41 protein-coding genes and 2 pseudogenes (1 of these 43 only partly in view) are annotated in these 46,852 nt (G+C 64.8%); 18 read left to right on the top strand and 25 right to left on the bottom strand.

Annotated elements, in window-relative coordinates:
• Window positions 1-724 carry the 3' portion of a C17 cyclopropane fatty acid synthase CfaB gene (gene cfaB / locus ACQKQA_RS07870; protein WP_427555211.1) on the top strand. Its footprint begins 464 nt before the window's first position, so the window shows 724 of its 1,188 coding nt (coding positions 465-1,188); the start codon falls outside the window, past its left edge; its stop codon occupies window positions 722-724.
• 62 nt (window positions 725-786) lie between these two features.
• Here cfaB and cls read toward each other — a convergent pair whose 3' ends face one another.
• Complete coding sequence (gene cls / locus ACQKQA_RS07875; RefSeq protein ID WP_427555213.1) at window positions 787-2,226, bottom strand: cardiolipin synthase; 1,440 nt, start codon at window positions 2,224-2,226, stop codon at window positions 787-789.
• Window positions 2,227-2,404: 178 nt separating this feature from the next.
• Here cls and ACQKQA_RS07880 point away from each other — a divergent pair, with 178 nt between their 5' ends.
• Window positions 2,405-2,926 (top strand): DUF3617 domain-containing protein, encoded by a 522-nt coding sequence (locus tag ACQKQA_RS07880; protein WP_427555214.1) that lies wholly within the window; start codon window positions 2,405-2,407, stop codon window positions 2,924-2,926.
• A 102-nt stretch (window positions 2,927-3,028) separates the two neighbouring features.
• On the opposite strand, the gene thrS is transcribed toward ACQKQA_RS07880, so the two are convergent.
• From thrS to folE2, 5 genes are read right to left on the bottom strand one after another with little or no spacing between them, the layout of a single operon-like run.
• Window positions 3,029-4,927 (bottom strand): threonine--tRNA ligase, encoded by a 1,899-nt coding sequence (gene thrS / locus ACQKQA_RS07885; RefSeq protein ID WP_427555216.1) that lies wholly within the window; start codon window positions 4,925-4,927, stop codon window positions 3,029-3,031.
• 34 nt (window positions 4,928-4,961) lie between these two features.
• Entirely contained in the window at window positions 4,962-6,299 is a 1,338-nt protein-coding gene (locus ACQKQA_RS07890) for a dihydroorotase (protein ID WP_427555218.1), read from the bottom strand.
• 2 nt (window positions 6,300-6,301) lie between these two features.
• Window positions 6,302-6,862 (bottom strand): carbonate dehydratase, encoded by a 561-nt coding sequence (locus tag ACQKQA_RS07895; RefSeq protein ID WP_427555220.1) that lies wholly within the window; start codon window positions 6,860-6,862, stop codon window positions 6,302-6,304.
• Window positions 6,859-7,296, bottom strand: a complete 438-nt coding sequence (hisI, locus tag ACQKQA_RS07900) for a phosphoribosyl-AMP cyclohydrolase (protein ID WP_427555222.1) — start codon at window positions 7,294-7,296, stop codon at window positions 6,859-6,861. Before hisI ends, ACQKQA_RS07895 begins: the two co-directional genes overlap by 4 nt.
• Window positions 7,297-7,313: 17 nt before the next feature.
• A complete protein-coding gene (gene folE2, locus ACQKQA_RS07905) occupies window positions 7,314-8,210 on the bottom strand; it encodes a GTP cyclohydrolase FolE2 (RefSeq protein WP_427555224.1) in 897 nt (298 codons plus the stop codon).
• A 127-nt stretch (window positions 8,211-8,337) separates the two neighbouring features.
• Between folE2 and ACQKQA_RS07910 the strand changes: the two genes are divergently transcribed.
• Window positions 8,338-9,558, top strand: coding sequence for an N-acetylmuramoyl-L-alanine amidase (locus tag ACQKQA_RS07910; protein WP_427555226.1), 1,221 nt, complete (start codon window positions 8,338-8,340; stop codon window positions 9,556-9,558).
• A gap of 90 nt (window positions 9,559-9,648) precedes the next feature.
• Here ACQKQA_RS07910 and ACQKQA_RS07915 read toward each other — a convergent pair whose 3' ends face one another.
• Window positions 9,649-10,029 (bottom strand): glutamine synthetase, encoded by a 381-nt coding sequence (locus ACQKQA_RS07915; RefSeq protein ID WP_427555228.1) that lies wholly within the window; start codon window positions 10,027-10,029, stop codon window positions 9,649-9,651.
• 134 nt (window positions 10,030-10,163) lie between these two features.
• Between ACQKQA_RS07915 and dksA the strand changes: the two genes are divergently transcribed.
• The 4 genes from dksA to ACQKQA_RS07935 all read left to right on the top strand — a co-directional run bounded on the left by dksA (window position 10,164) and on the right by ACQKQA_RS07935 (window position 13,548).
• Window positions 10,164-10,568 carry an RNA polymerase-binding protein DksA gene (gene dksA / locus ACQKQA_RS07920; RefSeq protein WP_427555284.1) on the top strand — a complete coding sequence of 135 codons (405 nt, stop codon included), beginning with the start codon at window positions 10,164-10,166 and terminating at the stop codon, window positions 10,566-10,568.
• A 34-nt stretch (window positions 10,569-10,602) separates the two neighbouring features.
• The gene (zigA, locus tag ACQKQA_RS07925) at window positions 10,603-11,811 is read left to right on the top strand and encodes a zinc metallochaperone GTPase ZigA (RefSeq protein WP_427555230.1); all 1,209 of its coding nucleotides are present in this window, start codon (window positions 10,603-10,605) and stop codon (window positions 11,809-11,811) included.
• Window positions 11,812-11,888: 77 nt separating this feature from the next.
• Complete coding sequence (locus tag ACQKQA_RS07930; RefSeq protein ID WP_427555286.1) at window positions 11,889-12,509, top strand: DUF1826 domain-containing protein; 621 nt, start codon at window positions 11,889-11,891, stop codon at window positions 12,507-12,509.
• A gap of 73 nt (window positions 12,510-12,582) precedes the next feature.
• On the top strand, window positions 12,583-13,548 hold the full coding sequence (locus ACQKQA_RS07935; RefSeq protein ID WP_427555232.1) for a CobW family GTP-binding protein: 966 nt from the start codon (window positions 12,583-12,585) through the stop codon (window positions 13,546-13,548).
• Window positions 13,549-13,663: 115 nt separating this feature from the next.
• Here ACQKQA_RS07935 and ACQKQA_RS07940 read toward each other — a convergent pair whose 3' ends face one another.
• Complete coding sequence (locus ACQKQA_RS07940; RefSeq protein WP_427555234.1) at window positions 13,664-14,062, bottom strand: DUF3301 domain-containing protein; 399 nt, start codon at window positions 14,060-14,062, stop codon at window positions 13,664-13,666.
• 116 nt (window positions 14,063-14,178) lie between these two features.
• Between ACQKQA_RS07940 and pdxY the strand changes: the two genes are divergently transcribed.
• Window positions 14,179-15,051 (top strand): pyridoxal kinase PdxY, encoded by an 873-nt coding sequence (gene pdxY / locus ACQKQA_RS07945; RefSeq protein WP_427555236.1) that lies wholly within the window; start codon window positions 14,179-14,181, stop codon window positions 15,049-15,051.
• 84 nt (window positions 15,052-15,135) lie between these two features.
• On the opposite strand, the gene ACQKQA_RS07950 is transcribed toward pdxY, so the two are convergent.
• Complete coding sequence (locus ACQKQA_RS07950) at window positions 15,136-15,618, bottom strand: acyl-CoA thioesterase (RefSeq protein ID WP_427555238.1); 483 nt, start codon at window positions 15,616-15,618, stop codon at window positions 15,136-15,138.
• 261 nt (window positions 15,619-15,879) lie between these two features.
• Between ACQKQA_RS07950 and ACQKQA_RS07955 the strand changes: the two genes are divergently transcribed.
• Window positions 15,880-17,643, top strand: a complete 1,764-nt coding sequence (locus ACQKQA_RS07955) for a cation:proton antiporter (protein WP_427555240.1) — start codon at window positions 15,880-15,882, stop codon at window positions 17,641-17,643.
• Window positions 17,644-17,766: 123 nt separating this feature from the next.
• Here the strand turns inward: ACQKQA_RS07955 and ACQKQA_RS07960 are convergent, their stop codons facing one another.
• The 4 genes from ACQKQA_RS07960 to uvrD form a co-directional block, all read right to left on the bottom strand.
• Entirely contained in the window at window positions 17,767-18,174 is a 408-nt protein-coding gene (locus tag ACQKQA_RS07960) for an SMI1/KNR4 family protein (protein ID WP_007927598.1), read from the bottom strand.
• 139 nt (window positions 18,175-18,313) lie between these two features.
• Complete coding sequence (locus ACQKQA_RS07965; RefSeq protein ID WP_427555242.1) at window positions 18,314-19,192, bottom strand: Tim44 domain-containing protein; 879 nt, start codon at window positions 19,190-19,192, stop codon at window positions 18,314-18,316.
• A 180-nt stretch (window positions 19,193-19,372) separates the two neighbouring features.
• Window positions 19,373-19,813, bottom strand: a complete 441-nt coding sequence (locus tag ACQKQA_RS07970; protein WP_427555244.1) for an EamA family transporter — start codon at window positions 19,811-19,813, stop codon at window positions 19,373-19,375.
• 72 nt (window positions 19,814-19,885) lie between these two features.
• The gene (gene uvrD, locus ACQKQA_RS07975) at window positions 19,886-22,069 is read right to left on the bottom strand and encodes a DNA helicase II (RefSeq protein WP_427555246.1); all 2,184 of its coding nucleotides are present in this window, start codon (window positions 22,067-22,069) and stop codon (window positions 19,886-19,888) included.
• A 246-nt stretch (window positions 22,070-22,315) separates the two neighbouring features.
• Between uvrD and ACQKQA_RS07980 the strand changes: the two genes are divergently transcribed.
• The 3 genes from ACQKQA_RS07980 to ACQKQA_RS07990 all read left to right on the top strand — a co-directional run bounded on the left by ACQKQA_RS07980 (window position 22,316) and on the right by ACQKQA_RS07990 (window position 26,543).
• The gene (locus tag ACQKQA_RS07980; protein WP_427555248.1) at window positions 22,316-25,180 is read left to right on the top strand and encodes a putative bifunctional diguanylate cyclase/phosphodiesterase; all 2,865 of its coding nucleotides are present in this window, start codon (window positions 22,316-22,318) and stop codon (window positions 25,178-25,180) included.
• A gap of 144 nt (window positions 25,181-25,324) precedes the next feature.
• Window positions 25,325-26,191 (top strand): transcriptional regulator HexR, encoded by an 867-nt coding sequence (gene hexR / locus ACQKQA_RS07985; protein WP_007962240.1) that lies wholly within the window; start codon window positions 25,325-25,327, stop codon window positions 26,189-26,191.
• Between the two features lie 139 nt (window positions 26,192-26,330).
• Window positions 26,331-26,543, top strand: a complete 213-nt coding sequence (locus tag ACQKQA_RS07990; protein ID WP_427555251.1) for a PA3496 family putative envelope integrity protein — start codon at window positions 26,331-26,333, stop codon at window positions 26,541-26,543.
• Here ACQKQA_RS07990 and ACQKQA_RS07995 read toward each other — a convergent pair.
• Window positions 26,485-27,447, bottom strand: a complete 963-nt coding sequence (locus ACQKQA_RS07995; protein WP_427555253.1) for a LysR family transcriptional regulator — start codon at window positions 27,445-27,447, stop codon at window positions 26,485-26,487. The genes ACQKQA_RS07990 and ACQKQA_RS07995 overlap by 59 nt on opposite strands.
• Before the next feature lie 190 nt (window positions 27,448-27,637).
• Between ACQKQA_RS07995 and ACQKQA_RS08000 the strand changes: the two genes are divergently transcribed.
• The 4 genes and pseudogenes from ACQKQA_RS08000 to ACQKQA_RS08015 all read left to right on the top strand — a co-directional run.
• Complete coding sequence (locus ACQKQA_RS08000) at window positions 27,638-29,053, top strand: acetyl-CoA carboxylase biotin carboxylase subunit (RefSeq protein ID WP_427555255.1); 1,416 nt, start codon at window positions 27,638-27,640, stop codon at window positions 29,051-29,053.
• Between the two features lie 11 nt (window positions 29,054-29,064).
• The gene (gene oadA / locus ACQKQA_RS08005; protein WP_427555257.1) at window positions 29,065-30,873 is read left to right on the top strand and encodes a sodium-extruding oxaloacetate decarboxylase subunit alpha; all 1,809 of its coding nucleotides are present in this window, start codon (window positions 29,065-29,067) and stop codon (window positions 30,871-30,873) included.
• A gap of 305 nt (window positions 30,874-31,178) precedes the next feature.
• On the top strand, window positions 31,179-32,453 hold the full coding sequence (locus tag ACQKQA_RS08010) for a type II toxin-antitoxin system HipA family toxin (protein WP_427555259.1): 1,275 nt from the start codon (window positions 31,179-31,181) through the stop codon (window positions 32,451-32,453).
• Window positions 32,450-32,713, top strand: a pseudogene (locus ACQKQA_RS08015) (helix-turn-helix domain-containing protein); the annotation flags it as partial. The gene ACQKQA_RS08010 and the pseudogene ACQKQA_RS08015, both read left to right, overlap by 4 nt.
• Before the next feature lie 90 nt (window positions 32,714-32,803).
• Here the strand turns inward: ACQKQA_RS08015 and ACQKQA_RS08020 are convergent.
• Both ACQKQA_RS08020 and ACQKQA_RS08025 read right to left on the bottom strand, forming a co-directional pair.
• The gene (locus ACQKQA_RS08020; RefSeq protein WP_427555260.1) at window positions 32,804-33,640 is read right to left on the bottom strand and encodes an amino acid ABC transporter permease; all 837 of its coding nucleotides are present in this window, start codon (window positions 33,638-33,640) and stop codon (window positions 32,804-32,806) included.
• Window positions 33,637-34,458, bottom strand: a complete 822-nt coding sequence (locus tag ACQKQA_RS08025; protein ID WP_427555262.1) for an ABC transporter substrate-binding protein — start codon at window positions 34,456-34,458, stop codon at window positions 33,637-33,639. The genes ACQKQA_RS08020 and ACQKQA_RS08025 overlap by 4 nt, the downstream gene beginning before the upstream one ends.
• Before the next feature lie 111 nt (window positions 34,459-34,569).
• Here ACQKQA_RS08025 and ACQKQA_RS08030 point away from each other — a divergent pair, with 111 nt between their 5' ends.
• A complete protein-coding gene (locus ACQKQA_RS08030; RefSeq protein WP_427555264.1) occupies window positions 34,570-35,469 on the top strand; it encodes a homocysteine S-methyltransferase family protein in 900 nt (299 codons plus the stop codon).
• Window positions 35,470-35,591: 122 nt separating this feature from the next.
• On the opposite strand, the gene ACQKQA_RS08035 is transcribed toward ACQKQA_RS08030, so the two are convergent.
• Genes ACQKQA_RS08035 through ACQKQA_RS08045 form a run of 3 tightly spaced genes read right to left on the bottom strand, consistent with a single transcriptional unit; the run spans window position 35,592 to window position 37,357 of the window.
• Window positions 35,592-36,263, bottom strand: a complete 672-nt coding sequence (locus ACQKQA_RS08035; RefSeq protein WP_427555266.1) for a GNAT family N-acetyltransferase — start codon at window positions 36,261-36,263, stop codon at window positions 35,592-35,594.
• 18 nt (window positions 36,264-36,281) lie between these two features.
• Window positions 36,282-36,728 (bottom strand): N-acetyltransferase family protein, encoded by a 447-nt coding sequence (locus tag ACQKQA_RS08040; protein ID WP_427555268.1) that lies wholly within the window; start codon window positions 36,726-36,728, stop codon window positions 36,282-36,284.
• A complete protein-coding gene (locus tag ACQKQA_RS08045) occupies window positions 36,725-37,357 on the bottom strand; it encodes an FMN-binding negative transcriptional regulator (RefSeq protein WP_427555270.1) in 633 nt (210 codons plus the stop codon). The genes ACQKQA_RS08040 and ACQKQA_RS08045 overlap by 4 nt, the downstream gene beginning before the upstream one ends.
• Window positions 37,358-37,465: 108 nt before the next feature.
• Here ACQKQA_RS08045 and ACQKQA_RS08050 point away from each other — a divergent pair, with 108 nt between their 5' ends.
• Entirely contained in the window at window positions 37,466-39,025 is a 1,560-nt protein-coding gene (locus ACQKQA_RS08050; protein ID WP_427555272.1) for a PLP-dependent aminotransferase family protein, read from the top strand.
• A 142-nt stretch (window positions 39,026-39,167) separates the two neighbouring features.
• Here ACQKQA_RS08050 and ACQKQA_RS08055 read toward each other — a convergent pair whose 3' ends face one another.
• The 6 genes and pseudogenes from ACQKQA_RS08055 to ACQKQA_RS08080 form a co-directional block, all read right to left on the bottom strand.
• Window positions 39,168-40,268 (bottom strand): polyamine ABC transporter substrate-binding protein, encoded by a 1,101-nt coding sequence (locus ACQKQA_RS08055; RefSeq protein ID WP_427555274.1) that lies wholly within the window; start codon window positions 40,266-40,268, stop codon window positions 39,168-39,170.
• Window positions 40,269-40,282: 14 nt separating this feature from the next.
• Window positions 40,283-41,314 carry a histone deacetylase family protein gene (locus ACQKQA_RS08060; RefSeq protein ID WP_427555276.1) on the bottom strand — a complete coding sequence of 344 codons (1,032 nt, stop codon included), beginning with the start codon at window positions 41,312-41,314 and terminating at the stop codon, window positions 40,283-40,285.
• 164 nt (window positions 41,315-41,478) lie between these two features.
• Entirely contained in the window at window positions 41,479-43,392 is a 1,914-nt protein-coding gene (locus ACQKQA_RS08065; RefSeq protein WP_427555278.1) for an ankyrin repeat domain-containing protein, read from the bottom strand.
• 71 nt (window positions 43,393-43,463) lie between these two features.
• Complete coding sequence (locus tag ACQKQA_RS08070; RefSeq protein ID WP_427555280.1) at window positions 43,464-44,456, bottom strand: AraC family transcriptional regulator; 993 nt, start codon at window positions 44,454-44,456, stop codon at window positions 43,464-43,466.
• A gap of 80 nt (window positions 44,457-44,536) precedes the next feature.
• The gene (locus ACQKQA_RS08075; RefSeq protein ID WP_427555282.1) at window positions 44,537-45,541 is read right to left on the bottom strand and encodes an asparaginase; all 1,005 of its coding nucleotides are present in this window, start codon (window positions 45,539-45,541) and stop codon (window positions 44,537-44,539) included.
• 99 nt (window positions 45,542-45,640) lie between these two features.
• Window positions 45,641-46,759, bottom strand: a pseudogene (locus ACQKQA_RS08080) (alanine/glycine:cation symporter family protein); the annotation flags it as partial.
• Between the last annotated feature and the right edge of the window lie 93 nt (window positions 46,760-46,852).

Consider the following 46,852-nt stretch of genomic DNA (forward strand, 5'->3'; position numbering starts at 1 on the left):
GCGCCTGCAGCCCGGCGAGTACCTGCTGGATGTGGGCTGTGGCTGGGGCGGGTTGGCGCGCTACGCGGCGCGGGAGTTCGGGGCCAAGGTATTCGGCATCACCCTGAGCAAGGAACAACTGGAACTGGCCCGGGAACGGGTGATCGCCGAAGGCTTGCAGGACCAGGTGGAACTGCAGCTGCTGGACTACCGCGATTTACCCCAGGACGGCCGTTTCGACAAAGTGGTGAGCGTCGGCATGTTCGAGCATGTGGGCCACGCCAACCTGGCGCAGTACTGCAAGACCCTGTTCGGCGCGGTGCGTGAAGGCGGCCTGGTGATGAACCACGGCATCACCGCCAAGCACATCGATGGACGCCCCGTGGGCCGCGGCGCCGGCGACTTCATCGAAAAATACGTGTTCCCCAATGGCGAGCTGCCGCACCTGTCGATGATCTCGGCCGAGATCAGCGAAGCGGGGCTGGAGATCGTCGACGTGGAAAGCCTGCGCCTGCATTACGCGCGCACCCTGGACCACTGGAGCGAGCGCCTGGAAGACAACCTGGAAGCCGCCGCCCGGCTGGTGCCGGAACAGGCCCTGCGCATCTGGCGCCTGTACCTGGCCGGCTGCGCCTACGCGTTCGCCCGCGGCTGGATCAACCTGCACCAGATTCTCGCGGTCAAGGCTCACGCCGACGGCAGCCACGAACTGCCCTGGACTCGCGACGATCTGTACTACTCCTGAATCACCCAGGCTCTGCACACAAAGTCGACGAGCGCCCAGCGCAACCACTTTGTGTGCAGAGCCTAGAGGATCGGTGAAATAAGCCGGGCCACCCGCATGCCGAGTTGCTGCAGGCGGTGGGTTTCCCGGCCTTCTTCCTTGGCGATTTCCCGGGAACGCTCGAAGTCGAGGTTGAGCATATGCTCCACCTCGCGGGCGAAGGCGTCGTCCACGGTCAGCAACATCACCTCGAAATTCAGGCGGAACGAGCGGTTGTCCAGGTTGGCGCTGCCGATCGCGCTGACTTCGCTGTCGATCAGCACCACTTTCTGGTGCAGGAACCCCGGTTGGTAACGGAACACCCGCACGCCGGCACGCACCGCTTCGAAGGCGTACAGGCTGGAGGCGGCGTAGACGATCTTGTGGTCGGGCCGCGACGGCAGGAGGATCCGCACATCCACCCCGCGCAGGGCGGCCAGGCGCAAGGCGGAGAACACCGCCTCGTCGGGCACGAAATAGGGGCTGGTGATCCACACCCGTTCGGTCGCCGCGTGGATGGCCTCGACGAAGAACAGCGAGCAGGTTTCATAAGGGTCCGCCGGGCCGCTGGCCAGCAGCTGGCACAGCACGCCGTCGTCGGGGTAGGTGTCCGGCAGGATCAGCGGCGGCAATTGCCGCGAGGCCCAGAACCAGTCTTCGGCGAAGGACTCCTGCAGGCAGGCCACCACCGGGCCGCTGACGGCCACATGGGTGTCGCGCCAGGGCGCCAGCGGCGGTTTTTTCCCCAGGTATTCGTCACCCACGTTATGCCCGCCGACGAATCCTTGCAGGCCATCGACCACCACTATCTTGCGGTGGTTGCGGAAGTTGATCTGGAAGCGGTTGAGCCAGCCGCTGCGGGTGGCGAAGGCATGCACCTGGATGCCGGCATCGCGCAGCGGCTGCACATAGGAATGGGGCAGGGAGTGGCTGCCGATGCGGTCGTAGAGCAGGTGGATCGCCACGCCTTCGCCGGCTTTTTTCAGCAGCAGGTTTTGCAGGCGCTGGCCAAGGTCGTCGTCGTGGATGATGAAGAACTGGATCAGCACCGCGCTGCGGGCTCGCTCGATGGCGGCGAAGATCGCCTCGAAGGTGGCATTGCCGTTGATCAGCAGTTGCACATGGTTGCTGGCCAGGCAGGGCATGCGCCCCAGCTTGGGCATGGCTCGCAGTGAGGTATAGGCGTTCGAGGCCCGGGCACTCAGGGCTTCTTCGATCCAGGGGCGCCAGTTCAGGTCGTTGATGGCCTTGCGCATCTCCAGGTTGGCCTGGCGCCGGGCCTTGATATAGGCGTCGAAGGTGCTGCGGCCGAACACCAGGTAGGGCACGAGGGTCAGGTACGGCATGAACAATAGCGACAGGGCCCAGGCGATGGCGCCCTGGGCAGTCCTGACGGTCAATACGGCGTGGATGGCGGCGATCAGGCCGAGACCGTGCAGCGTGGCAATCAGGTAACCAAAAATATGCGGGCCAAAATAATCCATGGGGCAGCCTTGCTCCTGAAGATTCAATGCCTAGAGTCTGTACGAAAGGCCGAGCACAGCCACTTTTCGTACAGACCCTAACAGACCATGTTCGAGGCCAGTTGTCGCTATTTAATTCGCCATGCAACGCCGCGGCATTTTTCGCGTCTAAGGGCCACTACTGTCTAGGAGTCATTCGATGAAGCTTCGTCTACTGGGTTTGGCCATGGCTGCCGTTGTGTCGCTTCCTCTGGCCGCGCAGGCCCAGATGCTGCAACCGGGCCTGTGGGAGCTGACCACCAGCAACATGAAGGTCGACGATCAGAACCTGCCGGATCTGTCGTTGATCCTCGGCCAGTTGCAACAACAGCTGACACCCGAGCAACGGGCGCAGTTGGAGAAGCAGGGCGTGACCATGGGCGGCAAGGGCATCCGCGTGTGCCTGACGCCGGAGCAGGTGAAGTCCGACACCATTCCGTTGCAGGACCCGCAATCGGGTTGCCGTCAGGAAGTTACCGACCGTACGACCAACCAGTGGAAGTTCCGCTTCAGCTGCCCGCGGGCCCAGGGTTCGGGTGTGGCGAAATTCCTCAGCGATCGCGAGTTCACCACCAACGTCAACGGCACCTTCAATGCCACCGGCTTCCAGCAGAAGGGCAGCATGGACACCCGTGCGGTGTGGCTGGGGCAGGATTGCGGGAGCGTTAAACCAAGAGCCTAAGAGCATCGCGGGCAAGCCACGCTCCTACAGGTCCGTATGTCATTCATACGTTTCCTGTAGGCGCGAAGCTTGCCTGCGATAGCGCCCGCCCGGACCCCGCCGCTACAATTCCATCCGCAAGCGCTCCACCACCTCGCTGACCGCCATCCGCCCCAGGTCCTCGCCATGACGGTTGCGCAGACTGACGAATCCCCCCTCTTTTTCCTTGTCGCCGACCACCAGCAGGTACGGCACTTTCTGCAGGCTGTGCTCGCGGATCTTGTAGCTGATCTTCTCGTTGCGCAGGTCGGCGCCGGCCCGTACGCCGTGCTGGCGCAGGGTGTCGCTGACCGCCTGGGCGTAATCGGCCTGGCCCTCGCTGATGGTGATCACCACTGCCTGGCGCGGCGCCAGCCAGCAGGGCAGGGCGCCGCTGTAATGCTCGATGAGGATGCCGATAAAGCGCTCCAGCGAACCGAACAAGGCGCGATGCAGCATCACCGGACGCTGGCGTTCACCCTGGTCGTCGATGTAGCCGATATCGAAACGCTCCGGCAGGTTGAGGTCGACCTGCAGGGTGCCGCATTGCCAGTCGCGGCCGATGGCGTCGCGCAGCACGAACTCCAGTTTCGGGCCATAGAACGCGCCTTCGCCGGGGTTGATCCGGTAGTCGATTTCCATCTGTTCCAGGGCGCCGGACAAGGCACCTTCCAGCTGGTCCCACAGCTCGTCGCAGCCGATGCGATGGGCCGGGCGGGTGGAGAGCTTGACCGCCACCTCGTGGAAGCCGAAGTCGCGATAGATGTCGAACACCAGGGCGATGGTGCTTTCACATTCCGCCTGCATCTGCGCCGGGGTGCAGAAGATGTGCGCGTCGTCCTGGGTGAAGTGGCGCACCCGCAGCAACCCATGCAGCGCGCCGGAGGGTTCGTAGCGATGCACCTTGCCGAACTCGGCGATGCGCAGCGGCAAGTCGCGGTAGCTTTTCAGGCCGCGGGCGAAGATCGCCACCGCGCCGGGGCAGTTCATCGGCTTGAGGGCGAACACCCGCTGGTCTTCGGTGGTGGTGCTGAACATGTGGTCGCGGTAGTTCTGCCAATGCCCGGAGGTTTCCCAGAGGCCGCGGTCCATCACGTCCGGGGTGTTCACTTCCTGATAGCCGGCCTGTTCCTGGCGCTGGCGCATGTAGCCGAGCAGTTGCTGGAACAGGGTCCAGCCCTTGGCGTGCCAGAACACCGAACCCGGCGCGCAGTCATCGAAGTGGAACAGGTCCAGCTGCTGCCCGAGCTTGCGGTGGTCGCGCTTGCCGGCTTCTTCCAGGCGGGTCAGGTAATCCTTGAGGTCTTTCTGGGTGGCCCAGCAGGTGCCGTAGATCCGTTGCAGCGGCGCGTTATTGGCGTCGCCGCGCCAGTAGGCGCCGGCGACCTTGGTCAGCTTGAACGCCTGGAGGATGCCGGTGAACGGCACGTGGGGGCCCCGGCACAGGTCTTCGAAATCACCCTGGCGGTACAGCGACAGCACCTGATCCTGTGGCAGGTCGTGGATCAGTTCGACCTTGTAGGGCTCGCCCAGCTTGGCGAAGTATTCCAGGGCATCGTCACGGGACAGTTCACGTCGGCGGACCGCATGATTGGTCGCCGCCAGCCGGGTCATGCGCGCTTCGATGCGTTGCAGGTCGTCGGGGGTGAAGGGGCGCTCGTAGGCGAAGTCATAGAAGAAGCCGTCCTCGATCACCGGGCCGATGGTCACCTGCACAGTGGGGTACAACTCCTTCACCGCCATGGCCAGCAGGTGCGCACAGGAGTGGCGCAGGATCTCCAGGCCCTCGGGCTCGCGGGCGGTGACGATGCTGACCCGGGCGTCGCCTTCGATGACAAAGGAACAATCCACCAGCCGCTCGTTCACCCGACCGGCGACCGCGGCTCTGGCCAGGCCGAGGCCGATGCTCGCGGCCACCTCGTACACGGAAAGCGGCTGGTCATACTCACGTTGGGCGCCGTCGGGCAGGGTGATGCGAATCATCGGGGGTGTTCCTTGGTGTTTCAGAAAGAAGAAGTCAGCGGGTAAAGCGCAGGGGCAGGCCCTGGCAGTTGTCGTACAGGCGCCCGGCGTGCCAGGCGAGTTGCCCCGACACCAGGGTGGTGGCGACGCTGTGGCGCAAATGGCGGCCGGCGAAGGGTGTCCAGCCGCACTGGGCGAGGATCGGCTGGCGGTCCACGGCGAGGCCCTCGGGCTCCGGCCTGATCAGCACCAGGTCGGCCCAATAGCCCTCGCGCAGGTAACCGCGGTCGGGAATGGCGAACAGGTCGGCGACCCGGTGGCTGGTTTTCTCCACCAGGGTGGTGATGGGCAGCACCCCGTCGGCCACCAGTTCCAGTAGGGCGGGCAGGGCGTGTTGCACCAGCGGCAAGCCGGAAGGCGCCTGGCGGTAGGGCTGCTGTTTTTGCGCCCAGGTATGGGGCGCATGGTCGCTGCCGATTACATCCAGGCGCTGGCCGAGCAGAGCCTGGCGCAGGGCATCGCGGTCAGCGCGGGTCTTGATCGCCGGGTTGCATTTGATCAGGTGCCCCAAGCGCGCGTAGTCACGGTCGTCGAACAGCAGATGGTGCAGGCAGACTTCGGCGGTGATGGTCTTTTGCGCCAGCGGTTTGTCTTCGAACAGTTCAAGCTCCCGGGCGCTGGTCAGGTGCAAGACATGCAGGCGCGTGCCGTGGCGCCGGGCCAACGCCACGGCCAGGGAGGAGGAGCGATAGCAGGCTTCGGCATCGCGGATCAGGGAATGGGCCACGGCGGGAATCGCTTCGCCGAAGCGCTCCTGCATGCGTCGCTCGTTGGCCAGGATGCTCGGCGTGTGTTCGCAGTGCGCCAGGAGCAGGGTCGGCACCTCGGCGAACAGGCGCTCCAGCACCTGCGGATCGTCCACCAGCATGTTGCCGGTGGAGGCGCCCATGAACACTTTGACCCCGGCGACCAGACAGGGATCGAGGGCCGCGACCGTGTCGAGGTTGTCGCGGCTGACGCCGAAGTGAAAACCATAGTTGGCCACCGAGTGGATCGCGGCGCGGCGCTTTTTGTCCTCCAGCGCGGCCAGGGTCAGGGTCGCGGGCTGGGTGTTGGGCATGTCCATGAAACTGGTGATGCCCCCCGCCACGGCGGCGCGGGATTCGCTGTGGAAGCTGCCTTTTTCCGGCGCGCCGGGATCGCGGAAGTGCACCTGGTCGTCGATCATCCCCGGCAGCAGCCAGTGGCCCCCGGCATCGATTTCAGTGCGGGCGGTCTGGCCTTCGATGCTGCTGGCGATCTTTACGATGCGCCCATGGTCCAGCAGCAGGTCGGCGTCGAATTCACGGCCTTCATTGACCAGCCGGGCGTTGCGAATCAGCACGCTGTCCATGTTCAGAACTCGTTCTGCAGGGCTTTGTAACCCCGCACCAGATCGACATTGGTGCGCGCCACGTCTTCGGAAAACTCCGAGGCGCTGACGCTGACCGGCGGGAATTGCGCGAGGTCGGTACTGGGCCCGATGCGGGTAGTGGAGGGGACGTAGAAGTCCCGGGGCAGGTCGCGGCCATCGACCACCGAGTTGTGGCGGACCACGCTGCCGTCGCCGACCGCGCAGTTGAACAGCACGCTGTTGAAGCCGATGAACACCCGGTCGCCGACCTTGCACGGGCCATGGACGATGGAGCGGTGGGCGATGGAACTGAACTCGCCGATGGTCACTGCAGCGCCGGATTTGGAGTGGATCACCACCCCGTCCTGGATGTTCGAATTGGCGCCGATGATGATCGGGTCCATGGCGCCGTGCTCGTTGACTTCGTCGGCGCGGATCACCGCGTAGGGGCCGACGAATACGTTCTCGCCGATCACCACCTTGCCGCAGATGATCGCGGTCTTGTCGACGTAGGCCGACTCGGCGATGACCGGCAGATCGCCGGAAGGGTTCTTGCGAATCATGGTGTGAGCTCCTGGACCGGTTCGCTGATGACCTGCACCGCGCCGTCGCGAATGGCGTTGTAGAAACAGTTGCGGCGCCCGGTGTGGCAGGCCGGGCCTTGTTGATCCACCAGCAGCAGGACCGCGTCGCCGTCGCAATCCAGGCGCGCTTCGAGCAAGCGCTGGCGATGTCCCGAGCTTTCGCCCTTGCGCCACAGTTGTTGGCGCGAGCGCGACCAGTAGCAGACCTGCCCGCTGGCCAGGGTCTCGGCCAGCGCCTTGCGGTTCATCCAGGCCAGCATCAGCACCTCGCCGGTGTCGTGCTGCTGGGCGATGGCGGCGATCAGGCCGTCGGCGTTCCATGGCAATGCATCGAGTACCCCGATGAGGGGCCAGCGACTGTCCAGGGGCGCGGTTTCCAGGTCGAGCAGCGACAGGGGCGGGCGTGGGTGCATGGGGTGCTCGGGGCGAGTCACGGGGCCTCCCAGTTCCAACGACTTTCGGCCACAGCGTCGTGGGCGTGCAGGCTTTCGGCGTGCACCACCCTCACCTGGAAGGCGCGGATACCGGGCGAGCGTTGCAGGGCGAGGTTCAGGCGGCGGGCGGCGTCTTCGCAGAACATCAGGTTCTGCCCGTTGGCCAGGGCGAAGGCTTGTTCGTCGGCACGTTTCACCGCGGTTTGCACGGCGGTGCCGAGGGCGGCTTCGGCGTCGTTGATCGCGGCGATCAGCGGCAGCTCGTCGAGGAAGTCGTCCAGGCGCAGCTGTAATTGTGCTGTGCTGCGTTGGCTGTGGGGCGTGGCGACTATGCCTTTCGGCGAGCCGAGCCAGGCCAGGATGTCTTCGTGTTGCAGCGAGCGGTTGGCGAAATCCTCGATGAATTGCTGCTGGATCAGCTGTCGGGACAGCGCGGCGGAGCAAGGGCAGGTGGAGGAATATGGCACCTGGATTTTTAGTTCCACGTGGAACATTGCGTTTTGCAGGCGCGCTTCGATGCTCACCGGATAGGTTTTCCAGCCAGCCAAGGGGCTGATCAAGGCCGGGCGTTTCAGCAGCAGATCGGCATGAATCCGCAGGTAGGCGCTGCTGGACAGGCTGTCGTGACTGTCGAGAAAACGTTGCAGCAAACGGCGTAGCAACGCCGGCGTGAGGTTTTCCTGTTCGAGCATTTCCAGCGCCAGATACAGGCGCGACATATGAATGCCGCGGGCTTCGCCGTCGTCGAGGCTGACCCCGGCATCCGCTGTGGCGCCTATCCGCTGGCCATCAAACAACACAGGTAAGGCAATGCCGCACATGCCCACCCACTCAAGGGGCAGGGCCTGGCGTGCGGACTGCGCGGCGATATCCGGCAGAGTCAGCGCGTTCATGAGCAGGTCCGTCGTTGGAAAAGATCAAATGTTATATTATAACGATGCGATCGATGAAGCCCTTTCCTGAACGTTTTTTCACCACGCCTTATCGAGTAGGGATACTCCTCAACCTGCGGTGTCAGTCATGCACAGACGTCAATTGCTCAACCTGCTGCTGGCCAGCGCGACCCTGGTTCTACCTTTTGGGGTGTCCGCCACCCAGATCCGCAACCTGCGGCTATGGAAGTCGGCCGACAAGCTGCGCCTGGTGCTCGATCTGAGTGGCCCGGTGCACTACAAGACCTTTTCCCTGAGTGCGCCGGAGCGACTGATCGTCGACCTGAGCGGCGCCCAGCTCAGCGGCGATTTCAGCCAGCTGGCCCTGAACGGCACGCCGATTCGCGGGATCCGTTCCGGGCCCTTCGGCCAGGGCGATACGCGGATCGTCCTCGACCTGGCCGAACCGGTGCGCCTCGACAGTTTTCTGCTGCCGCCCCAGGACGGTCAGGGCCACCGCCTGGTGCTCGATTTGAGCAACGCGGTTCGCGCCCCGCAGCAGACCGCGGCGGCCAGCGCCCCCGCCGCGCCGCGTGAAACCCCGGCGGATAAGGCGCACCCCAAGCGCGACATCATGGTCGTGGTCGACCCCGGTCACGGCGGCAAGGACCCGGGGGCGGTGGGCGCCCGTGGCGAGCGGGAGAAGGATGTGGTGCTGGCGATTGCCCAGTTGCTGGCTCGGCGGCTGAAGCGTGAGAAGGGGTTCGCCGTGAAGCTGGTGCGCAACGACGATTTCTTCGTGCCGCTGCGCAAGCGGGTGGAGATCGCCCGCCAGCACAAGGCCGATATGTTTATCTCGGTGCACGCCGACGCGGCGCCGCGCCTGACGGCGTCCGGGGCCTCGGTGTATGCACTGTCCGAAGGCGGCGCCACTTCGGCCACGGCGCGCTTCATGGCACAGCGGGAGAACGGCGTCGACCTGCTGGGTGCCACCAGCCTGCTCAATCTGAAAGACAAGGACCCGATGCTCGCCGGCGTGATTCTGGACATGTCGATGAACGCCACCATCGCCGCCAGCCTGCAGTTGGGCAGCACGGTTCTGGGTAGCCTGGCGGGCATCACCACCTTGCATCAGAAGCGCGTGGAGCAGGCCGGTTTCGCGGTGCTCAAGTCCCCCGACGTGCCTTCGATCCTGGTGGAAACCGGCTTCATTTCCAACAGTCGCGACAGCCAGCGCCTGGTTACCGCACGGCACCAGCAGGCGATTGCCGATGGATTGTTCGTGGGCTTGCAGAGCTACTTCCAGAAGAACCCGCCGGTGAACAGCTACATGGCTTGGGTGCAGGAGCAGAAAAAAGCGCAGGTCTGATGACACCCGTTTTTGTAGGAGCACAGCTTGCGTGCGATGAAGGCGCCGCGGTGTATCTGGCCTGCCGCTTGCTCCTACGAAATACGCGGTTTAACAACCCGTGATCCGGCTGCAGGTGAACTGGGCGCTGCTGCCGCCGGAGCTGGAAAAGCGGTTGCGGGTGGTCCAGCCGATGCGCTGGTTGTAGCCGACCCAGGCTTCGCCGTCGGAGGCCAGGCCGGTGAAGAAGGTCAGTTGTCCGTAGCGGCTGTTGGTTTGCGCCCAATAGCGTTTGCCGGCCACCTCGAACCCCCGCAGATAGAGGGTGTTGCCTAGGGTCGCAACGCTGTAGGCATTGCCCTCGGCATCCACGCAGGCCAGCAGGTTGGCGCTGCGGGTGCAGGTGGCGAGGGTGCTGGGCATTTGCGCCGTGGCGGCCTCCGCAACCAGCAGCAAAAGGCTCAGCAGCAGGTATTTCAGGGCATTGCGCATGGGGTTTCTCGGCGGGAGAGGCTCAAGCTTGCCGCCCTTCGTCGCGGGCGGCAAGAGAGGGTTGGCTTATCTGTGTTGTTATAATATAACATAAAATAAAGCCTGACCCATGACCCACCATGACTCGATTCCCCATGACCGAAGCGCAACTGCTCGCCCAGCCCGAGGCGGACTACATGAACGACGTCCAGCAGGCCTTTTTCCGCGAGTTGCTGCTGGCCCAGCGCGTCGAGCTGCAAGCGCGTATCGACGGTGAGTTCGAGGTGTTGCGCGAGCAGGAGCCCCACAGCGACCCCGCCGATATCGGCAGTGCCGAAGAGCAGCGCCAGTGGCAACTGCGCCTCTTGGAGCGGGAAAAGAAGCTGCTGGACAAGATCGACGAAGCCCTCGAACGCCTGGCCCGCGGCGAGTACGGCTGGTGCCGCGAAACCGGCGAGGCCATCGGCCTCAAGCGCCTGCTGCTGCGGCCCACCGCCACCCTGTGCATCGAAGCCAAGGAACGCCAAGAGCTGCGCGAACGCCATCAACGGGCGATCTGAGCCAGCCCCCCAGCCCCCCGATGAGGACCCACCCATGACCGACCGTCTCCCCGTTACCGTGCTGTCCGGCTTTCTCGGCGCCGGTAAAAGCACGCTACTCAACTACGTCCTGCGCAACCGCGAAAATCTGCGAGTGGCGGTGATCGTCAACGATATGAGCGAAATCAACATCGATGGCAGCGAAGTGCAACGCGATGTCAGTCTCAACCGCGCCGAAGAAAAACTGGTGGAAATGAGCAATGGCTGCATCTGCTGCACCCTGCGCGAAGACCTGCTGGAGGAGGTCGGCAAACTGGCCAGGGACGGGCGCTTCGACTACCTGCTGATCGAGTCCACCGGCATCTCCGAGCCGCTGCCGGTGGCCGAAACCTTCACCTTCCGCGATGAAACGGGGCAGAGCCTGGCCGACATCGCGCGCCTGGACACCATGGTCACGGTGGTGGACGGCATGAATTTCCTGCTCGACTACCAGGCTGCGGAAAGCCTGGCGTCCCGCGGCGAAACCCTGGGCGAAGAGGACGAACGCTCGATCACCGACCTTTTGATCGAACAGGTCGAATTCGCCGACGTGATCCTGATCAGCAAGATCGACCTGATCGGCAGCGACCAGCGCCAGGAGCTGATCGCCATCCTCGAACGGCTCAATGCCCAGGCACAAATCATCCCCATGGTGATGGGTGAGGTGCCGCTGACGAAGATCCTCAACACCGGCCGTTTCGATTTCGAACGGGCCTCTCAGGCTCCAGGCTGGCTGCAGGAGCTGCGTGGCGAACACGTGCCGGAAACCGAGGAATACGGCATTGCCTCCACGGCCTATCGGGCACGGCGGCCGTTCCATCCGCAGCGCTTTTTCGACTTCATCAACCGCCCCTGGGGCAACGGCAAACTGCTGCGCTCCAAGGGCTTCTTCTGGCTGGCGAGCAAGCATCAGGAGGCGGGCAGCTGGTCCCAGGCAGGTGGCCTGATGCGCCATGGCTTCGCCGGACGCTGGTGGCGTTTCGTGCCGAAGCAGCACTGGCCCCAGGATGCGGAAAACACCGCGGCGATCATGCAGAACTGGACCGCCGCCACCGGCGATTGCCGCCAGGAGCTGGTGTTTATCGGCCAGAACATCGACTTCGCGCGGCTCACCGCCGAACTCGACGCCTGCCTGCTGAGCGACGACGAAATGGCCCTGGGCGTGGAGGGTTGGCGCCTGCTGCACGACCCGTTCGGCCCCTGGCATGAAGAGGTCGCCGCCTGATGCACTACCGACCGCTGCCCAGTGCAGGCGCGAGCGTGCTGGCGAAAAAAGCCTTGCAGCCCACGCCGCAAACATCGATGCGCCGCCAAGCTTGCGGCCCGGCCCCCATCGTCCTTGCCGAGGTGCTGGACGACGAGGTCAACTTGGCCCTGTGGCAGCGTCGGCTACCGGCGCATATCGCCGATTTCTCCGCCTTGCTGCTGTCGTTGAACGAGCCCTTGGCCGAGTCGCTGTCGCTGGAGCTCGACCCGGAGGATGCCGAGCCGAACCTGCGTGGGCTGGCCTCCGGCTTCAGCGACCTGCAGGGCTACGAAGGGTTTGTCGCCGATATCGCCTGGCTGGTCAGCGCCTTTGCCTGCCTGCTGGGGGCCAGGCGCGTCGGCCTGCGCCTGCGGGCGCTGGAAAACGCCATGTGCCCGCGCTTTCATGTCGACCATGTGCCGGTGCGCCTGATCACCACCTATGCCGGGGTCGGCAGCCAATGGCTGCACGAAGGCGCGATGGACCGCCAACTGCTGGGCCAGGCCGAGGCCGAACCCCGGGATACGGCAGCGATCCAGCAGATCGCCAGCGGCGAAGTGGCCTTGTTCAAGGGTGAGAAATGGCTGGGCAACGAGGGCTTCGGCCTGATCCACCGCTCACCGCAACCGGCCCCCGGCGAACGTCGCCTGATCCTCACCCTGGACTGGCTCGGCTGATGGGCTACAGGAATTTCGCTGTCGCCGGTTAGCGCGTAGGATCAATCACCTCTTTTCCGAGCGCTTCACACCCATGCTGCAAAACATCCCCACCCACGTCATCGCCGGCCCCCTGGGTGCGGGCAAGACCAGCCTGCTCCAGCACCTGCTGGCGCAGCGCCCGGCCAATGAACGCTGGGCGGTGCTGATCAACGAATTCGGCCAGATCGGCCTGGACGCGGCGCTGCTGACCCGGGATGCGGACGGTATCGCCCTGGGCGAAGTGGCCGGCGGTTGCCTGTGCTGTGTGAACGGCACGCCGTTCCAGGTGGGCCTGGGGCGGCTGTTGCGCAAGGCCAGGCCCGATCGCCTGTTTATCGAACCGTCCGGGCTGGGGCATCCGGCGCAACTGCTCCAGCAATTGCGCGAGGCGCCCTGGCACAGCGTGCTGGCGGTGCAACCCAGCGTGCTGGTACTCGATGCCCAGGCGCTGGCGGCGGGCAAACCGCTGCCGCAGGCCCAGCAGGAAGCGCTGCCCAGTGCCGGCCTGTTGCTGCTGAACAAGGACGAAGGGCTGGAGGCGGTGCAGCGTCAGGCCATTCTCGAGCGCTTGCCGGATTGCCCGGTGTTCTGGACCACGCGCGGCAGCTTGCCGCTGGATCGTCTGCCCGGGGTGGAGGTGCGTGCGGGGGCCGCAGCCGCGGCTCTCGAAGTACCCCAGGGCTTGGCCCAGCTACCGGCGATCTGGAGCGATCCGGCCCAACCCATCTGCCTGAGCCAGGCTCAGGAAGGGGGCTGGAGTATCGGCTGGCGCTGGCACCCGAGCCGCGTGTTCGATATCGGGCAAGTGGAGTTTTGGCTGTCGAGCCTCGATTGGCGTCGGGCCAAGCTGGTGCTCCATGGCGCGCAGGGCTGGGTGTCGGGCAATGCCCTGGATAACGCGGCGCTGCACTGGCAACCCTGCGAATGGCGCCGGGATTCGCGGATCGAGCTGATCTTCCGTGAGGCGCAAGAGGTGAGTGTGCTGCAACAATCCCTGGCCGCCTGTTGCCAGTTGTAGGAGCGAGGCTTGCCCGCGAAAAGATCGTCAACGCTGACGCGGTGTAACGAAAAGACCGCCGCTTCGCGGCTATCGCGAGCAATCGAGCGTCGACCGGCTGCTCCTGCAGGAAAGGCTATTTGCTGCGTCCTTCCCGCCACTGGCTCAGTTCGATGACCTCGGCGCTGTGTATGGGCGGCGCGGGTGGCGGCGCAGGGGTTTCGATCGGGTAGGGCGCCAGCTCGATCTGCGCGCTGTGGGCGCCGAACTGGGTGATGGTCCCCGAGTGACGGGTTTCGCCGGTGACGGTGAATTCGAAGGTGTAGACCCGGGCCAGGCGACGACGGCCACTGGCGTCCCTGGCGAAGCCGATGCGCTTCAAGGCCACGTTGCCGTCCAGCAACTCGATATCGAGCCGCGCGCAATGCTGCTTGACCCGCTCCAGCGCGCGTTCGCGCAAGCCGTGGTTGTGCCAGAGCCAGGCGGCGCCGGTCGCCAGCAGCATCAGCACGAAAATATTTCCAAGGGTCAACATGGGGTGCGCTCCAACGAAGTCGCACCAGCTTAACTGCGTCTTCGGTCTGTCGTACAGGTTGCGTTTAGTCGCATACTGCGCGGCTCGAATTTCAATCGTTTTACGGAATGCCCCGAATGAAACGTACGCCTCATCTGCTCGCGATCCAGTCCCATGTGGTCTTCGGCCACGCCGGCAACAGCGCCGCGGTATTCCCCATGCAGCGGGTCGGGGTGAACGTCTGGCCGCTCAATACCGTGCAGTTCTCCAACCACACGCAATACGGCCAGTGGGCGGGCGAAGTGCTGTCTCCCCACCAGATTCCGGAACTGGTGGAAGGCATCGCCGCCATCGGCGAACTGGGCAATTGCGATGCGGTGTTGTCCGGCTACCTGGGCAGCGCGGCCCAGGGCCGGGCGATCCTCAGCGGCGTGGCGCGGATCAAGGCGATCAACCCCAAGGCCCTGTACCTGTGCGACCCGGTGATGGGGCACCCGGAAAAGGGCTGCATCGTGCCCCAGGAGGTCAGCGATTTTCTGCTGGAAGAGGCGGCGGCCGTGGCGGATTTCCTCTGCCCCAACCAGCTGGAGCTGGACAGCTTCGCCGGGCGCAAGCCGCAGTCGCTGTTCGATTGCCTGGCCATGGCCCGGGCGCTGCTGGCCCGTGGGCCGAAGGCGGTGCTGGTCAAGCACCTGGATTACCCGGGCAAGCTGCCGGACGGTTTCGAAATGCTGCTGGTGACCGCCGAGGGCAGCTGGCACCTGCGTCGTCCGCTGCTGGCGTTCCCGCGTCAGCCGGTGGGGGTGGGCGACCTGACTTCGGGCCTGTTCCTGGCCCGGGTGCTGCTGGGCGACAGCCTGGTGGCGGCGTTCGAGTTCACCGCCGCGGCGGTGCATGAGGTACTGCTGGAAACCCAGGCTTGCGCCAGCTACGAGCTGCAACTGGTGCGGGCCCAGGACCGGATCACCCATCCGCGGGTGCGGTTCGAGGCGGTGTCGATCGACCTGTGATGGGCGGTGGCCGCTTTCGCGGCCGGATCGCGGACCAGCGCGCTCCTGCGGGAACGCGCTGGCTGGCGATGGAGCTCAGGACGATCAGGCGTCGGCCTTGATTTCCTGATAGCGCTTTTCCAGCTCCTGGCGGATCTGCCGGCGTTGCTGGGCCTGCATGAAGCGTCGCTTGTCTTCGCTGGTCTGCGGCTGCAGGGGTGGCACGGCGGCGGGTTTGCGCTGGTCGTCCACCGCGACCATGGTGAAGAAGCAGCTGTTGGTATGGCGTACCGAGCGTTCCTGGATGTTCTCGGTGACCACCTTGATCCCGACTTCCATCGAGGTGTTGCCGGTGTAGTTGACCGACGCCAGGAAAGTCACCAGTTCGCCGACATGGATCGGCTCGCGGAAGATCACCTGGTCCACCGACAGGGTCACCACATAACGGCCGGCGTAGCGGCTGGCGCAGGCGTAGGCGACTTCATCGAGGTACTTGAGCAGGGTGCCGCCGTGGACATTGCCTGAGAAGTTGGCCATGTCAGGGGTCATCAATACCGTCATCGACAGCTGGGCGTTTCCGGGTTCCATAGCACACTCACGGGTTGTAGGCAGGGATTGCAGGGCGCACCTCTGCGGGTGCTCGGTCAGGGTTTCAAACCATCGATAACGGGACGCTGTGCCCGCGGTCGCCGTCACGCGGCGACCTATCTGTTTCCATATATTGCACCGCCTTTGCGGCACAAGTCGCGATGTTACCCTGCAAAAGCCCGTCCACCCGGGCTTTCCCGCTGTCCGGCAGCCTGCACGGCCAGCGGCGCACGCCAGAACCGCACCCAAGGAGCCCTCGCCATGCATGCCATCAGCTTTATTCAGGACCTGGCAGTGATCATGCTGGTCGCGGGCGTGGTGACCATCCTCTTTCACCGCCTCAAGCAGCCGGTGGTGCTCGGCTATATCGTCGCCGGCTTCATCATCGGCCCGTACACCCCGCCGTTCGGCCTGATCCACGACGAAGACACCATCAAGACCCTGGCCGAGCTGGGGGTGATCTTCCTGATGTTCTGCCTGGGCCTGGAGTTCAGCCTGCGCAAGCTGTTCAGGGTGGGGGCCACGGCCTTTATCGCGGCGTTCATGGAAATCGTGCTGATGATCTGGATCGGCTACGAAATCGGCCGCTGGTTCGACTGGAACACCATGGACTCGCTGTTCCTCGGCGCGATCCTGGCGATCTCCTCGACCACCATCATCGTCAAGGCGCTCAACGACCTGAAGATGAAGAACCAGCGCTTCGCCCAGCTGATCTTCGGCGTGCTGATCGTCGAAGACATCCTCGGCATCGGCATCATCGCCTTGCTCTCGAGCATCGCCGTCAGCGGCACCGTCAGCTCCGGGGAAGTGTTCTCCACCGTCGGCAAGCTCTCGCTGTTCATGATCGTCGCCCTGGTCGTCGGCATTTTGCTGGTGCCGCGGCTGCTGGCCTACGTGGCCAGATTCGACAGCAACGAGATGCTGCTGATCACCGTGCTGGGGCTGTGTTTCGGTTTCTGCCTGCTGGTGGTCAAGCTGGAGTACAGCATGGTGCTTGGGGCCTTCCTGATTGGCGCGATCATGGCTGAGTCGCGGCAGTTACTGAAAATAGAACGCCTGATCGAACCGGTTCGCGACTTGTTCAGCGCCATCTTCTTCGTCGCCATCGGCCTGATGCTCGACCCGAAGATCCTTCTGCAATACGCCTGGCCGATCGCGGTGATCACCGTCGCGGTGGTGCTGGGCAAGATGCTGTCCTGCGGCCTGGGCGCCTTTATCGCCGGCAACGACGGGCGGACCTCGCTGCGGGTCGGCATGGGCCTGTCACAGATCGGCGAGTTCTCCTTCATCATCGCGGCGCTGGGCATGACCCTGCAGGTCACCAGCAACTTCCTGTACCCGGTGGCGGTCGCGGTGTCGGTCATTACCACGTTGCTCACGCCGTACCTGATCCGCGCCGCCGACCCGCTGTCGCTGAAGCTCGCCGCCGTGCTGCCGACGCGCCTGAGCCGGGTGCTGGGCCTGTACGGCGAATGGCTGCGCAGCATCCAGCCGCAGGGCGAGGGCGCGCTGCTGGCGTCGATGATCCGGCGGATCCTGCTGCAGGTCGGGGTCAATCTGGCGCTGGTGGTGGCGATCTTCTTCGCCGGCGGTTATTTCGCGGCCCGCATCGGCGACTACCTGCAGGACTGGATCGGCGACCCGAGCTGGCAGAAGGCGCTGATCTGGGGCGGGGCGCTGCTGCTGTCGCTGCCGTTCCTGATCGCCGCCTATCGCAAGCTCAAGGCCCTGTCGATGCTATTGGCGGAGATGGGGGTGAAGCCGGAAATGGCCGGGCGGCATACCCAGCGCGTGCGCCGGGTGATCGCCGAAGTGATTCCGGTGCTGTCGCTGCTGGTGATTTTCCTGCTGCTGGCGGCGCTGTCCTCGAGCATCCTGCCGACCACCGAACTGCTGATGCTGATCGCGGTGGTCACGGCGGCAGTGGCCGCGCTGCTGTGGCGCTGGTTCATCCGGGTGCACACCCGCATGCAGGTGGCCTTGCTGGATACCCTGGATAACCACAAGGACGATAACGGCCACTGATCAGGCGGTCATTCGTGCCGGGCCCCGGCTCACGCCTTTGTGGCTGAGGCGGGGTAGCGGTTTCGCCCTTGGCGACAGTCGATCCTTGCGCCTGCGCCAGCGGGGCGGAACCGGGCCAGCCGATCAGCTTTCCAGCCAGACGTCCCGCGCCCAGTGCCACACCGACTCCCAGGACTCTTCGGTGATCAACTCTTCTTCGCCGGACCACAGGACCACGGTGCCGTCTTCTTCGACGCAGTAGTAGTCGTCACCGTCCTGGCAGATCGGGATCAGTTCCCGCGGTACGCCCATGTCCCAGGCGGTGGCAGCCACTTCCGGCAGGTAGGTGTGGGATTGCGGGTCGGTCACGGTGACCGGCTCCAGGCTGCCGTAGACGACATCGCTCACGGTCAACAGGAACTCTTTGAAGACGAACGGGATATTGATGAACAGTTGTTCTTCGATTTCCACCAGCAGGTCTTCGTCCGGCAGTTCCAGGGGAACGGGTACCGGTTCGTTTGCCTCACGGAGTTGCTCGATGACTTCTTCCACGGCCTGGGTCCTCTTAGCTCTATGGCGCGGTTTAAATAGACGGCGGTTTATACAGTAGCTCGCTATAAGTGCAATCGTGAAATGCAAAACCCCGGCCTGGGCCGGGGTTTTGCGATTACCGATATGACACTGCAGCGAATCAGCCGTTCTGGCGGATACCTGCAACCAGCCACGGCTGGTTTTCGCCCTGGGCGCGTTCCATGTTCCAGCTTTCGCTGAACACTTCGCCCTGGTCGAAACGCGAGGTCTTCGACACGCCGCTGAAGGTCAGGGTGGCGATGGTCTTGTCGGCGCGGTCGTCGACGCCTTCAAGGCGCACATCCAGGTTGTCGATGTAGGTCGACTGGAAGCCGTCGCCCAGGTCGGCACGTTCCTGTTTCAGGAACTGCAGCATCTGTGGGGTCACGAACTCGGCGATCTTGTCCATTTCGTTGGCGTCCCAGTGTTGCTGCAGGGACTGGAAGTGGTTGCGCGCGGCTTCGACGAAGCGCTGTTCGTTGAACCAGGCCGGGGCGTTGATCACCGGGCGGGCCGCCGCGGCAGGTGCGGCGGAACCGCCGAAGATCGAACCCTGGGCCGGTTTTGGCTCGAAGGCTTCGCGCTGCATCGGCGCGTGGCCGGCCGGAGCGTACTGCTCCTGCTGCTTGCGACGACGGGCGGCGATGAACCGGAAGACCAGGAAGGCGATGACCGCCATGATCAGGATGTCGAAGATCTGCATGCCCTGGAAGCCGTCGCCCATGAACATGGAGGCCAGCAGGCCGCCTGCGGCGATACCGGCCAGCGGGCCGAGCCAGCGCGAAGCGCCGCCAGCCTTGGCGGCAGCGCCCGCAGCACCGGCCGCGCCTGCGGTCGCGGCGGCAGGGCCCATGCCGGAAGAAGACGGAGCCATCTGGCTGGTCTGGTGGGTCGGGGCAGCGCCGGCGCTTTTGCCGCCACCAAAGCGCTTGGCGTTGGCGTCGAGGCTCATCGTCAGGCCGATGCACAACGCCATGGCGATGCTAAGAAAACGTTTCATAAAGGGAATTCCCATTTGTGGATGGCACGCGCGCCATGTTGCACACGTGAAGTGACACTGGCTAGCGGCAGAGTGTTTCGGGCTTTTGCCTGACAGCTAGGGTTCAGCTTCGGTCGAGGCCAGTGGGCCCGGTACGGGTTTGTCCATGGGTTGCAGGCCAGGATTGGGCGCCAAATTGCTTCAGCGTTTCAGGGCCAGCAGGACCACGCCGGCACCGATCAGGCCGATTCCGCTCCATTGCCGCAGGTCGAGTTTCTCGCCCAGGAGCAACACCCCCAGCACGGCGACGAACACCACGCTGAGCTTGTCCACCGGTGCTACCAAGGATGCCGGCCCGACTTTCAGCGCGCGGAAGTAGCAGATCCACGACGCCCCGGTGGCCAGCCCGGACAGCACCAGGAACAGGTAGCTCCTGGGCGAAATCGAACCCAGGGACTGATATTGGCCCGTGGCGTACAAAATCAAGGCCAGGCTGAACAGCACTACTAGGGTGCGCAGCAGGGTGGCGAAGTCGGAGTTGAGGTTTTCGATGCCGATCTTGGCGAAAATCGCGGTCAGGGCGGCGAACGCCGCCGACAGCAGGGCCCAGAAGGTCCAGGAGGAAAAGAAGCCCGAGCCCATGTGCGTTGCCTCTTAGATGCGGGAATGGTCCAACCGCGGGAGCGAGCCGTCGACCGGCCGCTCCCGCCTTTATCAGATGGCTTCGAGCTTGGCGTAGCCGAGCATCAGCCACTTGCTGCCTTCGCTGAAGTTCACCTGGACCCGGGCCTGGGCGCCGGCGCCCTCGAAGTTGAGGATCACGCCGTCGCCGAATACCGAGTGGCGCACCGCCTGGCCGAGGGTCAGGCCGGTGTCCGGGATTTCGCTGCCGCCGAACAGGCTGCTGGTGCTCTGCGATTGGCCACCGCCGAACGGACGGCTGACGCTGTTGGACAGGCGCACTTCCTGGATCAGCCCTTTCGGGACTTCCCGTACGAAACGCGACACCTTGTTGTAGGTCTCGCTCCCGTACAGGCGTCGGGTTTCGGCGTAGGTCATCACCAGGTTCTGCATCGCCCGGGTGATGCCGACGTAGGCCAGGCGCCGTTCTTCTTCAAGGCGGCCGGGTTCTTCCAGGCTCATCTTGTGCGGGAACAGGCCTTCTTCCATGCCCACCAGGAACACGTAAGGGAATTCCAGGCCCTTGGCGCTGTGCAGGGTCATCAGCTGGATGCTGTCTTCGTGCTCGTCGGCCTGGGTGTCGCCGGCTTCCAGCGAGGCGTGGCCGAGGAAGGCCGCCAGCGGCGTCAGCTCCTGGTCTTCCTCGGTGTGCTCGAAGTTGCGCGCGGCGCTGACCAGTTCCTCAAGGTTTTCGACCCGCGCCTGGCCTTTCTCGCCTTTTTCCGCTTCGTGGTAGGCGATCAGCCCGGACTGCTCGATGACCGTCTGGGTCATCAGGTGCAGCGGCATCTCGGCGGTCACGGTGGCGAGGTGTTCGATCAGTTCCATAAAGGCGCCCAGGGCGCCAGCGGCACGCCCGGTCACGCCTTTGTTGGCCACCAGCTGGCGCATCGCTTCCCACATCGACACATGGCTGTGGCGTGCGTGTTCGCGAATCGCTTCGACGGTCTTTTCGCCGATGCCGCGGGTCGGCACGTTGATCACCCGCTCCAGGGCCGCATCGTTGCCGCGACCCTCCAGCAGGCGCAGGTAGGCCATGGCGTTCTTGATCTCGGCGCGCTCGAAGAAGCGCTGGCCGCCATAGATGCGATACGGAATGCGCTCGCGCAGCAGGGCCTCTTCCAGCACCCGCGACTGGGCGTTGGAGCGATACAGGATGGCGATATCGCTGCGGGCCAGGCCGGTTTTCAGGGCGCTTTCGATGGTTTCCACCACGTAGCGCGCTTCATCGTGCTCGTTGAAGGCGGCGTACAGGTTGATCGCCTCGCCTTCGCCACCGTCGGTCCACAGCTCCTTGCCCAGGCGCCCGGTGTTGTTGGCGATCAGGGCGTTGGCGGCCTTGAGGATGCCGGCGGTGGAGCGGTAGTTCTGCTCCAGGCGGATCACTTCGGTGTCGGGGAAGTCCGCGGAATACTGATGGATGTTCTCGATCTTCGCCCCGCGCCAGCCGTAGATCGACTGGTCGTCGTCGCCTACCACCATCAGGCTGTCGCCGCCCTTGGCCAAGAGGCGCAACCAGGCGTACTGCACGGCGTTGGTGTCCTGGAACTCGTCCACCAGCACATGGCGGAAACGCTTCTGGTAGTGCGCCAGCAGGCCCGGGTGGTCGCGCCACAGGTCCAGGGCGCGCAGCAGCAGTTCGGAGAAGTCGATGACCCCGGCGCGCTGGCAGGCGGCCTCGTAGGCTTCGTAGATGCCGCGCATGGTGGCCAGGAACAGGTCGCCGCTGGCCTGGATATGTTGCGGGCGCAGCCCTTCGTCCTTCTGCCCGTTGATGAACCACTGGGCCTGCCGGGCTGGCCAGCGTTGCTCGTCCAGGCCGAGGTCGCGGATCACCCGCTTGACCAGGCGTTGCTGGTCGTCGCTGTCGAGGATCTGGAAGGTCTGGCTCAGGCCGGCCTCTTGCCAGTGTGCCCGCAGCAGGCGGTGCGCCAGGCCGTGGAAGGTGCCGACCCACATGCCGGCCGGGTTGATGCCCATCAACTGCTCGATGCGCTGGCGCATCTCGGCAGCGGCCTTGTTGGTGAAGGTCACCGACAGGATCGAATGGGGCGAAGCGTTCTCGACCTGGATCAACCAGGCGATACGGTGCACCAGCACTCGGGTTTTGCCGGAGCCGGCGCCGGCCAGGACCAACTGACGGCCCAAGGAGGCGGCTACGGCCTGGCGTTGGGCATCGTTGAGGGAGTTCAGCAGAAGGGAGAGATCATCGCGCATCGGGGCATTCTAGGGGGCTGGCGCACACCGGGCAAACCAAGCTTTGGTTTAACCGATAAAACAACGTCGGGGACGACCGGTCGGTCATCGGCTGCAGCCGTTGGCCGGGCTTGGCTGGAGGAATTTCGCATGGATCGGCGGTTGGGCGGATTTGTCGATTTTATGATTTCGGACAGTTTGGTCCGGGCGGTTGCTTGTGTATGCTCCGGCGACGTTTCAGGCTCGATCATTATAAGAACACTGCCTATGACACTCAGCACTGGCCCGTCCGGACCCTCAGTGGAGCCTCGGGTGGTTCGCAAGCAATACGCCATGGAGATGGCGGTAGAACGCACGCGCCTGCTTTACCAGGGCTCCCTGCTGCCCACCCTGTTCATGCTGCTCAACGGCCTGGTCTGCGCCTGGCTGCTGTGGAGCCCCGAACGTTACTGGCTGGTCAGCGTGTGGATGGTCTGGTTGCTGGCCCTGGTCGCCCTGCGGGTGATCCAGGTGGCGGCGTTCGACTCGGCGATTCCCAGCCGCCAGGCGCAGCCGGTCTGGCGCCGCATGTTCCTGCTCGGCTCCGCCGTCAGCGGCCTGACCCTGGCCGGCGCCGGCATCGCCCTGATGCCCACCGACAACTTCCTGCAGCAGGCCTGGGTCTTCGGCCTGATCGGCGCGGCGATCCTCTCGGCCAGCGTGGCCTACGCGGTCAGCCTGCCGGCCTTCCTGTCCTTTACCTTGCCCTGCCTGCTGCCAGCGATCGGCTACCTGTTCTGGGGTGGCGACGAGCAGCAGCGAGGCTGGGGCTGGCTGGGATTGATCCTGCTGGTGTCGCTGAGCGTGGTGGCCTGGCAGGTCAACCGGCTGATCCAGACCGGCCTGCTGCGGCGTTTCCAGAATCAGGCGCTGATCGAGCACCTGCAGCAGGCGCAGAGCCGCAGCGAGCAGCTCAACAGCGAGCTGCTGCGGGAAGTCGAGCAGCGCCGCCGGGCCGAGGAGGAGCTGCGCGAAGCCCAGGTCGGCCTGGAAAGCCGGGTGGCCCAGCGCAGCCTCGAGCTGGATGCGGCCAACCAGGCGTTGCGCAAGAGCGAGGCGCGCCTGGCGCTGGCCTTGAAGGCCAGCCAGCTGGGGCTGTGGGACTGGAACCTGCAGACCGACGAAGTCCATCACAGCCAGATCAAGGAGCTGTTCGGCCTGGAGCCGGAGTCCGTGCGGGGGATGCTCAGCCATCTCAAGCCGCTGCTGCATCCCGAGGACCTGCCGCTGCTCAAGCGCGCGCTGGTGGAGCACCTGAAGGGGCGCACCGAGGATTACCTGGTGGAGTACCGCGTGCGCCATGGCGATGGCCACTGGGTGTGGATCGAGGACCGCGGGCGTGCGGTGGAGCGGGGCGCCGGTGGGCGGGTGTTGCGCATGGTCGGCACCCGGCGCGACATCAGCGCCAGCAAGGAACAGGAAGAGCAACGGCGCCTGGCGGCGATGGTGTTCGAGGCGGCCAGCGAAGGCATCGTGATCCTCGATCCCGATTACGTGCTGCTGGCGGTCAATCAGGCGTTCTGCCGGGTCACCGGCTACCAGGTCGAGGACATGCTGGGGCGCAATGTGGTCGAACTGCCGGGTAGCCGCGACGCGCGACGGCATTATCCGGTGATTCACCAGGCCCTCGAAGAACACGGCAGTTGGCAGGGCGAGCTGGTGGAAGCGCGCAAGAACGGCGAGCTGTACCCGCAATGGCTGCAACTGAACGTGGTGCGCGATACCCGGGGAAACATCAGTCATATTGTGGGTTTCTTCGCCGATCTGTCGGCGCGGCGCGAATCCGAAGAGCGCATGCGCTACCTGACCCACTACGACGAACTCACCGGCCTGGCCAACCGTTCGCTGTTCCGCGAACGGCTGCGCGACGCCCATCAGCGTGTGCGCCAGGGCGGCCGCAGCCTGGCTCTGGTGCATATCAACCTGGACCGTTTCAAGCTGCTCAACGACAGCCTGGGCCATGATGTCGCCGACCAGCTCTTGCAGAAAATGGCCCGGCGGCTGGTCAACGCGCTGCCGGAAGCCGACACCATCGCCCGTCTGTCCAGCGACGAATTCGCCGTCCTGTTCGACGCCTACGGCAGCCTGTCGAGCCTGACCCGGGTGGCTACCCGGCTGTCGGCGAAGCTGCGCCTGCCGATCATCGTGGAGGGGCACGAACTGGTGGTCAGTGCCTCCATGGGGATCAGCATGCTGCCCGACAGCGCCCGGGAAATACCCGCGCTGATCAGCCAGGCGAACATCGCCATGCAACACGCCAAGCATCTGGGCGGTAACAACTTCCAGTTCTACACCGCGAGCCTGCAGGCCAGCACCCTGGAGCGCCTGCAGCTGGAGAACCAGTTGCGCAAGGCCATCGAAGAGCGGCAACTGAAGGTGTTCTACCAGCCGAAACTGTGCCTCGCCACCGGCCGTCTCAATGCCGCCGAGGCCCTGGTGCGCTGGGATCATCCCGGCATGGGGCGGGTGCCCCCGGGGGACTTTATCGGCCTGGCGGAGGAGACCGGGCTGATCGGCCCGATCGGCGAATTCGTCTTGCGCCAGGCCTGCTGGCAAGCCTGCGAGTGGCAGCGCCAGGGGCTGCCGGCGATTCGGGTGTCGGTGAACCTGTCGGTGCATCAGCTGCGCCAGGGCAAGCTGGTCAGCCTGGTGCGCAGCGTGCTGGAAGAGACCGGGCTGGCGCCGCAATTCCTCGAGCTGGAACTGACCGAAAGCCACCTGCTCGACAGCGTCGAGCACATCATTTCCACCTTCCGCCAGTTGCGCGACCTGGGGGTGAAGCTGGCCATCGACGATTTCGGCACCGGCTATTCCTCGCTGAGCTACCTCAAGCGCATTCCGGTGGACTACGTGAAGATCGACCAGGCGTTCATCCGCGGCCTGAGCGACGGTGGCGCCGACGCTGCGATCACCCGGGCGATCATCGCCATGGCCCATGGGTTGTCGCTGAAAGTGGTGGCCGAAGGGGTGGAGCATCCGGGGCAGTTGGCCTTTCTCAAGGCGCAGAAGTGCGATGAGGTGCAGGGCTATCTGATCAGCCGGCCGGTGGAAGCCGAGGGCCTGGCGGCGCTCCTGAGGGCCGAGGCCCCCTAGCTACAAAGCACCCGCAAGGCTGAAACTGTGGGGTGCGAAGGTGATTCAGTTACGCATTGAGCAGGCAAAAAGCGAATTCATGTAGTATAACTACAAGATTGCTACATCCTTGGGCGTCTGCCCCATAACAATGAGTCCAGCCCTTTGAACCTGTTGCAGCACATCGCCCAATCACGCCATCTCTTGCGCAAGTCGGAACTCAAGGTCGCCGATCATGTGCTGCTCGATCCTGCGGCGGTGATGCACAGCTCCATGGCCGACCTGGCCCACAGCGTGGGTATCAGCGAGCCGACCATCGTGCGCTTCTGCCGCGCCATCGGTTGCTCGGGGTTCCAGGACCTGAAACTCAAGCTGGCGCAGAGCCTGGCCGCCGGGGCCAGCTTCGGCCAGTTCGCGATCCATGAAGACGACTCGGTCGCCGACTACAGCCTGAAAATCTTCGACACCACCCTGCACACCCTGATGGAGGTTCGCGAGAAGCTCGATCCGGTGGAGCTGCAGCGGGCCGTGACCCTCATGTCCCAGGCCCAGCGCGTGGAGTTCTACGGTTTCGGGGCGTCGGGCGCGGTAGCGGCGGATGCCCAGCACAAGTTCTTCCGCCTGCTGCTGACCGCAGCAGCCTATTCCGACCCGCACATGCAGGCGATGTCGGCGGTGACCCTCAAGCCCACCGACGTGGCGATCTGCATTTCCCAGTCCGGGCGTTCCAAGGACCTACTGATCACCGCCAACCTGGTGCGTGAAAGCGGCGCCTCGCTGATCACCCTGTGCCCGAGCCAGACGCCGTTGGCCGAGCTGTCGACCGTCAACCTGGCCATCGACGTGCACGAAGACACCGAGATCTACACCCCGCTGACCTCGCGTATCGCCCACCTGGTGGTGATCGACGTGCTGGCGATGGGCGTGGCCATGGCCCGCGGTCCGAGCCTGGTCAACCACCTCAAGAGCGTGAAGCGCAGCTTGCGCAGCCTGCGGCTGTCGCCCAAGGCTGTGAAGGCCCTCGACGACTGAGTGCGATCGCAAGCCTCGCTCCTCCAGGGGGCGGTGTGAGCCGTTGGGCAATGTTCATCTTCCTGTAACCGGCCCGCAGCCAAATCGTCACTGGCAGGCGGCATCGTGAAACTCCCGTACTCGCATTGGGAGACTCGAAATGGCCCGGCCTTACGAAGAGAGCAACAGCGCAGTCAAAACCCGTCGTCAGCAGGAAGACCAGCGCCGCATGGAATTTCGCCGCGCGATCGAACATCGCTGTGAGCTGCGTCGTCTGCAGCAGGAAATCAACGACTACCCCGAGCTGGACGCCGTCAATTACTGGCAGGCTGCCTCGGCGGCTTCCCGGCAAAACGTTCAACCAACCCGCTGATCTGCATCCGTTCGCTGCGGATAAACCCCAGGAACGCATGCGCTACCGGTGACAGGCGTTTGGCCTTGGCCTGCACCAGGCACCAGCTGCGATACAACGGCAGCTCTTCGACCGGCAACTCGACCAGTCCCCCGGTTGCCAACTCAAGGTTCAGGGCGTGGCGCGTCAACAGCGCCACGCCCAGACCCGCCAGCACGCACTCCCGTTGCGCCTCCGCCGAAGACACTTCCAGGGTCTGGGTGAAGTGCACGCGCTTTTCCTTGAAATATTCCTCGCAGGCCAGGCGCGTGCCCGAACCCTGTTCGCGCACCAGCAGGTTGTAGGGCTCCAGGTCCTGCAGGCGCAGCGGTCCCTGGTGGCACAGCGGATGCTCGGGCGGCGCCACGGCGACGATCGGGTTGTTGAGGAACGGCAGGAATTCCAGGCCCATGTCCTGCGGGACCATGGACATGATCACCAGGTCGTCGCGATTGTCCGAGAGACGGCGGATCACCTGGCCACGGTTGACCACCGTCAGTTGCAGATTGACCTCCGGGTGCTGGCGCTTGAAGGCAGCGAACAGGTGCGGCACGAAGTACTTGGCGCTGGATTCCACCGCCAGCTTCAGCTGGCCCTGCAGCGAGCCCTGCATGTCCGACAGCTGCATGTCGAGGTTTTCCAGGCGCCCGAAGATGTCGCGGCTGGCCCGCTGCAGGGCCTCGGCGGCCTCGGTCATGTAGAGCTTCTTGCCCACGTAGTCGAACAAGGGCTGGCCGATCAGCTCTTCCAGCTGGCGAATCTGCAGGCTGACGGCGGGCTGGGTCAGGGACATTTCCTCGGCCGCCCGGCTGTACGAGCGCAGATCGCACACTTCATTGAAGATCTGCAGTTGGCGTAATGTCATACGCATCAAGGACTTACGCATTATTCAAGGTCTCGTGCCGAGGGCTGTCGGATCAACTATAAGTCGTTACTTATGCATGACCCAATAATTATTGATTTTTGTTAATTCATCGACAGGAATAGTGTGGGCCTGCGACTGGCTTGAAACATTTGGTCACGCGCCGACCTGGTCTAGCGGGTTGTTTGTTCCAACGGCTCAAGGGTACCTCCAAGTGATAAAAAAGATCCTGATCGCCAACCGTGGTGAGATTGCCGTACGAATCGTACGTGCCTGCGCCGAGATGGGCATTCGCTCGGTCGCGATCTTCTCCGACGCCGATCGCCATGCCCTGCATGTGAAGCGTGCGGACGAGGCCCACAGCATTGGCGCCGAGCCGCTGGCCGGCTACCTGAACCCGCGCAAGCTGGTGAACCTGGCAGTGGAAACCGGCTGCGACGCCTTGCACCCCGGCTACGGCTTCCTTTCGGAAAACGCCGAACTGGCGGAGATCTGCGCCGAACGCGGCATCAAATTCATTGGTCCATCGGCCGAAGTGATTCGCCGCATGGGCGACAAGACCGAAGCCCGCCGCAGCATGATCAAGGCCGGCGTGCCGGTCACCCCGGGCACCGAAGGCAACGTCTCGGGCATCGAAGAAGCCCTGAGCGAAGGCGACCGCATCGGTTACCCGGTGATGCTCAAGGCCACTTCCGGCGGTGGCGGCCGCGGCATCCGCCGCTGCAACAGCCGCGAAGAACTGGAACAGGCATTCCCCCGGGTGATTTCCGAGGCGACCAAGGCCTTCGGCTCTGCCGAAGTGTTCCTGGAAAAGTGCATCGTCAATCCCAAGCACATCGAAGCGCAGATCCTCGGCGACAGCTTTGGCAACGTGGTGCATCTGTTCGAGCGCGACTGCTCGATCCAGCGCCGCAACCAGAAGCTGATCGAGATCGCCCCGAGCCCGCAGCTGACCCCGGAACAGCGCGCCTATATCGGCGACCTGTCGGTGCGCGCGGCCAAGGCGGTGGGCTACGAGAACGCCGGTACCGTGGAGTTCCTGCTCGCCGACGGCGAGGTGTACTTCATGGAGATGAACACCCGGGTGCAGGTGGAGCACACCATCACCGAGGAAATCACCGGCATCGACATCGTGCGCGAACAGATCCGCATCGCCTCCGGCCTGCCGCTGTCGGTGAAGCAGGAAGACATCCAGCACCGGGGGTTCGCCCTGCAGTTCCGGATCAACGCCGAAGACCCGAAAAACAACTTCCTGCCGAGCTTCGGCAAGATCACCCGGTACTACGCCCCCGGCGGCCCCGGCGTGCGTACCGACACGGCGATCTACACCGGCTACACCATTCCGCCGTTCTACGACTCCATGTGCCTGAAGCTGGTGGTCTGGGCGCTGACCTGGGAAGAAGCGATGGACCGTGGCTTGCGCGCCCTGGACGACATGCGTCTGCAAGGGGTCAAGACCACCGCCGCCTATTACCAGGAAATCCTCCGTAACCCGGAATTCCGTAGCGGCCAGTTCAATACCAGCTTCGTCGAAAGCCACCCTGAGCTGACCAACTACTCGATCAAGCGCAAACCCGAAGAGCTGGCCCTGGCCATCGCCGCCGCCATCGCCGCCCACGCAGGCCTGTGAGGAAAAGAACAATGTCCAAGAAGATCCATGTAACCGACACCATCCTGCGCGACGCCCACCAATCGCTGCTGGCGACCCGCATGCGCACCGAAGACATGCTGCCGATCTGCGACAAGCTCGACAAAGTCGGCTACTGGTCGCTGGAAGTCTGGGGCGGCGCGACCTTCGACGCCTGCGTGCGCTTCCTCAAGGAAGACCCGTGGGAGCGCCTGCGCAAACTGCGCGCCGCGCTGCCCAACACCCGCCTGCAAATGCTTCTGCGCGGGCAGAACCTGCTGGGCTACCGGCATTACAGCGACGACGTGGTCAAGGCCTTCGTCGCCAAGGCGGCGGTCAACGGCATCGATGTGTTCCGCATCTTCGACGCCATGAACGACGTGCGTAACCTGCGGGTGGCCATCGAGGCGGTGAAAGCCGCCGGCAAGCACGCCCAGGGCACCATCGCCTACACCACCAGCCCGGTGCACACCATCGAGGCGTTCGTGGCCCAGGCCAAGCAGATGGAATCCATGGGTTGCGACTCGGTGGCGATCAAGGACATGGCTGGCCTGCTGACCCCTTACGCCACTGGCGAGCTGGTCAAGGCGCTGAAATCCGAGCAGTCGCTGCCGGTGTTCGTCCACTCCCACGATACGGCTGGCTTGGCCGCGATGTGCCAGCTCAAGGCCATCGAGAATGGCGCCGACCATATCGACACCGCGATCTCCAGCTTCGCCTGGGGCACCAGCCACCCGGGCACCGAATCGATGGTCGCCGCCCTCAAAGGCAGCGAGTTCGACACCGGCCTGGACCTGGAACTGCTGCAGGAGATCGGCCTGTACTTCTATGCCGTGCGCAAGAAGTACCACCAGTTCGAAAGCGAGTTCACCGCGGTCGACACCCGGGTGCAGGTCAACCAGGTGCCGGGCGGGATGATTTCCAACCTGGCCAACCAGCTCAAGGAGCAGGGCGCCCTGAACCGCATGAACGAAGTGCTGGCGGAGATTCCGCGGGTGCGTCACGACCTGGGCTACCCGCCGCTGGTGACCCCGACTTCGCAGATCGTCGGCACCCAGGCGTTCTTCAACGTCCTGGCCGGCGAGCGCTACAAGACCATCACCAACGAAGTGAAGCTCTACCTGCAAGGCGGCTACGGCAAGGCACCAGGTGAGGTGGACGAGAAACTGCGGCGCCAAGCCATCGGCAGCGAGGAAGTGATCGACGTGCGTCCGGCCGACCTGCTGAAGCCGGAAATGACCAAGCTGCGTGCCGATATCGGTGCCTTGGCCAAGTCCGAAGAAGACGTGCTGACCTACGCCATGTTCCCGGATATCGGGCGCAAGTTCCTCGAAGAGCGCGAGGCCGGGACCCTGACTCCGGAAGTGCTGCTGCCGATTCCGGAAGCCGGCGGCGTGAGCAAGGCCGGCGGCGAGGGCGTACCGACCGAGTTCGTCATCGACGTCCACGGCGAGACCTACCGCGTCGACATCACCGGCGTCGGCGTGAAGGCCGAAGGCAAGCGCCACTTCTACCTGTCCATCGACGGCATGCCGGAAGAGGTGGTATTCGAGCCGCTCAACGAGTTCGTCGGCGGCGGCAGCAGCAAGCGCAAGCAGGCCAGCGCGCCGGGCCACGTCAGCACCACCATGCCGGGCAACATCGTCGATGTGCTGGTCAAGGCCGGCGACACGGTGAAAGCCGGCCAGCCTGTGCTGATCACTGAAGCCATGAAGATGGAGACCGAAGTCCAGGCGGCCATCGCCGGCAAGGTCACCGCCATCCACGTGGCCAAGGGCGACCGGGTCAACCCGGGCGAAATCCTGATCGAGATCGAAGGCTGATCCAACGCTTTCATCCGCAACGTTTTACCTCGGGGGAGCAGATGCTCCCCTTTTTTTTGCCTGGCGTCAGGCGCTGGCGGAGCCCCCTGGCGCACCGCTGTAAGTGGCCTGAAGGGGGGATTTCCAGCTCTGGGCGGATATTATTGAAGTGCTTTTTAATACACTTATCTCATTCTGAAATTAGTAAATCTGCATTAGAATGCATGCTTGTGCCGAAAGGCTGATTAAAAGTGTATTAAATTGCAGGCCATACAGTGCTTCGGCTGACTTTGCAGCTCTACCGCGCAGGGGCATGGAGCGACGCCATGACCCTGACCTTCGACAAGCCTGAAGAGGGCTTCGCCAGCCCCTGCAGCTTTGGTTATGTCCAGCAGTACCTGGTGGATAACCTGGAGGTTATCGCCAGCCCGCTGGCCAGGTCGGTCAGTGCGCAGATTCCAGTGGGTTGGGAGTCTTGGCGCGAAGATCGGGCCCCGGCCTTTCTCTATGACCTTGCTCCCACAGCGGCGGCCGGGCGTTTCTTGCTGCGCCAGATTGGCCATGAGCGGCCGGACGGCATGGGTGTCGACTTGTTCCTGTTGGCCCGGTCCACGGCGGCCCCCATCGGCAACCTGCGGATCAAGGAGTCGCTGACGGGGCTGCGCCGGCGGCCGGCGCTGGGCTTCCCGCGGGACCAGGTGATCGCCCTCGATAACCGCTTTCTCGAGTACGCCCACGAGCAGGGCGCGGCGTTCGGCGGTACCGCGAGTATCGGCGACCAGGCCCCCAAGCTGTTGCTGACGCAGAACCGCGAGGGCCTGTTGTACCCCGACGCGCTGCTGGACGATGCCTCGGCGGCGCGCCACTGGTGGGTGAAGTTTCCCCGTAACCCGGCCACGCAGAACGACTGCGACATCCTCAGGAGCGAGTTCCACTATTACCGGGCGCTGCAACAACTGGGCATCGATACGCTGCCGGCCGAGGGGCTGGCCCTGGAGGAGGGGCACAGGCCCAGCCTCTGGATGCAGCGCTTTGACCGCCGGGTGACGGAGGCGGGTGTCGAGCGCCTGGCGGTGGAGTCGATCTACTCCCTGGCGGGGCTGGTGGGCCATGGCCAGGGCATGCGGCACACCGAGGTGTTGGGGATTCTCGCCGAGCTTTGGCGAGCCACCGGCCAGGAGTCGGCGATCCCGGAGCTGGTGGCGGATTACCTGCGCCGGGATCTGCTCAACAAGATCCTCGGCAACTCGGACAACCACGGGCGCAATACCTTGATCATCCGCACGGAAGACGCGGTACAGCTGGCCCCGATCCACGACCTGGCACCCATGGTCATGGACGATGAAGGCATTGCCAGGACCATCAAATGGCCCGGCCGGATGGAGGTGGCGGGCGATGTGGACTGGCGCCTGGTGTGCGCCAGCCTGAAGCCGCTGATCGACCCGGAAGCCGCCCTGACGCGTCTGCGCGAGGATGCCGAACGCCTGCGGGCCTTGCCGGACCTGCTGAGCGCCAGCGGCTTGCCCGAGGCCACCCTGAATCACCCGCGCATTCACCTGCGCCACCTGGACCGACGCCTGCAGGAGTGGGGATTGCGATGAGTACGACTCTGGAAGAGCGCGGCGCGCTGATCGAGAACATCCAGCAGGAACTGGCGGCTGGCCGCTTGCCGATCGGCGATGGGGTCAAGCGCCTGCGCACCGAAGTCACGGGGCTGCATCAGAGCCAGTTCGCCAAGATGTGTCGGATCTCCTTGCGCACCCTGATCCACATTGAACACGGCGATGGCAACCCGACCCTCAAGTCGTTGAACGCCGTGTTCAAGCCCTTCGGCTTGCAGATGGGGGTGGCGCAAGTACAGAAGGCCAGTCGCGCCCGCTCGTTGTTCAACGAGCCCGAGCGCCTGGAAACAGGCCCGGCTGCGCCCGGGCCCTCGTCCCTCGTTTGAGCCTCAGCTGCGCTTGGCGTAACCCTTGCCGTAGTGTTTTTCCAGCCGCGCCTGGATCAGTTCCAGGCCGATGGACAGCAGCCAGTAGATCAGCGCCGCGGTGCTGAGCATTTCGATGTAGCGGTAGCTGGAGCGGCCGTAGGACTGGGCCAGGAACATCACTTCCCAGACCCCCATCACCGAGATCAGCGACGAATCCTTGAGCATCGAGATGAACTGGTTGGTGGCCGGCGGGACTATGGTGCGCATGGCTTGCGGCAGGGTCACGCGCCAGAAGATCACGCTGTCGCCCATACCCAGTGCCAGGGAGGCTTCGCGCTGGCCGTGGGGCACGCCGAGGATGCCGGCACGAAAGATCTCGCTCAGGTAGGCGCCGTAGTTCAGCGACAGGGCGATGATCCCCGCGGCGATGGCGCCCGGCACCACGCCCAGCTGCGGCAGGCCGAGGTAGATCAGGAGGATCTGGATCAGCAGCGGTGTGCCGCGAAAGAACGAGGCGTAGAAGCTGGCGATGCCGAAGGCCACGGCACTGTTCGACAGCCGGGCGAGGGCGGCGGCGAAACCCAGCAGCGACGACAGCACGATTGAACAGGCACAGAGGAACAGGGTCAGCGCCGCGCCTTGCAGAAAGCCGCTGGGAGCCAGGGTCAGGCCGAGCAGGTTGGGCAGCTTGTCGAGGATGATCGAGAACTTCAGGTCGAAGCTCAGGAAAAAACTGGCGAACAGGCCGAACAGCGCCGCCCAGGTCAGGTACAGGCGGGTGCGGAAACCGAAGAGGCGCTTGAGCAGCGGCTCAGCCACCGGCTGCGGTGGCTGGGGTGGTTGCGGGAAAGAAGTCATTGGCTGATGTCGGCGCCGATCCATTTCTGCGAGAGCTTGCTCAGGGTGCCGTCCTGCTTCAGCTGGGCGAACACCTCGCGGACCTTGGCGTCCCACTGGGCGTCGCCTTTCTCGATGGCCACCGAGTTGGGTTCGGCGTACAGCGGTGCGCCGGCGAGCTTGAAGCGCGAATCCTGGGACAGGCGCGGCTGGGCGGTCACCAGGTTGGTGAGGATCGCATCCAGGCGCACGCCGGCACCCAGGCCGAGGTCCTGGAAGGCCACGTTGTCGGTGTCGTAGGGAGCGATCTGCACATTCTCGAACGGGTATTGCAGTTGGGTGTCTTCGGCACCCTCGATCACCAGGTTCTTGTTCAGGTAGCTCTCGTAGCTGGAGGCGCTGGTCAGGCCGACCTTCTTGTCGCTCAGGTCCTTGGCGCCATGGATGCGCTCGTCCTTGGCATTGACCACGATCACCGCCGGAGAGGCGTAGTACTGCACCGGGAAATCGAAGACTTCGGCGCGGGCCTTGCTCGGGGTCATGGAGCAGATGCAGATGTCGTAGCGACCGCTCCAGCGGCCGGCAGCGATCACGTCCCAGGACGGCGTTTCCAGGCGCAGCTTCACCCCCAGCTTGTCGGCCACGGCCTTGGCCACGTCGACGTCGAAGCCATCGAGCTGGTTCTGTTCGTTGAGGAAGGAGAAGGGCGGGTAGCTTTCCATCAAGACTCCCACCAGCTCTTTTTTCTGTTCGATGCGGTCCAGGGTGGCGCCGGCGAAAGCCTGGCTGGAGGCAGCGAGAATCGTCAGGCCCAGGGCCAGCAGCGGTTTGAATGTCATGGAAATCCCGAGCAGAAAAAAGGTTGTTATTAACTGAATGGTGCGTATTAAATAGTTATAAGAGCGACTCAGATAGTGAGTTATTTTCATAAGCATATGAGTAAAGAGCATATGGGCGCAGGCAGAACGGTAATTCTGGATGGCGGTATGGGTCGTGAACTGCAACGCCGAGGGGCGCCGTTCAGGCAGCCCGAGTGGTCGGCGCTGGCCCTGAGCGAGGCGCCGCAGGCAGTGGAAGCGGTGCATGCGGCGTACATCGAAAGCGGTGCCGACGTCATCACCAGCAACAGCTACGCGGTGGTGCCGTTCCATATCGGTGAGGAGCGCTTTGCCGCGCAAGGGCAAGCGCTGGCGGCCCTGGCCGGCGAGTTGGCGCGGCGGGCGGTGCAGGCTTCCGGCAAGCCGGTGCGGGTCGCCGGTTCGCTGCCGCCGCTGTTCGGCTCCTATCGCCCGGACCTGTTCGAGGCCGACCGCGCCGCCGAGCTGCTGGCACCGCTGGTCAACGGCCTGGCGGCCCACGTCGACCTGTGGCTGGCGGAAACCCAGAGTTCCATCGCCGAGGCGCGGGCGATCCGTGCCGGCCTGCCCAAGGACGGCAAACCCTTCTGGCTGTCGTTCACCTTGCGGGACGAGGACCCCGATGACGTACCGCGCCTGCGTTCCGGCGAACCGGTGGCGGACGCGGCGGCGGTGGCGGCCGAGCTGGGAGTAGAGACCTTGCTGTTCAACTGCAGCCAGCCGGAAGTGATAGGCGCAGCGATCGATGCGGCGCGGGCAACCTTCGAGCGGCTAGGGGCGAAGATCCAGATCGGCGCCTACGCCAATGCCTTCCCGCCGCAACCGAAAGAAGCCACGGCCAACGATGGCCTCGACCCGCTGCGCGACGACCTCGACCCGCCGGGCTACCTGCAATGGGCGGTCGACTGGCGGCAACGCGGCGCCAGCCATCTGGGCGGCTGCTGCGGCATCGGGCCGGAGCACATTGCCGTGCTGGCGCAGAAGCTGGCTTAAAAGCATCGCGGGCAAGCCTCGCTCCTACAAAACCGCGTCGTGCACACGCAACTGTAGGAGCGGCCGGTCGACGCTCGATTGCCCGCGATGACGTCAGATCAAACGCTGCCTGACAAAGGGGACTATCCCCGGCACTGCGCCAGGCTCTTCACCTGCCCCGAACCGCTCTGGTTATCTTCGCTCAACCATTGTTCGAAGCCCGCGGCAATTGCCGGCCACTCGGAATCGAGGATCGAATACCAGGTGGTATCGCGGCTCTGGCCCTTGACCACCATGTGCTGGCGGAACACCCCCTCGAAACGAAAGCCCAGGCGTTCGGCCGCATAGCGCGAGCGGGCGTTGGCGTTGTTGCACTTCCACTCCAGGCGACGATAGCCCAGGGCGAAGGCTTCCCTGGCCAGCAGGTACACCGCTTCGGTGCTCTTGGGCGAGCGCTGCATTGGCGCGCCGAAGGTCACGTGGCCGATCTCGATGCGGCCATGGGCCGGGACGATCGACATCAGGCTGAGAATGCCCTGCACCTGGCCGCTGGCGCGGTCGATCACGCTGAAGAAATACGGGTCGCTGGCGACCGCGTGGTTGTTCAGCCAGGCATCGAATGCGTCGCGCACGGGGAAGGGGCCGTAAGGCAGGTAGTCCCAGAGCTTCGGGTCGGCGCCGGGCCCCTGCAGGACCTGGAACAGTTGGTCGCCATGGCGCGCCGGGTCGAGTTTTTCCAGGCGGATGAAGCGTCCTTCCAGCAGGGTGGTCGACGGCGGCGGCACGCCTTGCCAGTCGGCGAGTGAGATCGGCATGGAGTTCTCCTTGAGCGCTTAGAGGGCTTTGCGAAATTGAATGAAACCCGGGCGTTCGGCGATCCGTTCGTAGAGCTGGATGGCCGTGGCATTGGTTTCGTGGGTCAGCCAGTGGACCTTGCAGCAGCCATCGGTCTTGGCGGTGGCGTAGACGAATTCGATCAGTTGGCGGCCCACTCCGGTGCCGCGTTGCTCCGGTATCACCAGCAGGTCCTGCAGGTAGCAGGAGCTTTCGATGCTCCAATTGGAACGGTGGTAGATGAAGTGCACCATGCCCACCGCCCGCTCGCCATCCCATGCCAGGGCGGCGTGAGTCGGCTCGGCGGGGTCGAGGAAGCGCTGCCAGGTGCTGCGGGTGACCGCGTCAGCCAGCTCGGTTTCGTAGAAGCGCAGGTAGGCCTGCCACAGCGGCAGCCAGGCCGCGTGGTCAGCGGCGGTGACGGGACGAATCTGGATCTGGCTCATGGCTGCTCCTGCATCAGGTGGGAAATGTTCCGGTCGTGGGGATCGGCGCTGGCGGCCAATCCCTCGCGCACCCCGGCGATGTCGGCGGCGGTGCGGTTCTGGCTGAGTTTGCGTTTGCCTTCCAGGCGCTGGATCGGCAGGACGAAACCGACGATGGCGCGCAGCATGCTGTCCATGAACTCGGCGGGGGCATCCTCGAATGTCCAGGGCTTGTCGCGGCCGGCTTCATGCTGGTGGGTGAGGGCGCTGACGACCTCGCGGATGCGCTGCGGATCGCTGAATACCTCGGCGCTGCCGTAGGCGTGCACGGTCACGTAGTTCCAGGTCGGCACCACCTTGCCGTGCTCGGCCTTGCTCGGGTACAGCGACGGGCTGACGTAGGTTTCGGCCCCCGGGAAGATCACCAGGGCCTCGGCGCCGCCGGCCAGTTCCTGCCATTGCGGGTTAGCCTTGGCCAGGTGCCCGTAGAGGGTGCCGAACGGGCCCTGGTCCGGGGCGAACAACAGGGGCAGGTGATTGGCCTGCAGGCCTTGTTCGCCGTAGGTCACCAGGGTGGCCAGGCGGGTTTCCCCGATCAGTCTGTGCAGGGTGGGCAGGTCTTCTTCGGCGAAAGCGCGGGGTACGTACATGGAAAAATATCCTTGGCGAATGGCTGCATCCTAGGCAGGCTAATGGTCTGTTGTAAGAGCCATCTTCAGCCAATTTCATAGGTCCATTCGCCAATCGGGGGCAAGCCCATGAACAGTCCGCTGCCGCTTTCCTTCAACCCCGCCGGTATCGAACTGGACCGCGGCCAGGGGCTCAGCCGCCAGCTGTACCAGGCATTGCGCCTGCGGGTGCTGGACGGCCGCCTCGCCGGCGGCACGCGGTTGCCGGCCAGCCGCGACCTGGCGGCGGCCCTGGAGATTTCCCGCAACAGCGTGGTGCGGGCCTATGACCAGCTGTATGCCGAGGGTTTTATCGAAGGCCGGGTCGGCGACGGCACCTATGTGGCGCAATTGCCGGAGAGTCGGCTGCCGATCAAGAGTCGGGCGGCAAAACTATCCACAAAAGTATCCACAGGGTTATCACCAGGCTTACCCACAGGGTTATCCACAAAAAGTCCGGATTTACCTGGGATTACATCCAGTAGAGTTATCCACAGCGAGGCCCTGGAGCGGGTCGAGCGGCACCATCTGGCGCTGCCGCAAGGCGGTCCGCCACGGGCTTTTCGGGTGGGGATTCCGGCGTTCGATCTGTTCCCGTTCGAGGTCTGGGCCAAGCTGAATGCGGCTTTCTGGCGCAAGCCGGACCTGCGCCAGCTGTGTTATGGCGATTCGGCCGGCGAGGCGCGCCTGCGGGAATTGATCGCGGCCTACCTGCGCAGTGCGCGGGGCATGCAATGCAGCGCTGAACAAATTGTGATCACTAGCGGCGCGCAACAGGGCATCAGCCTTTGTGCACAGTTGCTGGTGAACCCGGGCGACGGCGTGGCGGTGGAAAACCCCGGCTATCGCGCCGCGGGGCATGTCTTCGCCATTGCCGGGGCGCGCCTGCACGGGGTGGCGGTGGATCACGAGGGCTTCGACTGCTCGGCGCTGGCGGCCCTGGGCGATTGCCGTCTGGCCTATGTCACGCCGTCCCACCAGTACCCCACCGGGGTGACCCTGAGCCTGGCCCGGCGCCTGGAGCTGCTGGCCTGGGCCGAGCGCAACCAGGGCTGGATAGTCGAGGACGACTATGACGGCGAGTACCGCTACAGCGGTGCGCCGCTGGCGCCCTTGGCGGCGCTCGACCGGCAGGGTCGGGTGCTGTATGTCGGCACCTTCGGCAAGGTCGCGTTCCCGGCCTTGCGCCTGGGCTATCTGGTGTTGCCGCCGGCACTGGTGCAGCCCTTCGCCCAGCGGCGGGCGCTGGATGTGCGCCATTCCGAGGTCAGTACCCAGGCGGTGATGGCCGAGTTCATGGCCGCCGGGCATTTCCAGCGGCATATCCGGCGCATGCGCCGCGCCGCGTTGAGCCGGCGCAACGCCCTGCTGGCCGGCTGGCCTGTGGATATCCCCGGGGTGGGCAAGCTGCCGAATGTGGAGGCGGGCCTGCACCTGACGATTCCGGTGGCCAGCCTGGCCCGGGAACGCGAGCTGGTGGAGCAGGCCGCCGCGGTGGGGGTCGAGATCAATGGCCTGAGCAATTACTGGCTGCCGGATACAGCGCTGCCGGAGGACCGGCGCGCCGGGCTGGTGCTGGGCTTCGCCGCGGTGCCCGAAGCCGATATCGCCTGTGCCCTGGCGCGGTTGCGCCAGGCGTGGGGCGTATGACCGACACGATCACCTGTAGGAACAGCCGGTCGACGCTCGATTGCTCGCGATAGCCGCGGAGCGGCGATCTGTTCGCCACACCGCGTCATCGTTGACGTTCATCGCGAGCAAGCTTCGCTCCTACAGGGGAATGCGTTGGGGGTCAGGTCCCGGCCTTGATCTTGGTCCAGGCCCGGGTCCGTGCCCGTTCCGCATCGCGGGGCAGCGGTTGCAGGGTATACAGCGTGCCCATCGCTGCGTCGGTCGGGTACAGGTTGGGGTTGTTGCGGATCGCCGGATCCACCAGCCCGGTGGCGTCCTTGTTCGGGTTCGGGTAGCCGACGAAGTCGCTGACCGGCGCGATCACCTGGGGTTGCAGCAGGTAGTTGATGAAGGTGTAGGCGTCGTCCGGGTTCTTCGCGCCCTTGGGGATCGCCAGCATGTCGAACCAGATCGGCGCCCCTTCCTTCGGCAGGCGCATGTCCACCACCACGCCGTTCTTGGCTTCCTTGGCGCGGTTGGCCGCCTGGGAGAAGCTGCCGGAGTAGCCGACCGCCACGCAGATATCGCCGTTGGCGATGTCGGCCATGTACTTGGACGAGTGGAAGTAGGTGACGTACGGGCGGATCTTCAGCAGCAAGGCCTCGGCCTTGGCGTAGTCCGCCGGCTGCTTGCTGTTGGGGTCCAGGCCCAGGTGCTGCAGGGCCAGCGGCAGGATCTCCGACGGCGAGTCGAGCAGGGCCACGCCGCACTGCTTGAGCTTGCCGATGTTCTCTTCCTTGAAGATCAGGTCCCAGCTGTCCACCGGAGCGTTCTCGCCCAGGGCGGCCTTGATCTTGGCCGGGTTGAAGCCGATCAGGATGGTGCCGTACATGTAGGGCACGGCGAACTGGTTACCCGGGTCGTTGGCCTCGATCAGCTTCATCAGCTTGGGGTCGAGGTGGTTCCAGTTCGGCAGCTTGCTCCGGTCCAGGGGCTGGAACACCCCGGCCTCGATCTGCTTGGCGAGGAACACGTTGGACGGCACCACCACGTCGTAGCCGGAGTTGCCGGTCAGCAGTTTGGCCTCTAGCGCCTCGTTGGTGTCGAAGATGTCGTAGACCAGCTTGACCTGGCGGTTCTCGGCCTTGAAGTCCTCCAGGGCCTTGGGGGTGATGTAGTCGAACCAGTTGTAGACCCGCAGGGTGCGTTCCTCGGCCTGCGCGGCACTGCCCAGCAGCGCGGCGCAGAGCGCCGGCGCGATGTAACGGTTGAGCCTGTTCATGGTGCGGATTTCCTTCACTGGGCGCTTTGAAAGCCTTCGAGAACGTTCACGGCGTTGATGCCGATTTCTGCCACCGCGTAGCCGCCCTCCATGACGAACAGCGTCGGCTTGCCCAGGGCGGCGATGCGTTGCCCCATGGCCAGGTAGTCCGGGCTGTCGAGCTTGAACTGCGAGATCGGGTCGTCCTTGAAGGTGTCCACGCCCAGCGAGACCACGACGATGTCGGCGCCGTAGCGCCGGATTTCCCCACAGGCCTGTTCCAGGGCGGCGCTCCAGCGGTCCCAGCCGCTGCCGGCGGGCAGCGGGTAGTTGAAGTTGAAGCCCGCGCCGGGCCCTTCGCCCAGCTCGTCGGCATAACCCAGGAAGAACGGGAATTCGGCCTCCGGGTGGCCGTGGATCGAGGTGAACAGCACGTCGCTGCGTTCGTAGAAGATCGACTGGGTGCCGTTGCCGTGGTGGTAGTCGACGTCGAGGATCGCGACCTTGGCGTGGCCCTGGTCGAGGAAGGCCTGGGCGGCGATGGCCGCGTTGTTCAGGTAGCAGTAGCCGCCCATCAGGTCGCTGGCGGCGTGGTGTCCCGGTGGCCGGCACAGGGCGAAGGCGCTGCGCGCGCCGCGCTGGATCACCGCCTGGGCGGTGAGGGCGACCTGGGCCGCACTGTACGCCGCCTGCCAGGTGCCGGCGGTGATCGGCGCACCGCCGTCGAAGCTGTAGTAGCCGAGCTGGCCGTGCAGGCTGGTGGGGATCACGCTGCGCAGGGTGCGTGCCGGCCAGGTGTAGGGCAGCAGGTCGCCGTCGATGCCCTGGGCGGCCCAGCGCTCCCAGGCGCCCTTGAAGAAGTCCAGGTAGGCGCGGCTGTGGATGCGTTCGATCGGCCCCAGGCCGAAATCCCGCGGGGCCTCGACCGGGCCCAGGTTGCGATAGCGCACGCGGTCCAGCACGTGGTCGGCGCGGGACGGCATTTCGAAGCAGGGCATCAGTTGCCCGTCGATCAATTCACAGCGGCCGTGGTGCAGGTGGTGATCGTCCGAGTAGATCGTCAGCATTTGTTGTTCTCCGCAGGCTGTTTTCCGTGTTCCACAGTCTTGCGGCGCCGGGGCTTTTGGAGAACGGCAGGAGCGGCCAAAAGGGGATCGATATGGCCAAAGTCTTTGACCGAAATTCGCCCCCCTGAAGCAACATGGCGCCCCGTTGCGAGGCGCCACCTTGTTCAGCCGGCGACGGGCGCTTGAGTGAAGCGCTGCAACACCTCGAGCATGTCCGCGCGTTTTTTCTGGGCGAGAACCTTGAGCAACAGGGCGCGGCCGTTCTTCTCGCAGCGCTGGGCAGCGTCGGGATCGGCGCCTTTTTCCAGCAGCAGGGTGAACATGTCCAGAGTCTCCTGCTGGCTGGCAGAGGGCGACTGGGCGTCGGCGGAGGTCTTGTCGGCAACGAACATCAGCAGGCTCTGGCCTCCGGGCTCATGGTTGGAGCAGGTGCCACGACCGTAGTTCAGGTTGAGATTGGCGCCGGCTTCGACCAGCAGCCGCATGGCGGCGTAGTTGTTGTCCCAGAACGCCCGGTACAGAGCGGTTTCGTTGTCGTCCATGGTCCGCAGGTCGAGGTTCTGCGGGTGTTGCAGCAGCCAGGTGAAGCCTTCGAGGTTGCGCTTCTGTTCGGCCAGTTGCATCAGCGGGGTCTTGCCCCGGCTGGTGGGTTCGTCGATGGCGACGCCGGCTTCCAGGAGGAACTTGAGGCGCCCGCCCTGGTTCAAGTCAGGGCTGTCCTTGAGGTCGCGCTGCATGGCCTGGAGGGCCAGGGTGCTCCAGTTGTACTGGCCGCGGGTCTGGGCGCCATGGGCCAGCAACAGCCGGGCGATTTCCAGGTGCGGCGCGTCCAGGGCGTGCAGCAGGGCGCTGCGTCCGTCGTCGGCCATGACTTCGCCACTGACGCCGCTGGCCAGCAGGCGTCGGACCTCGGCTTCGTCACCGGCGTCCACGGCGGCTATCAGCGGCCAGAACCCCTGGCAGGCCTGGGGATTGGCGGACGCCAGGCCCAGGCGCTGGAGCACCCGGGGCGGCACGCTCAGCTGGCGTTGCAGGCGCATGCCGCAGTAGACCCGATACCCTTCGATGGCCCGGCCCTGGTGGATGTTGTCCAGTGGCCGCTGTTCGAACTGGGCCCAGTCCAGGTCGGCCAGGTTGAGGTAGGCGGGCATCCGCTCCGGCTCCCGGCGCAGCACTTCTTCCAGCCAGGGGCGGGCGGTTTTCAGTTGGCCGGCTTCGCTGGTCCAGTAGGCGATATCGTTGAGCAGGCCCGGGTACTCGCTGCGGTCCGGGGCCAGGGTGCGGAAGTCGTGGGTGGCGAAGAAGTCTTCCACCTGGCGCAGGCCCGGCCCCTTGTCCTTGGCTTTGCGCAGTCGTTCGTGGAGTTCGCGGAACTGCTGCCAGGCCGCGTCCGCCGTGGCCGGTACGGGATAGGCATTGAAGGTGATCGGCCCCGTGCCGCTGCTGAAGGGCCGGAACCACGCCGGAAAGCGCTGCAGGGCATACAGCCACTGTTGCTCGATCTCGGGGGTGACCGGCTGCAGCGGGGTGAAGTCCATCTGGGTCAGGTCCCGGCGGTGACTGATGGCCAGCATCGGCTGTTGGGGATAGCGTTGGTCGATCAGCAGATAGCGTCGGCTGAGCTGCCAGTCCGGGCTTGTGCAGTCGAAGCTCAAGGACGTCAGGCTCAGCCCGACTTCCAGTTGATTGCTGGTCGGCCAGTTGTCCGAGACCTGGATCGGGTCGTCCGGCGAGACGCAGGCCCGCAGCTCCTCCGGGCTGAACAGCGGCAGGGGCGGCGACTTGTAGATGCGCTGCTGGTACTGCGCGTCCTGGTAGGCGTTGAGATAGAACAGCCCGCGGTACTGGCTGAGCACGATCCGGGCCGGCAGTTGCGCAAGGCCGGGCAGGGGGAACGGCTGGATCTGCAGCGTGGCGGTTTCCGGTCGATCCAGGACGATGCCCTCCGATACCTGCCACCATTTGATCTTGGCCAGGTCGAAGGCCTGGGCGAGGGGGGCGATGGCGAGCAGCGACAGGGTCAGGCCGATCGCGCAAACGCGGACGAGCCTGGCCAGGTTGCCTGTGAATAGATTCAAGATTGCAGTCCTTTGCCGGTAGGGAGGGCCGGCAATGTAATGCAATCGGCGGCTTTATGCCGGGGTTTGTGTCAGGGCCGGAACTGGCTCGGGGCGACGCCGCTCCAGCGCACGAAGGCGTGGCGGAAGCTCGCGGTTTCGCTGAAGCCCAGGGCTTCGGCGATGCGGTAGATCGGCAGCTCGTCCTCGCAGAGCATCTGCTTGGCCCGCTCGAAGCGCAGCTCGTCGAGCAGTTCCTGGTAGCTGCAGCCCAGGTCCTTGAGATGCCGGCGCAGGGTGCGGGCCGAGCAGTTCATCTGTTCGGCCAGGCCCTCCAGGCCCGGCGCCGCGTCCAGTTGCGCCGCCAGCAGCTGGCGGATGCGCCCGAGCCAGGCCTGGCGCCCAGTGAATTCGGTGTTCTGCTTGCGGCAGCGTTCGGCCATGGCCTGGTGGGTGATGGCGTCGGCCAGGGGCAGCGGCTGGTCGAGCCAGCGGCGGTCGAAGGCGAAGGCATTGGATGGCGCATCGAATTGCAGCGGGCAGTCGAAGCGCTCGGTGTAGCGGCCCTGGTAGTCGGGCGCGGAGTAATCGAAGCGGGCGCCGCGCAGGGGCAGCGGATGGCCCAGCAGGTCGTCGCAGATGACCTTCATCGACACCAGGCAGAACTCGATATTGAAGGTCGCCAGCGCCGGGCTTTCGCGGTAGTCCGCGGCGGTCAGCCAGATCAGCTCGCCGTCGGCCTCGAGGCTCAGTTCGAAAAGTGTTCCCAACAGCGCCGGATAACGCAGTGCCAGGTGTAAAGCGTCACCTAAGGTGGCACTGGTGAGCAGGGCATAACCGAGCATGCCGTAGCTGGAGACGTGCATGCGTCGGCCCAGTTCCAGGCCGATATCGCGGCGCAGCGCCACGGCGTTGGCGCACACCAGCATTTCCTGGTTGGTGGTGATGCGGGTGTCGGCCCGGCTCAGGTCCGCCGCATTGATGCCGCTACCGGCCAGCAGCGCGTCGCTGGGCAGCCCCTGGTCCTTGAAGGTATTGAGGACCAGCGAGACGGCGTTGAGGGTGGTGAGGTGGGAATGCAGCATGTCCGTTTCCAGCCCTGAAGGAGCTGAAAACGGAGCAATTTGTATGCCGCGCCGTGCTTCTGTAGGAGCGAAGGGAGGGATCAGCTCAGCTCGCCGCACAGGTCCAGTTCGACCAGGCGCCGCACTTCGGCGGGGTCCAGGCCGGCGCCCAGCAGGGCGTTGAGCTTGCCGAACGCCGCTTCGCGGGTCATGCCGCCGCCGGACAGCACGCCGACGCCGCGCAGGCGGCTGCCGGCCTCGTAGATGTCCAGCTCTACGCCGCCTTCATGGCATTGGGTGATGGCGACTACCACGACGCCGTTGTCCCGGGCCTGTTGCAGGCTGGCCAGGAACTGCGGGTTGTCGCTCGGCCCGGTGCCGCTGCCGAAGCATTCCAGCACCAGCGCCTGGATGCCGCTGCCCAGCAGGGCATCGAGCTGTTCGGCGGCGATGCCCGGCACCAGCGGCAAGACCCCGACCTTGGCCAGTTGCTTGCCCTGGCGGTAGTCCAGTTGCGGCGGAATCGACGCCGCCTTGGTCCCGCCACCCTGACGCTGCAAGGCCGCGAACGGATGCCGGCCGAAGCTGCGGATCTTCGCGCAGCGGGTCGGCGCCAGCAGCTCGCCGTGGAAGTACAAGTGCACGCCCGGGGCCAGGCCCTGGCCGAGGGCGACCAGGGCGCCGCCGAGGTTTTCCCAGGCATCGCTGTCGGTCACGCCGGCCGGCAGCATCGATCCGGTGAACACCACGCGGGCCGGCAGGCCCAGCAACTGGAAGCTCATGGCCGCAGCGCTGTAGGCCAGGGTGTCGGTGCCGTGCAGGATCAGCACGCTGTCGCAGCCTTGTACATCGACCGCGTCGACCACGGCCTCGCGCAGACGCTGCCAGTAGGCGGGGGTCATGTTGGCGCTGTCGATCAGCGGCGCCATCTCGCGAAAGCGCCAGTCGGGCACCACCAGCTCGGGCTGGCTGTGCAGGTAGTCGCGCATCCGCGCCTCGAAACCGGAGGCCGGGGCCAGGCCGTGGGCGCTGGCCTGCATGCCGATGGTGCCGCCGGTGTAGAGCACCATGACGTTCTGTGCGCCAGGGTAGGTAGTGGAATTCATGGGAAGTTCTCCAGAGCGATGACAGCGTGCGGTCGAGCATGCCGCTGACCGCCGCTTGTGTCACGCCGGGCGCAAGACATGCGCCCGGTTTTTACCCGATCAGCGTTGCGCTGCGGGAATGCCTTGCGGCTGAGCGTCGTCCTTGGCAGCAACCGACGGGCTGGTCGGCCAGGCCTTCAGGTCCAGGTCCAGATCGGTAAATTTGCTGGAGTCGAACACTGGCTGGTCGACGCCGGCGCGGCGCTGCTCGTCGTAATCGCGCATCACGCGCATGCCGACTTTGAACAGCATGGCCAGGGCGATCAGGTTGACGAAGGCCAGGCAGGTCATGGTGATGTCGGCGAAGGCGAACACGGTCGAAAGGTCCTGCATCGAACCCCATACCACCAGCGCCAGCACCAGGCCGCGGAACACCATCAGCACGGCGCGGTTGCGGCTGAGGAACTGCAGGCTGTTCTCGCCCAGGTAGTAGTTGTAGAGGATGCAGGTGAAGACGAACAGCGACAGCGCGACGCTGACGAATATGCGGCCCCAGTCACCGACCACGGCGGCCAGCGAGTTCTGGGTCAGGACGATGCCGTCACCTTCGAAGCCCGGGGTGTAGAAGCCCGACAGCAGGATCAGCAGCGCGGTGCAGGTGCAGATCACGAAGGTGTCGAGGAACACGCTGAAGGCCTGGACCACACCCTGGGCGCCCGGGTGCTTCACGGCGGCCACGGCAGCGACGTTCGGTGCACTGCCCAGGCCCGCTTCGTTGGCGAACACGCCACGTTTCACGCCCATGACGATGGCGCTGCCGAGCAGGCCGCCGAACGCCGGGTCGAGGCCGAAGGCGCTCTTGAAGATGGTTTCCAGCATGGCTGGCACGTGTTCGATCTGGGTGCCGATCACGTACAGCGTCACGCCGATGTAGGCCAGGGTCTTGACCGGCACCAGCAGGTCGGACACCGCGGCGATGCGCTTGATGCCGCCGATGAAGGTGATGGCCAGCAGCACGGCGAGGACGATGCCGGTGTGCTTGGGATCGAAGGCAAAGGCGTTCTGCAGCGAGTGGGTCACGGTGTAGGACTGCAGACCGATGAAGGCGAAGCCGTAGGTGACCAGCAGCAGGATGGAGAACACCACCGCCATGCCTTTGAGCTTCAGGCCGTGCTGGATGTAGTAGGCCGGGCCACCACGGTACAGGCCGTCGCCATCGGCGCGCTTGTAGACCTGGGCTCGACCACGCCCGTCAGGTTGTAGCCGATCAGGCCGCCGAGGTTCAGGCCGGCGTAGGCGTAGTAGTTGCCGACGCTGCCGGAGCTCGAAGAG

Origin of the sequence: Pseudomonas sp. NPDC089530 (genome assembly GCF_050280705.1) — a bacterium.
GTDB lineage: Bacteria > Pseudomonadota > Gammaproteobacteria > Pseudomonadales > Pseudomonadaceae > Aquipseudomonas.

Coding starts and splice junctions, on each gene's coding strand:
- hisI (WP_427555222.1), bottom strand. CDS start 7,296: ATGCACCCACGCCCGCCCCTGTCGCTGCTCGACCTGGAAACCGCGCCC.
- ACQKQA_RS07910 (WP_427555226.1), top strand. CDS start 8,338: ATGCACAGACGTCAATTGCTCAACCTGCTGCTGGCCAGCGCGACCCTG.
- pdxY (WP_427555236.1), top strand. CDS start 14,179: ATGAAACGTACGCCTCATCTGCTCGCGATCCAGTCCCATGTGGTCTTC.
- ACQKQA_RS08075 (WP_427555282.1), bottom strand. CDS start 45,541: ATGAATTCCACTACCTACCCTGGCGCACAGAACGTCATGGTGCTCTAC.
- dksA (WP_427555284.1), top strand. CDS start 10,164: ATGACCGAAGCGCAACTGCTCGCCCAGCCCGAGGCGGACTACATGAAC.
- ACQKQA_RS07930 (WP_427555286.1), top strand. CDS start 11,889: ATGCGCCGCCAAGCTTGCGGCCCGGCCCCCATCGTCCTTGCCGAGGTG.
- ACQKQA_RS08045 (WP_427555270.1), bottom strand. CDS start 37,357: ATGTACGTACCCCGCGCTTTCGCCGAAGAAGACCTGCCCACCCTGCAC.
- ACQKQA_RS08070 (WP_427555280.1), bottom strand. CDS start 44,456: ATGCTGCATTCCCACCTCACCACCCTCAACGCCGTCTCGCTGGTCCTC.
- ACQKQA_RS08055 (WP_427555274.1), bottom strand. CDS start 40,268: ATGAACAGGCTCAACCGTTACATCGCGCCGGCGCTCTGCGCCGCGCTG.
- ACQKQA_RS08010 (WP_427555259.1), top strand. CDS start 31,179: ATGACCCTGACCTTCGACAAGCCTGAAGAGGGCTTCGCCAGCCCCTGC.
- ACQKQA_RS07880 (WP_427555214.1), top strand. CDS start 2,405: ATGAAGCTTCGTCTACTGGGTTTGGCCATGGCTGCCGTTGTGTCGCTT.
- ACQKQA_RS07915 (WP_427555228.1), bottom strand. CDS start 10,029: ATGCGCAATGCCCTGAAATACCTGCTGCTGAGCCTTTTGCTGCTGGTT.
- ACQKQA_RS07965 (WP_427555242.1), bottom strand. CDS start 19,192: ATGAAACGTTTTCTTAGCATCGCCATGGCGTTGTGCATCGGCCTGACG.
- thrS (WP_427555216.1), bottom strand. CDS start 4,927: ATGATTCGCATCACCCTGCCCGACGGCGCCCAACGTGAGTATGACCAG.
- ACQKQA_RS08060 (WP_427555276.1), bottom strand. CDS start 41,314: ATGCTGACGATCTACTCGGACGATCACCACCTGCACCACGGCCGCTGT.
- ACQKQA_RS07890 (WP_427555218.1), bottom strand. CDS start 6,299: ATGGACAGCGTGCTGATTCGCAACGCCCGGCTGGTCAATGAAGGCCGT.
- ACQKQA_RS07990 (WP_427555251.1), top strand. CDS start 26,331: ATGGCCCGGCCTTACGAAGAGAGCAACAGCGCAGTCAAAACCCGTCGT.
- ACQKQA_RS07995 (WP_427555253.1), bottom strand. CDS start 27,447: ATGCGTAAGTCCTTGATGCGTATGACATTACGCCAACTGCAGATCTTC.
- oadA (WP_427555257.1), top strand. CDS start 29,065: ATGTCCAAGAAGATCCATGTAACCGACACCATCCTGCGCGACGCCCAC.
- cls (WP_427555213.1), bottom strand. CDS start 2,226: ATGGATTATTTTGGCCCGCATATTTTTGGTTACCTGATTGCCACGCTG.
- ACQKQA_RS07895 (WP_427555220.1), bottom strand. CDS start 6,862: ATGATTCGCAAGAACCCTTCCGGCGATCTGCCGGTCATCGCCGAGTCG.
- ACQKQA_RS07935 (WP_427555232.1), top strand. CDS start 12,583: ATGCTGCAAAACATCCCCACCCACGTCATCGCCGGCCCCCTGGGTGCG.
- folE2 (WP_427555224.1), bottom strand. CDS start 8,210: ATGAACGCGCTGACTCTGCCGGATATCGCCGCGCAGTCCGCACGCCAG.
- ACQKQA_RS08030 (WP_427555264.1), top strand. CDS start 34,570: ATGGGCGCAGGCAGAACGGTAATTCTGGATGGCGGTATGGGTCGTGAA.
- ACQKQA_RS08040 (WP_427555268.1), bottom strand. CDS start 36,728: ATGAGCCAGATCCAGATTCGTCCCGTCACCGCCGCTGACCACGCGGCC.
- ACQKQA_RS07950 (WP_427555238.1), bottom strand. CDS start 15,618: ATGGAACCCGGAAACGCCCAGCTGTCGATGACGGTATTGATGACCCCT.
- ACQKQA_RS07955 (WP_427555240.1), top strand. CDS start 15,880: ATGCATGCCATCAGCTTTATTCAGGACCTGGCAGTGATCATGCTGGTC.
- ACQKQA_RS07970 (WP_427555244.1), bottom strand. CDS start 19,813: ATGGGCTCGGGCTTCTTTTCCTCCTGGACCTTCTGGGCCCTGCTGTCG.
- ACQKQA_RS07940 (WP_427555234.1), bottom strand. CDS start 14,062: ATGTTGACCCTTGGAAATATTTTCGTGCTGATGCTGCTGGCGACCGGC.
- ACQKQA_RS07980 (WP_427555248.1), top strand. CDS start 22,316: ATGACACTCAGCACTGGCCCGTCCGGACCCTCAGTGGAGCCTCGGGTG.
- ACQKQA_RS08020 (WP_427555260.1), bottom strand. CDS start 33,640: ATGACTTCTTTCCCGCAACCACCCCAGCCACCGCAGCCGGTGGCTGAG.
- zigA (WP_427555230.1), top strand. CDS start 10,603: ATGACCGACCGTCTCCCCGTTACCGTGCTGTCCGGCTTTCTCGGCGCC.
- ACQKQA_RS08025 (WP_427555262.1), bottom strand. CDS start 34,458: ATGACATTCAAACCGCTGCTGGCCCTGGGCCTGACGATTCTCGCTGCC.
- ACQKQA_RS08035 (WP_427555266.1), bottom strand. CDS start 36,263: ATGCCGATCTCACTCGCCGACTGGCAAGGCGTGCCGCCGCCGTCGACC.
- uvrD (WP_427555246.1), bottom strand. CDS start 22,069: ATGCGCGATGATCTCTCCCTTCTGCTGAACTCCCTCAACGATGCCCAA.
- ACQKQA_RS08050 (WP_427555272.1), top strand. CDS start 37,466: ATGAACAGTCCGCTGCCGCTTTCCTTCAACCCCGCCGGTATCGAACTG.